The organism is Stenotrophomonas nitritireducens, assembly GCF_050984405.1.
Lineage (GTDB): Bacteria > Pseudomonadota > Gammaproteobacteria > Xanthomonadales > Xanthomonadaceae > Stenotrophomonas > Stenotrophomonas nitritireducens_B.
The window spans coordinates 3,812,749-3,870,419 of the sequence record NZ_CP158790.1 but is presented as its reverse complement, the minus strand read 5'-3'; the positions used below and the strand labels follow the sequence as shown (position 1 = coordinate 3,870,419).

General features: G+C 71.7%; 46 protein-coding genes and 1 riboswitch (2 of these 47 only partly in view). Of the genes, 36 read left to right on the top strand and 10 right to left on the bottom strand.

The window, feature by feature from the left end:
* The 4 genes from ABTV91_RS17300 to ABTV91_RS17285 all read right to left on the bottom strand — a co-directional run.
* A protein-coding gene (locus ABTV91_RS17300) for a valine--tRNA ligase (RefSeq protein WP_433852544.1) crosses the window boundary here: on the bottom strand, positions 1-1,323 show its 5' end (the start). Its footprint begins 1,503 nt before the window's first position; the window shows 1,323 of its 2,826 coding nt (coding positions 1-1,323); it begins with the start codon at positions 1,321-1,323; its stop codon lies off the left edge, out of view.
* Between the two features lie 32 nt (positions 1,324-1,355).
* Positions 1,356-1,556 carry a YqaE/Pmp3 family membrane protein gene (locus ABTV91_RS17295; protein WP_433852543.1) on the bottom strand — a complete coding sequence of 67 codons (201 nt, stop codon included), beginning with the start codon at positions 1,554-1,556 and terminating at the stop codon, positions 1,356-1,358.
* Between the two features lie 11 nt (positions 1,557-1,567).
* The gene (locus ABTV91_RS17290) at positions 1,568-1,993 is read right to left on the bottom strand and encodes a DNA polymerase III subunit chi (protein WP_055766067.1); all 426 of its coding nucleotides are present in this window, start codon (positions 1,991-1,993) and stop codon (positions 1,568-1,570) included.
* 106 nt (positions 1,994-2,099) lie between these two features.
* Positions 2,100-3,587: a leucyl aminopeptidase gene (locus tag ABTV91_RS17285; RefSeq protein ID WP_433852542.1), complete on the bottom strand. Its 1,488-nt coding sequence runs from the start codon at positions 3,585-3,587 to the stop codon at positions 2,100-2,102.
* Between the two features lie 105 nt (positions 3,588-3,692).
* On the opposite strand from ABTV91_RS17285, the gene lptF reads away from it, so the two are divergent.
* Complete coding sequence (lptF, locus tag ABTV91_RS17280; RefSeq protein ID WP_433852541.1) at positions 3,693-4,775, top strand: LPS export ABC transporter permease LptF; 1,083 nt, start codon at positions 3,693-3,695, stop codon at positions 4,773-4,775.
* A complete protein-coding gene (gene lptG / locus ABTV91_RS17275) occupies positions 4,772-5,878 on the top strand; it encodes an LPS export ABC transporter permease LptG (protein WP_433852540.1) in 1,107 nt (368 codons plus the stop codon). Before lptF ends, lptG begins: the two co-directional genes overlap by 4 nt.
* Positions 5,879-6,191: 313 nt before the next feature.
* On the opposite strand, the gene ABTV91_RS17270 is transcribed toward lptG, so the two are convergent.
* The gene (locus ABTV91_RS17270) at positions 6,192-6,662 is read right to left on the bottom strand and encodes an RDD family protein (protein WP_433852539.1); all 471 of its coding nucleotides are present in this window, start codon (positions 6,660-6,662) and stop codon (positions 6,192-6,194) included.
* Positions 6,663-6,733: 71 nt separating this feature from the next.
* Between ABTV91_RS17270 and ABTV91_RS17265 the strand changes: the two genes are divergently transcribed.
* The 23 genes from ABTV91_RS17265 (at position 6,734) to ABTV91_RS17155 (ending at position 43,283) form a co-directional block, all read left to right on the top strand.
* Positions 6,734-7,813 (top strand): site-specific tyrosine recombinase XerD, encoded by a 1,080-nt coding sequence (locus ABTV91_RS17265; protein ID WP_433852538.1) that lies wholly within the window; start codon positions 6,734-6,736, stop codon positions 7,811-7,813.
* 579 nt (positions 7,814-8,392) lie between these two features.
* Positions 8,393-9,172 carry a DsbC family protein gene (locus ABTV91_RS17260; RefSeq protein WP_433852537.1) on the top strand — a complete coding sequence of 260 codons (780 nt, stop codon included), beginning with the start codon at positions 8,393-8,395 and terminating at the stop codon, positions 9,170-9,172.
* Between the two features lie 23 nt (positions 9,173-9,195).
* The gene (locus tag ABTV91_RS17255; RefSeq protein ID WP_433852536.1) at positions 9,196-9,699 is read left to right on the top strand and encodes a hypothetical protein; all 504 of its coding nucleotides are present in this window, start codon (positions 9,196-9,198) and stop codon (positions 9,697-9,699) included.
* 105 nt (positions 9,700-9,804) lie between these two features.
* On the top strand, positions 9,805-13,785 hold the full coding sequence (gene purL, locus ABTV91_RS17250; protein ID WP_433852535.1) for a phosphoribosylformylglycinamidine synthase: 3,981 nt from the start codon (positions 9,805-9,807) through the stop codon (positions 13,783-13,785).
* Positions 13,786-14,063: 278 nt separating this feature from the next.
* On the top strand, positions 14,064-14,927 hold the full coding sequence (locus ABTV91_RS17245; protein WP_433852534.1) for a glycosyltransferase family 2 protein: 864 nt from the start codon (positions 14,064-14,066) through the stop codon (positions 14,925-14,927).
* Positions 14,924-15,760 carry a glycosyltransferase family 2 protein gene (locus ABTV91_RS17240; protein WP_433852533.1) on the top strand — a complete coding sequence of 279 codons (837 nt, stop codon included), beginning with the start codon at positions 14,924-14,926 and terminating at the stop codon, positions 15,758-15,760. Before ABTV91_RS17245 ends, ABTV91_RS17240 begins: the two co-directional genes overlap by 4 nt.
* A 275-nt stretch (positions 15,761-16,035) precedes the next feature.
* On the top strand, positions 16,036-16,494 hold the full coding sequence (bcsD, locus tag ABTV91_RS17235; RefSeq protein WP_433852532.1) for a cellulose biosynthesis protein BcsD: 459 nt from the start codon (positions 16,036-16,038) through the stop codon (positions 16,492-16,494).
* Between the two features lie 22 nt (positions 16,495-16,516).
* The gene (locus ABTV91_RS17230) at positions 16,517-16,834 is read left to right on the top strand and encodes a hypothetical protein (RefSeq protein ID WP_433852531.1); all 318 of its coding nucleotides are present in this window, start codon (positions 16,517-16,519) and stop codon (positions 16,832-16,834) included.
* A gap of 84 nt (positions 16,835-16,918) precedes the next feature.
* Positions 16,919-19,069, top strand: a complete 2,151-nt coding sequence (gene bcsA / locus ABTV91_RS17225; RefSeq protein WP_433852530.1) for a UDP-forming cellulose synthase catalytic subunit — start codon at positions 16,919-16,921, stop codon at positions 19,067-19,069.
* On the top strand, positions 19,066-21,384 hold the full coding sequence (bcsB, locus tag ABTV91_RS17220; RefSeq protein ID WP_433852529.1) for a cellulose biosynthesis cyclic di-GMP-binding regulatory protein BcsB: 2,319 nt from the start codon (positions 19,066-19,068) through the stop codon (positions 21,382-21,384). The genes bcsA (ABTV91_RS17225) and bcsB (ABTV91_RS17220) overlap by 4 nt, the downstream gene beginning before the upstream one ends.
* Positions 21,385-21,386: 2 nt before the next feature.
* Positions 21,387-22,556: a cellulose synthase complex periplasmic endoglucanase BcsZ gene (bcsZ, locus tag ABTV91_RS17215; protein ID WP_433852528.1), complete on the top strand. Its 1,170-nt coding sequence runs from the start codon at positions 21,387-21,389 to the stop codon at positions 22,554-22,556.
* Positions 22,538-26,965, top strand: a complete 4,428-nt coding sequence (locus ABTV91_RS17210) for a cellulose synthase subunit BcsC-related outer membrane protein (RefSeq protein ID WP_433852527.1) — start codon at positions 22,538-22,540, stop codon at positions 26,963-26,965. Before bcsZ (ABTV91_RS17215) ends, ABTV91_RS17210 begins: the two co-directional genes overlap by 19 nt.
* 83 nt (positions 26,966-27,048) lie before the next feature.
* Positions 27,049-28,227, top strand: coding sequence for a nicotinate phosphoribosyltransferase (gene pncB, locus ABTV91_RS17205; protein WP_433852526.1), 1,179 nt, complete (start codon positions 27,049-27,051; stop codon positions 28,225-28,227).
* 205 nt (positions 28,228-28,432) lie between these two features.
* Complete coding sequence (locus ABTV91_RS17200; protein ID WP_433852525.1) at positions 28,433-29,959, top strand: BcsE family c-di-GMP-binding protein; 1,527 nt, start codon at positions 28,433-28,435, stop codon at positions 29,957-29,959.
* Positions 29,956-30,138, top strand: coding sequence for a cellulose biosynthesis protein BcsF (bcsF, locus tag ABTV91_RS17195; RefSeq protein ID WP_433852524.1), 183 nt, complete (start codon positions 29,956-29,958; stop codon positions 30,136-30,138). The genes ABTV91_RS17200 and bcsF overlap by 4 nt, the downstream gene beginning before the upstream one ends.
* Positions 30,135-31,769, top strand: coding sequence for a cellulose biosynthesis protein BcsG (bcsG, locus tag ABTV91_RS17190; protein WP_433852523.1), 1,635 nt, complete (start codon positions 30,135-30,137; stop codon positions 31,767-31,769). Before bcsF ends, bcsG begins: the two co-directional genes overlap by 4 nt.
* Entirely contained in the window at positions 31,769-31,945 is a 177-nt protein-coding gene (gene bcsR / locus ABTV91_RS17185) for a cellulose biosynthesis protein BcsR (protein WP_433852522.1), read from the top strand. Before bcsG ends, bcsR begins: the two co-directional genes overlap by 1 nt.
* Positions 31,942-32,697 (top strand): cellulose biosynthesis protein BcsQ, encoded by a 756-nt coding sequence (gene bcsQ, locus ABTV91_RS17180; protein WP_433852521.1) that lies wholly within the window; start codon positions 31,942-31,944, stop codon positions 32,695-32,697. The genes bcsR and bcsQ overlap by 4 nt, the downstream gene beginning before the upstream one ends.
* Entirely contained in the window at positions 32,694-35,312 is a 2,619-nt protein-coding gene (gene bcsA, locus ABTV91_RS17175; protein WP_433852520.1) for a UDP-forming cellulose synthase catalytic subunit, read from the top strand. Before bcsQ ends, bcsA (ABTV91_RS17175) begins: the two co-directional genes overlap by 4 nt.
* On the top strand, positions 35,309-37,657 hold the full coding sequence (bcsB, locus tag ABTV91_RS17170; RefSeq protein ID WP_433852519.1) for a cellulose biosynthesis cyclic di-GMP-binding regulatory protein BcsB: 2,349 nt from the start codon (positions 35,309-35,311) through the stop codon (positions 37,655-37,657). The genes bcsA (ABTV91_RS17175) and bcsB (ABTV91_RS17170) overlap by 4 nt, the downstream gene beginning before the upstream one ends.
* The gene (bcsC, locus tag ABTV91_RS17165; RefSeq protein WP_433852518.1) at positions 37,657-41,229 is read left to right on the top strand and encodes a cellulose synthase complex outer membrane protein BcsC; all 3,573 of its coding nucleotides are present in this window, start codon (positions 37,657-37,659) and stop codon (positions 41,227-41,229) included. The genes bcsB (ABTV91_RS17170) and bcsC overlap by 1 nt, the downstream gene beginning before the upstream one ends.
* Entirely contained in the window at positions 41,213-42,346 is a 1,134-nt protein-coding gene (gene bcsZ, locus ABTV91_RS17160) for a cellulose synthase complex periplasmic endoglucanase BcsZ (RefSeq protein WP_433852517.1), read from the top strand. The genes bcsC and bcsZ (ABTV91_RS17160) overlap by 17 nt, the downstream gene beginning before the upstream one ends.
* 145 nt (positions 42,347-42,491) lie before the next feature.
* Positions 42,492-43,283, top strand: a complete 792-nt coding sequence (locus ABTV91_RS17155) for a DUF3667 domain-containing protein (protein ID WP_433852516.1) — start codon at positions 42,492-42,494, stop codon at positions 43,281-43,283.
* A gap of 39 nt (positions 43,284-43,322) precedes the next feature.
* Here ABTV91_RS17155 and ABTV91_RS17150 read toward each other — a convergent pair whose 3' ends face one another.
* A complete protein-coding gene (locus ABTV91_RS17150; RefSeq protein WP_433852515.1) occupies positions 43,323-44,639 on the bottom strand; it encodes an NCS2 family permease in 1,317 nt (438 codons plus the stop codon).
* 217 nt (positions 44,640-44,856) lie between these two features.
* A complete protein-coding gene (gene ettA, locus ABTV91_RS17145) occupies positions 44,857-46,521 on the bottom strand; it encodes an energy-dependent translational throttle protein EttA (protein ID WP_433852514.1) in 1,665 nt (554 codons plus the stop codon).
* A 217-nt stretch (positions 46,522-46,738) separates the two neighbouring features.
* Between ettA and ABTV91_RS17140 the strand changes: the two genes are divergently transcribed.
* The 11 genes from ABTV91_RS17140 (at position 46,739) to thiL (ending at position 55,808) form a co-directional block, all read left to right on the top strand.
* Positions 46,739-47,212 (top strand): RcnB family protein, encoded by a 474-nt coding sequence (locus ABTV91_RS17140; protein ID WP_433852513.1) that lies wholly within the window; start codon positions 46,739-46,741, stop codon positions 47,210-47,212.
* A 206-nt stretch (positions 47,213-47,418) separates the two neighbouring features.
* Complete coding sequence (glyA, locus tag ABTV91_RS17135; RefSeq protein ID WP_433852512.1) at positions 47,419-48,672, top strand: serine hydroxymethyltransferase; 1,254 nt, start codon at positions 47,419-47,421, stop codon at positions 48,670-48,672.
* 165 nt (positions 48,673-48,837) lie between these two features.
* The gene (gene nrdR / locus ABTV91_RS17130; RefSeq protein ID WP_433852511.1) at positions 48,838-49,362 is read left to right on the top strand and encodes a transcriptional regulator NrdR; all 525 of its coding nucleotides are present in this window, start codon (positions 48,838-48,840) and stop codon (positions 49,360-49,362) included.
* Positions 49,359-49,835 (top strand): GNAT family N-acetyltransferase, encoded by a 477-nt coding sequence (locus ABTV91_RS17125; RefSeq protein ID WP_433854217.1) that lies wholly within the window; start codon positions 49,359-49,361, stop codon positions 49,833-49,835. The genes nrdR and ABTV91_RS17125 overlap by 4 nt, the downstream gene beginning before the upstream one ends.
* A gap of 31 nt (positions 49,836-49,866) precedes the next feature.
* A complete protein-coding gene (gene ribD / locus ABTV91_RS17120; protein ID WP_433852510.1) occupies positions 49,867-50,961 on the top strand; it encodes a bifunctional diaminohydroxyphosphoribosylaminopyrimidine deaminase/5-amino-6-(5-phosphoribosylamino)uracil reductase RibD in 1,095 nt (364 codons plus the stop codon).
* A 94-nt stretch (positions 50,962-51,055) separates the two neighbouring features.
* A complete protein-coding gene (locus ABTV91_RS17115; protein ID WP_433852509.1) occupies positions 51,056-51,205 on the top strand; it encodes a hypothetical protein in 150 nt (49 codons plus the stop codon).
* Positions 51,206-51,530: 325 nt separating this feature from the next.
* Positions 51,531-51,761: riboswitch (FMN riboswitch) on the top strand.
* Positions 51,762-51,897: 136 nt separating this feature from the next.
* Positions 51,898-52,530, top strand: a complete 633-nt coding sequence (locus ABTV91_RS17110) for a riboflavin synthase (protein ID WP_433852508.1) — start codon at positions 51,898-51,900, stop codon at positions 52,528-52,530.
* Positions 52,527-53,627 (top strand): 3,4-dihydroxy-2-butanone-4-phosphate synthase, encoded by a 1,101-nt coding sequence (gene ribB, locus ABTV91_RS17105; protein WP_433852507.1) that lies wholly within the window; start codon positions 52,527-52,529, stop codon positions 53,625-53,627. Before ABTV91_RS17110 ends, ribB begins: the two co-directional genes overlap by 4 nt.
* 170 nt (positions 53,628-53,797) lie before the next feature.
* Complete coding sequence (gene ribH, locus ABTV91_RS17100; protein ID WP_433852506.1) at positions 53,798-54,265, top strand: 6,7-dimethyl-8-ribityllumazine synthase; 468 nt, start codon at positions 53,798-53,800, stop codon at positions 54,263-54,265.
* Positions 54,262-54,741, top strand: coding sequence for a transcription antitermination factor NusB (gene nusB, locus ABTV91_RS17095; RefSeq protein WP_433852505.1), 480 nt, complete (start codon positions 54,262-54,264; stop codon positions 54,739-54,741). The genes ribH and nusB overlap by 4 nt, the downstream gene beginning before the upstream one ends.
* A 92-nt stretch (positions 54,742-54,833) precedes the next feature.
* The gene (gene thiL, locus ABTV91_RS17090) at positions 54,834-55,808 is read left to right on the top strand and encodes a thiamine-phosphate kinase (protein WP_433852504.1); all 975 of its coding nucleotides are present in this window, start codon (positions 54,834-54,836) and stop codon (positions 55,806-55,808) included.
* A gap of 36 nt (positions 55,809-55,844) precedes the next feature.
* Here thiL and ABTV91_RS17085 read toward each other — a convergent pair whose 3' ends face one another.
* The 3 genes in view from ABTV91_RS17085 to ABTV91_RS17075 are tightly spaced (at most 31 nt apart) and all read right to left on the bottom strand, a layout consistent with a single transcriptional unit that may run on beyond the window.
* Positions 55,845-56,222, bottom strand: coding sequence for a nuclear transport factor 2 family protein (locus ABTV91_RS17085; RefSeq protein ID WP_433852503.1), 378 nt, complete (start codon positions 56,220-56,222; stop codon positions 55,845-55,847).
* A gap of 31 nt (positions 56,223-56,253) precedes the next feature.
* Complete coding sequence (locus tag ABTV91_RS17080) at positions 56,254-57,636, bottom strand: FAD-binding oxidoreductase (RefSeq protein ID WP_433852502.1); 1,383 nt, start codon at positions 57,634-57,636, stop codon at positions 56,254-56,256.
* Positions 57,633-57,671 carry the end of a metal-dependent hydrolase gene (locus tag ABTV91_RS17075; RefSeq protein ID WP_433852501.1) on the bottom strand. Its footprint extends 504 nt past the window's final position, so the window shows 39 of its 543 coding nt (coding positions 505-543); its start codon lies off the right edge, out of view; it ends in the stop codon at positions 57,633-57,635. The genes ABTV91_RS17080 and ABTV91_RS17075 overlap by 4 nt, the downstream gene beginning before the upstream one ends.

Genomic DNA, 57,671 nt, shown 5'->3' with positions numbered 1-57,671 from the left:
GCCCGCTTCGTCGAACCACGCCGGGATGCGGTGGCCCCACCACAGCTGGCGGCTGATGCACCAGTCCTGGATGTTCTCCATCCAGTGGCGGTAGGTGTTGATCCAGTTGCCCGGCACGAACGTGATCGAACCGTTCTCGACCAGTTCCAGGCCGCGCCTGGCCAGGCCGTCCATCTTCACGAACCACTGGTCGGTCAGGTACGGCTCGATCACCTGGCCGGTGCGGTCGCCGCGCGGCACCTGCAGCTTGTGCGCCCTGGTCTCGACCAGGATGCCCAGGTCCTCCAGCTCGGCCAGGATCACCTTGCGTGCTTCGTAGCGATCCAGCCCGCGGTAGCGCTCCGGCGCGTTCTCGTTGAGCGTGGCCACCGGGGTGAACAGGTTGATCATCGGCAGGCCGTGGCGCACGCCCACCTGGTAGTCGTTGAAATCGTGCGCCGGGGTGACCTTGACCACGCCGGTGCCGAACGCCTTGTCGACGTAGTCGTCGGCGATCACCGGCACGCTGCGGCCGGTCAGCGGCAGGGTGACGCGCTTGCCGATCAGGTGCGCGTAGCGCGTGTCTTCCGGGTGCACCATGACCGCGGTGTCGCCCAGCAGGGTCTCCGGGCGGGTGGTGGCCACGACCAGGTAGTTGCGGGTTTCGCGCAGGGTCTCGTTGCCGTCGGCATCGACCTCGATATGCTCGTAGCTGGCGCCGTCTTCCAGCGCATAGGCGATCGACCACAGGAAGCCGTCTTCCTCGGCGCTTTCCACCTCCAGGTCGGAGATGGCGGTCTTCAGCACCGGGTCCCAGTTGACCAGGCGCTGGCCGCGGTAGATCAGGCCCTGCTCGTGCCAGCGCACGAACGATTCGATCACCGCCTCGCTCGGGCCCGGGTCCATGGTGAAGGTGCTGCGCGACCAGTCGGCCGAGGTGCCGAGGCGGCGCATCTGCCCTTCGATCACGTTGCCCGAGTGCGCCTTCCACTCCCACACCTTGTCGATGAAGCCGTCGCGGCCCAGCGAGTCGCGGGTTTCGCCCTTGCCTTCCAGCGCCAGGTTGCGGCTGACCACCATCTCGGTGGCGATGCCGGCGTGGTCGGTGCCCACCTGCCACAGCGTGTCGTAGCCGCGCATGCGGTGGTAGCGGATCAGCGCGTCCATCAGCGTCTGCTGGAACGCATGGCCCATGTGCAGGGTGCCGGTAACGTTGGGCGGCGGCAGCAGGATGGTGTACGGCTCGCCCTTGCCGGACGGCTTGAAATGGCCGGCCTTCTCCCACGCATCGTAGAGCGCGGTTTCGAAGGACTTCGGGTCGTAGCTGGAGGCGAGTTGGGTCATGCGGGGAAACCGGGTGGAAGGCGGGGAGGGGATCAGCGGAACGCGCCGGTTTTCAGCGCGCGCCTGATCTTCTGGTCGGTGTGGTACTGGCTGACCGCATAGGCGGCCCAGATCGCGGCGGGAACCCAGCCGAGCAGGGTGATCTGCAGGAGCAGGCAGGCCACGCCGGAAATCGGCCGGCCGATGGTGAAGAAGGCCAGCCACGGCAGGAGCAGGGCGATGAGCAGGCGCATGGGCGGTCTCCTTACATGTCGTGCTTGTTGAGCGCGTAGCCGGCGGCCTTGTACTGGCGCCAGCGCTCGCGCAGCGGCTCGCGCGCGGCCGGGTCGGCCGGCACCACTTCCAGCACACGCTCGCAGCCGCCCAGGTACGGCTCGTCGCGCAGGTTGATCACCAGCGGGCGTTCCGGCGCGTCGGCGCCGGGCGCGGCGATCAGCACGATGGCTTCTTCCTCGTCCACGTCCTCGCCGACGATCTGGTGCGGGATGTAGGCGTCCGGGTCGAACGACCACAGCAGTTCGTCCAGTTCCTCGGCCTGCGCCGCGTCGCGCGCCAGCACCAGCGTGTACTGGCTGGTGTCGTTGGCCTTGCGCGCCAGTTCGCACACCAGCTTCAGCGGCTCGGTGAGGAAACGGGGCTTGGCGATCAGGTAGAAGTCGGCACGGGTCAAGGCGGGGAACCGGGAAGGGGGAAAGGGGAAGGGAAGTGCAGGAGTGGGGAGAGGGAGCCGGCGCGGGAGACTTTCATTCCCTGTTCCCGGCTCCCTGTTCCCTGCTTCAGGCCACCCGGTCCAGCAGCCATTGCGTCAGCAGGCCCACCGGGCGGCCGGTGGCCATGCCGCGCTTGCCTTCGTCGCTGGCCACGCCGGCGATGTCCAGGTGCGCCCAGCGCTGGCCTTCGGCGAAACGCGACAGGAAGCAGCCGGCGGTGATGGCGCCGGCCCAGCGGCCGCCGATGTTGTAGACGTCGGCGAAGCTGGAATCCAGCATCGGCTGGTACTCGTCCCACAGCGGCAGGCGCCAGGCGCGGTCGAACACCTGCTCGCCGGCGGCCAGCAGCTCGTTGGCCAGGTCGTCGTGCTTGCTCATCAGGCCGGCGGTCTGGTGGCCCAGGGCGACCATGCAGGCGCCGGTCAGGGTGGCGACGTCGACCAGCGCGGCCGGCTCGAAGCGCTGCGCGTAGGTCAGCGCGTCGCACAGGATCAGGCGGCCCTCGGCGTCGGTGTTGCCGACTTCGATGGTCTTGCCGGACATGGAGGTGATCACGTCGGACGGGCGGTAGGCGTTGCCGTCGATGGCGTTCTCCACCGCCGGCACCACCACCACCAGGTTCAGCGGCAGCCTGGCCTTGACCGCAGCGACGAAGGTGCCGATGACGTTGGCGCCGCCGCACATGTCGTACTTCATTTCCTCGATGCCGCCCTGGGTCTTCAGGTTGACGCCGCCGGTGTCGAAGGTGATGCCCTTGCCGACCAGCACGTACGGCCTGGCGTCGCCGCCGTCGGCTTGCGGCAGGCCCGTCCACTTCAGCACCACCAGCTTCGGCCGGTTGGCCGAGCCGCGCGCCACCGCCAGCAGCGAGCCCATGCCCAGGGCTTCCATCTGCTGTTCGTCGAGGATCTCTGCCTGCGCGCCCTCATGCTCGGCGGCGAACTTGACCGAGGATTCGGCCAGGTAGGCCGGCGTGCACAGGTTCGGCGGCAGGTTGCCCAGCTCGCGGGCGTATTCGACGCCGGCGGCGATGGCCTGGCCCTGCAGCAGGGCGGTTTCGTCGCTGCCGCTGATCGCCAGGGTTTCCAGGCCCGGGGCGTCGGGCTTCTTCTTGCCCAGGGTGGCGGTGTAGCGGTAGCAGGCGTGGTTGGCGGCGATCACGGCCTGGCGGATGTTCCAGGCGGCGTCGCGGCCCTTCACCTCCAGCCCGGACAGGGTGAACAGCGCGCTGCGGGTGATGCCGCTGCGCAGCGCGCGCGCGGCGTCGCCCACCGCCTTGATGTACTGCGGCACGCCGAACTTGGCCGCATCGCCCAGGCCGACCACCAGCACGCGCGGCGCGGTCACACCGGGCAGGTCGTGCAGCACGGTGGTGTTGCCGGTCTTGCCGCCGACGTCGCCGCGCTCCACCAGCGCCGCGAGGCGGCCGCCGGAGGCGGCGTCCAGCGCCTGCGCCGCCGGGGACAGCGACTTGTCGGAGAAGGCGCCGACGATGACGCAGTCGACCGCTGCGGAGGCCGGGGCGGCGTGGTTCAGGGTGAATTGCAGAGACATTGATCAGATTCCATTGCCAAATCCGTACAATCGCGGACTGTTTCCACCCTTCCAGACCGGCCGGGCGCGCCGCGAACGAAACCGGGAGTTTAAACCACCCACCCCATGGCGAAGCTTGACCGCTACCTGCTGAGCGACTTCATCCAGAGCTTCCTGGCGACCCTGACCGTGCTGCTGGTGGTGAGCGTGGGCGGCGTGCTGGTGGACATCCTGGGGCGCATCGCCGACGGCCGCATGCCGGCCGGGCTGCTGCTGTCGCAGCTGGGCCTGCAGTTCATCGTCTACCTGCCCATCATCCTGCCGCTGGCCCTGCTGCTGGGCCTGTCGCTGGCCATCGCCCGGCTTTACCGGGACTCGGAGATGGCGGTGCTGACCGCCGTCGGCGTGGGCCCGCGGCGCCTGCTGCGGCCGGTGCTGATGCTGGTGGTGCCGGTGGTGGCGCTGGTCGGGATCTGCTCGCTGTGGCTGGGCCCGTGGGCCAACCGCACCGCCGACGCCATGGTCGAGGCGGCCAGCCGCAGCGTGGTGGTGGCCGGGCTGGAGCCGGGCAGGTTCACACAGCTCTCCGGCGGCGGCATCGTCTACCTGTCCTCGCTGAGCGAAGACGGCACGAAGATGGGCAAGGTGTTCATCCAGTGGCAGAAGGAAGGGCGCATCGACGTGGTCTCGGCCAACAGCGGCGCGATGTTCTTCGAGGGCGAGCGCCAGCGTTTCCTGCGCCTGGAGGACGGCCACCGCGTCGAGGGCCCGGAGAACGGCGCGCTGGACTACCGCCTGATGCGCTACGCCAGCAACGAGGTGGCGCTGCCCGACCGCGACGAGCCGCGCGGGCAGGACGATCCGGAGGTGCTGCCGACCCTGCGCCTGTTCGGCGACGACCGGCGCGAGGCCCAGGCGCAGCTGCACTGGCGCATCACCCCGCCGCTGCTGGCGCTGGCCTTCGCCCTGCTGGCCCTGCCGCTGTCGCGCAGCACGCCGCGGCAGCAGCGCTACGGCAGCATCATGCTGTCCTTCCTGGGCTATGTGGTGGGCATCAGCCTGATGATCAGCGGCCGCCAATGGCTGGCCACCGGCAAGCTGCCGGCGGCGCTGGGCATGTGGTGGCTGACCCTGCCGCTGCTGGCGCTGGCGGTGTGGATGTACTTCCGCGACGGCCGCCTGTCGCGCCGCAAGGGAGCGCGCGCATGATGCTGCGCCCGCGCATCCACGATTTCTACGTCGGCCGCACCGTACTGGTCACGGTGCTGCTGACCTGGGCGGTACTGACCGGCCTGGACGCGATCCTGTCGATGTCCGGGGAGGCCAAGAACATCGGCACCGGCAGCTATACCTTCGGCCATGCCGTCGCCTGGACCGCCTACACCCTGCCGCGCCGCGCCTACACGCTGTTCCCGATGGCCGCGGTGATCGGCGCGCTGATGGGACTGGGCCAGCTGGCCGCGACCTCGGAACTGACCGCGCTGCGCGCGGTCGGCCTGTCGCGCCGGCGCATCGCGCTGTCGGTGGCCATCGCGCTGTCGCTGATGACCGCGATGATGGTGGTCAATGGCGAGACCCTGGCGCCCTGGGCGCAGGAGAAGGCCGACGCGCTGAAGGCCAGCGCCAAGTTCAACACCGACATGGCCGTGGCCCGCTATTCCGGCCTGTGGGCGCGCGAGGGCGACACCTTCCTCAACGCGCAGAGCGGCGAGGAACAACTGACCGACGATGGCGGCACGCGCCTGCTGCTGCACGACGTACGCCTCTACCGGCTGGACGCCGACGGCCGCTTGGCGAGCCTGACCCATGCGGTCACCGCCCGCCACGACGCGCAGGGCTGGACGCTGGAACAGGTGCGGCGCGATACCTTCGGCGAGCGCTCGGCCACCCGCCAGACCGTCGCCAGTGAACCCTGGGACTCGGCCCTGGACGCGGCGGCGCTGGCCTCGGGCCTGGCCAAGCCGCGCAGCCTGACCGCCGCCGAGCTGCGCACCAGCATCGAGTACCGCAAGCGCAACGGGCTGGACGCGCGCGACTACGAGGACACCTACTGGAGCCGCTGGTTCTACCCTCTGAACGTGCTGGCGCTGTGCCTGGCGGCGGTCCCGTTCGCCTTCGGCTCGCTGCGCAGCGGCGGCATGGGCAAGCGCCTGTTCCTGGGCATGCTGTTCGCGCTGGGCTTCCTGCTGCTGCAGATGTTCTTCGGGCGCATGGCCGGCGCGCTCAAGTTCGATTACCGCATCGCCTACGCGCTGCCGCCGATCGTGATGCTGGCCGTCTCCGGCTGGCTGTTCAAACGCCGATCGAGCTGACCCGGGTTCGACAGGCGACGGAACACGTTCTGCCCTGTAGGAGCGACTTCAGTCGCGAAAGGAGCTTGGCCGGCAACGCCTGGTCGCGACTGAAGTCGCTCCTGCAGGGCAGAGCCCGCTTTTCCTGCCCCGCTGCGCGCATCACCGACCGCGTACCAACGTGCCGTCCTGCCACGCGCCGGCGCCACGCTATTCCTGCCTGGGTATGCGCACAAGCCGCGTATTGCTCAGGCGGTCATGCCGCGCCGCGGGGAGCCGGACCAACCTGTTCGTCCGCCGCGCCGCCGCGCGCCAGTGCGACGACGTACCGGCGCTATTCCTTGGGTAGGCGCACGAGCCGGGTGTTGCTCAAACGGTCATGCCACGTAAGCCGATCCCGATCAACCAGCGCCCACCAGAATCCAAGCCCGCCGCACAGCAGCGACAGCGTGCCGACCGCGTAGCGCTTCCACAGCATGCCCATCGACGGCGTGGTGCCGTCGACGCCGCGCACATGCAGCCGCCACGGGCGCATGCCCAGCGTCTGCCCGCCGCGCTTCCAGCTGAGCGTGGCGTAGACCCCGGCCACGGCCCAGCAGCACAGCCACAGCAGCCACTGCAGCGGGCTGTACGGCGCGATGTTGTGGTGGGTGTTGCCGCCGCTCGCGGCGACATCGAACAGGGTGAACGGCACCGCGGTGAGCATGCACAGGGCCAGCACCGGCCACAGGTCGTAGAACAGCGCCAGCAGGCGGCGCAGCAGCAGGGGCGAAGGGCGGGGCGGTGCAATGGTGTCTGCGGTCATCGCGCGAGCATACGGGCTGGCGTGCGCGATGTGGATGGGCAGCGGCGCCGGCAATGCCTATGCTTTGCGCGATGAACCCGCTTTCCACCGCCGCCGGACGCCGCCAGCTGGTGATGCAGTTGCCGCCGCTGCGCGAGGAGGACGGACGCCGCATCCAGCGTTTCCTCGACGCGATCTGGGCCGAGCAGGGGCTGGCGCGCGCGTCGCTGGACAGCTACCGCAGGGACCTGGAGGGGCTGGCGCGCTGGGCGAACTGGCGCGCTGGCGAACCACGTGGTGGCGCGACGGACGCACCGCCGGAAGCCGCCGGGCCGGGCCGCCAGGCCGGTGCCGCCACGCCAGCGATGGCGTCGCCGGCGCAGGGGAGCCTGCTGGCCGGCATCGACCGCTCCGGCCTGTTCGATTACCTGGCCTGGCGCACCCGCCACGGCTGGTCGCCGCGCAGCAACGCGCGGCTGCTGTCGGCGTTGCGCGCGTTCTTTGCCCATTGCCTGCGCCGCGGCGAACGCACCGACGATCCGTCCGCGCTGCTGGAGCCGCCCAAGCTGCCGCGGCCGCTGCCCAAGGCGCTGGCCGAAAGCCAGATCGAGGCCCTGCTGGCGGCCCCGGACATCGCCACCCCGGAAGGGCTGCGCGACCGCGCCATGCTGGAACTGATGTACGCCGCCGGCCTGCGCGTCAGCGAGCTGGTCGACCTGCCCGCCAACGCGGTCAACCTGCGCCAGGGCGTGCTGCGCGTGACCGGCAAGGGCAGCCAGGAGCGGCTGGTGCCGCTGGGCGAGGAATCGCGGCACTGGCTGGAACGCTACCTGTCCGCCGCGCGCCCGCTGCTGGCGGCCGGCCGGCCGGTGCATCCCACCGCCGGCGGCGAGGTACCGCTGTTCCTGACCCGCGCGCAGAAGCCGCTGACCCGCCAGCAGTTCTGGGCGCTGGTGAAGGCCTGCGCGGCCGTGGCCGGCATCGATCCGGCGCGGATCAGCCCGCACGGCCTGCGGCACAGCTTCGCCACCCACCTGCTCAACCACGGCGCCGACCTGCGCGCGCTGCAGATGCTGCTCGGCCACAGTTCCCTGTCCACCACCCAGATCTACACCCTGGTCGCCCGCGAGCACCTGCAGAAGCTGCACAGCCGGCATCATCCGAGGGGGTGAGCGACCGCGCTTGCGCGCCACTGGCGCGCGCGGTCGCGAACGCCCGGCCATGGATGGCCGGGCAGGGGTATCCGAAAGTCAGTGAAGTTCCGCCAGGGATGGCAGCAGCGAACCCGCGGCACTGCCGCGCGGCCTGCCGAACTCCGCGCCAAGCTGAAGCAAGGGCGCCGGCAACGCCCGCCGCGCCGCCGCGCGTCCGGATCCAGCCGCACCTTGAGGATGTCCTGACGGAGCCAAGTCCCATAGCGCCAGCCTGCGCCCGGCAGGCTCGCCCCGCAATGCATCAACAAGGCAGCCCTGCATCGGCGTGCAAAGATCACCGAACGCGCCGTAGGTGCCGGGCTTGCCCGGCACGGGCTTCGCCGGAAAAGCTCTGTGCGGGGCAAGTCCCGCATCTACGGTGAGATTCCGCGTCAGGGATGAAGTCCGTGCAGGCCCAAGGGCATGCACCGCGCTGCAGCGCCGAACCTCTCGCAGGTTCCGTGCGGACGGCGCCAACCCCACCCACCCTGAACGTCCCGATCCCCGGGTATGCGAGAATCGCCCCAGTTTTCCACCTCTTCTTTCCTTGGAATCCCCATGCTCCGAATCGCCATCGCCGCGCTGCTGGGCGCGATCAGCCTGACCGCCTGCGCGCAGCAGAAGGCGCCCGAAACGGCCGCCACCGCCACTCCGGCCGCGGGCGAGGGCGCGGTCGACAAGCGGGTGCGCGATGCCCTGCGGCAGCTGGACCCCAATTTCAGCCCCGACTACATCGGCGCCGCGCCGTTCGCCGGGTTCCGCGAGGTGGTGGTGTCCGGGCAGGTGCTGTACGTCTCCGACGACGGCCGCTACCTGATGCAGGCCCAGCCCTACGACATCGGCAAGCGCGCCCTGGCCACCAGCGAAGGCCTGCTGGCCTACCGCCGCAAGCTGCTGGCCACGCTGCCGCATTCGGACCGGATCGTGTTCGCGCCGCCGAACGCCAAGTACACCGTCAGCGTCTTCACCGACATCGAGTGCGGTTATTGCCGCAAGCTGCACCAGGACATCGCCGAACTGAACCGCCAGGGCATCGCCGTGGAGTACCTGGCGTTCCCGCGCATGGGCCTGGGCAGCAAGGACCACACCGACATGATCTCGGTGTGGTGCGCCAGCGACCGCAAGGCGGCGCTGACCGCGGCCAAGTCCGATCGCCCGGTGGAGGCGAAGAACTGCACCAACCCGGTGGCGATGCAGTACAACGTCGGCCAGCAGCTGGGCATCAGCGGCACCCCGGCGATCTTCGCCGCCGATGGCACCCAACTGGGCGGCTACCTGCCGCCGGCGCAGCTCAAGGCCGCGCTGGAGCGCATGTCCGGCGCCGCCGGCAGCCCCTGATCCGTCGGCCCCGGGGCAGCGCGATGGCGCCAGCGCCCTGCCGCCGTGCGCACGCAGCGTGGTGGACGGCGGTCGCCAGGCGCGCGGCGCTGCTCGCGCCGCTGCTCCACGCCGGCTGCGCATCGGCGCCGCCCACGTTCGAGGCCCATCGCGTCCCGCTCAGCCGCATCGACCAGCCGGTGCCGGCGAAGATGCCGCGCGCGGATATCGGCTGGAAGATGGTGCAGTACCTGCAGGTCGACGGCGAGGACCCGGAACCGCCGAACTTCGCCGACCGCTTCACCCTGTTCCTGGTCGGCTGCGGCAGCGGTTGCCGCCAGTACGCGCTGATCGACCGCCTCACCGGCAAGGTCCACCCCGGCCAGGCGTTGAACAACGTCCGCTTCGACTACCGGCGCGACAGCCGGTTGCTGGTGGTCACCCATACCGAGGGGTACCGCCACCCGGACATCGTCGATTACCTGGTCTGGAACGGGGCACGGTGGCGTCGCATCGGTCGCGAGGTCAGGCCGGCGCCCGAAGAATAGGCCGTCGCCGACTTCGGGGACGGGCCGTGCCCGGCGGCGCCGGGCACGGCCGCAGGCCGGCTCCGGTACAATGGCGGGCCCGATTCCCACCATGGTCTCCCGGACATGATCGTCCTCGAGGGCGCAGCCGCCCTTTCGCCGTTCCGCCGCGAACGTCTTGAATCCCGCCTGCAGTCCATCGCCGCCGATCTGCGCATCACCGGTGCCTGGCACGTCTATGTCATCCAGGCCGCCGATGCGGCGGCCGTCGACCAGGCCACGCTGGGCCGCATCCTGCAGGGCCAGCCGCAGCCGGCCGAAGCCGCCGCAGGCACGGTCTCCCGCTACGTGGTGCCGCGCCTGGGCACGCTGTCGCCGTGGTCGAGCAAGGCCACCGAGCTGGTGCGCGGCGCCGGCCTGGCGATCCAGCGCGTCGAACGCGGCACCCGCATCGACCTGGCCGGCTGGCCGTCCGATCCGGCGCAGCAGGCCGCAGTGGCCCGGCTGCTGCACGACCCGATGACCCAGTCGCTGCTGGCCGACATCGCCCAGGCGCAGGCGCTGTTCGACAGCCCGGCGCGCAAACCGCTGGAGCGCATCGCACTGGCCGACCTGGAAAGCGCCAACAAGCGCCTGGGCCTGGCCCTGGCCGACGACGAGATCGCCTACCTGCGCCAGCGCTACGCCGAGCTGGGCCGCGATCCGTCCGACGTCGAACTGATGATGTTCGCGCAGGCCAATTCCGAGCACTGCCGCCACAAGATCTTCAACGCCAGCTGGACCATCGACGGGCAGGAGCAGGACCGCTCGCTGTTCCGCATGATCAAGAACACCCACCAGCAGACCCCGCAGCACACGCTCAGCGCCTACAGCGACAACGCCGCGGTGATCGAGGGCGAGCCGGCCGCGCGTTACCGCCCGGACCCGGCCACCGGCCGCTACCGCAGCGAAGCGGTCGTGCCCAGCGCGTTCCAGATCAAGGTGGAAACCCACAACCACCCGACCGCGATCGCGCCGTTCCCGGGCGCTTCGACCGGCGCCGGCGGCGAAATCCGCGACGAGGGCGCGACCGGCCGCGGCGGCAAGCCCAAGGCCGGCCTGACCGGTTTTTCGGTCTCGCACCTGCGCATCCCGACCCTGCCGCAGCCGTGGGAAGCGCCGCGCGCGCTGAACCCGCGCATGGCGCCGGCGCTGGACATCATGCTCGATGGGCCGCTCGGCGGCGCCGCGTTCAACAACGAGTTCGGCCGCCCGAACCTGCTGGGCTATTTCCGCAGCTTCGAGCTGCCCGAAGACGGCATCACCCGCGCCTACGACAAGCCGATCATGCTGGCCGGCGGCCTGGGCGCGATCGACCGCGTGCAGGTGGACAAACTGCGCCTGCAGGACGGCGACATCGTCATCGTGCTCGGCGGCCCGGCGATGCTGATCGGCCTGGGCGGCGGCGCCGCCTCGTCGGTGGCCTCGGGCGAGAGCGCCGAGGACCTGGATTTCGCCAGCGTGCAGCGCGACAACCCGGAAATGGAGCGCCGCTGCCAGGAAGTGATCGACCGCTGCGTGGCGATGGGCACCGACAACCCGATCAAGTTCTTCCACGACGTCGGCGCCGGCGGCCTGTCCAACGCCATCCCGGAACTGCTGCACGATTCCGACGTCGGCGGCGTGATCGACCTGGGCAAGGTGCCCACCGACGATCCGTCGCTGTCGCCGCTGGAACTGTGGTGCAACGAATCGCAGGAACGCTACGTGCTGGGCATCCCGGCCGGACGCCTGGCCGAGTTCACCGCCATCTGCGCGCGCGAGCGCTGCCCGTTCGCCGCGGTCGGCGTCGCCACCGCCGAGGAACGCCTGGTCGTGGCCTATGGCGCGACCCCGGGCAACATCCCGGCCGACGCGCCAATCGACCTGCCGATGGACGTGCTGTTCGGCAAGGCGCCGAAGATGCACCGCGACACCGCGCACCCGGCCGCGCCGCGCTGGCCGGCGCTGAAGACCGCCGGCATCGACCTGCACGACGCGGGCCTGCGCGTGCTCGCGCACCCGACCGTGGCCGCCAAGAATTTCCTGGTCACCATCGGCGACCGCAGCGTCGGCGGGCTGACCGCGCGCGAGCAGATGATCGGCCCGTGGCAGCTGCCGATGGCCGACGTCGCCATCACCCTGGCCGGGTTCGATACCTGGGCCGGTGAAGCGATGTCGCTGGGCGAGCGCACGCCGCTGGCCCTGCTCAACGCCGCCGCCTCGGCGCGCATGGCGGTGGGCGAGGCCATCACCAACCTGTGCGCCGCGCCGGTGACCTCGCTGGATACGGTCAAGCTGTCGGCCAACTGGATGGCCGCCTGCGGCCACGACGGCGAGGACGCGCTGCTGTACGACGCGGTCAAGGCGGTGGGCATGGAACTGTGCCCGCAGCTGGACATCAGCATTCCGGTGGGCAAGGACTCGCTGTCGATGCAGGCGCAGTGGACTGCCGGGACCGGGGACCTGGGACCGGGGACCCGGGAAGAGCAGCATCCGTCCGCTGATCCTGCTTCTGTTGTTGCTTCTCCCGGGTCCCGGGTCCCGGGTCCCCGGTCCCGTCTCCATAAATCCGTTTCCCCTGTTTCGCTCATCATTTCGGCGTTCGCGCCGGTGGTCGATGCGCGCGGGCAGCTGACCCCGCTGCTGGACCGCGATACCGACAGCGAGCTGTGGCTGATCGGGCTGGGCGCGGGCAAGCAGCGCCTGGGCGGTTCGATCCTGGCGCAGACCCAGGCCGACCACAGCGCGCTGCCGGCCTTCGCCGGCGACGTGCCGGACCTGGACGACCCGCAGCGCCTGCGCGGCTTCTTCGAACTGATCCGCGACGCGCGCGAGGCCGGCCTGCTGCTGGCCTACCACGACCGCAGCGACGGCGGCGCGTTCGCCGCGCTGTGCGAGATGTCCTTCGCCTCGCGCCTGGGCCTGGACATCGTGCTCGACGCCTGGGGCGACGACCCGTTCCGCAGCCTGTTCAACGAGGAACTCGGCGCGGTGGTGCAGATCGCCCGCGAGGACCGCGCCGCGTTCGCCGACCTGGTCGAGCGCCACGCGCTGACCGAATGCGCGCAGCGCATCGCCCGGCCGACCACCGCGCCGGTGGTGCGCGTGCAGCTGGGCGGGCAGAGCCTGGCCGAATGGCGCTGGGAAGACCTGTTCGACGCCTGGTGGTCGGTGACCCACGCCATGCAGAAGCTGCGCGACAACCCGGAAGCGGCCGACCAGGAACGCGCGGTGGCGCGCAATTTCAACGCGCCGGGGCTGAAGCCGAAGCTGGCGTTCGACCCGGCCGAGGACGTGGCGGCGCCGTTCATCGCCACCGGGGAGCGGCCGAAGGTGGCGATCCTGCGCGAGCAGGGTGTCAACGGCCAGATCGAGATGGCCAACATCTTCGAGCGCGCCGGCTTCGATGCCTATGACGTGCACATGAGCGACCTGATCGAAGGCCGCGTGCGGCTGGCCGATTTCCGCGGCCTGGCCGCCTGCGGCGGCTTCAGCTACGGCGACGTGCTGGGCGCCGGCCGCGGCTGGGCGACCTCGATCCTCGAACGCCCGGTGCTGCGCGGGCAGTTCGCCGCGTTCTTCGCGCGTCCGGACACCTTCGCCCTGGGCGTGTGCAACGGCTGCCAGATGATGAGCCAGCTCAAGGCCATCATTCCCGGCGCCGAGCACTGGCCGAAGTTCCTGCGCAACCGCAGCGAGCAGTTCGAGGCCCGCACCGCGCTGCTGGAGGTGGTGGAGTCGCCGTCGATCCTGCTGCGCGGCATGGCCGGCTCGCGCCTGCCGGTGGCGGTGGCGCACGGCGAGGGCCGCGCCGAGTTCGACGGCGCGGTGGACCAGGCCGCGGTGGACGTGGCGCTGCGCTACGTGGACGGCGACGGTCGCGTTGCCGAGCAGTACCCGCTGAATCCGAACGGCTCGCCGGACGGCATCACCGGCCTGACCACCCGCGACGGCCGCGTCACCATCCTGATGCCGCACCCGGAGCGCACCCCGCGCACGGTCAACCTGAGCTGGGCGCCGAAGGGCTGGGGCGAGGACTCGCCGTGGCTGCGCATGTTCCGCAACGCGCGGGTGTGGTGCGGCTGAGCCAGCCGCGCCGTCGCCGGGTCTGCGCAACGCCGCAGGCCCGGCCCTGGCTCCGTAGGAGCGGCTTCAGCCGCGATGGGGCTTTCAAACAGATGCCGCCTTCAGTGCCTGCGCGGCATTGCGGCAAATGCAACGGGACAGCCCCATCGCGGCTGAAGCCGCTCCTACGGGTGCGCGCCGTTCCGGGCGGCTGCTAGAGTCCGGTGCGTCGGCACCAGGGAATCGCAGGTCGTGACCACTTCCGCACCATCCGTTGCATGCAATGCCGGGATCGCTGCATGACCCTGCCGGTGATCCTGTTGCCGGTGGGCGTGGACGACGCGGCGCTCGATGCCTGCCTGGCGGCACTGGAAACCGCCACGCCCGCCGGCACGCCGGTCTGGCTGGCCGACGACGCGCAGGGCGGGCCGCGCGTGCAGGCGGTGATCGAGCATTGGCTCGCACGTACGCAGTTGCAGGCCGAATACACCCGGCGCCCGCGGGCCATCGGCGAATCGGCCCACCTGGAACAGATGCTGCAGGCCTGCGGCGATGCCGACGTGGCGGTGCTGGCGCCCGACGCGCTGCCCCTGCCGGGCTGGCTGCAGCACCTGTGCGACTGCCTCGCGCGCGACGCCTCCATCGCCACCGCCACGCCGTGGAGCAATGCCGGCGAGACCGTGGCGTGGCCGCGCGCCGGCGAACTGAATCCCCTGCCGCCCGATGCCGCGCGGCTGGCGCGCGCCTGCGCTGCGATGCCGCTGCTGCACCCGGAGCTGCCCTCGGCCGTCACCCATGCGGTGCTGATACGCGGCAGCGCACGGCGCCGCGCCGGCGGGCTGGATACGCAGAGCTGCGCGTCCTGGTACGCGGCGCTGGTGGACCTGAGCCTGCGCATGAGTGGGCTGGGCTGGCGCAACGTGCTGTGCGACAACGCCTTCGTCGGCCGCCACGCCGAGGGCCGGCCCGCCGATGGCGACATGGAGGTGCTGGGCAACCGCTGGCCGACCTGGACCGCGCGCCTGGCCGGGTTCCTGATGGACGATCCGCTGCATGCGCACCGCCTGCAGCTGCAGCAGCTGTACGAGCAGGCGGCGCTGCCGGCACGGCAACCGGACCTGTTCGGCGACGGCGACGAACCGGCCGCGGAGGCGCCGCCGTGAGCGCGGCGATCGCCGTCGTCGTGGTCAGCTACCAGAGCGCCGCGACGCTGGACGAGTGCCTGCAGCGGCTGCGCGGCGCGCGCGACGTGGCGCAGATCCGCGTGGTGGACAACGCCTCCGACGACGGCTCGCTCGGCATCGTCCAGCGCCACGCGCTGGCCGACGCGCGCGTGCGTTTCATCGCCAATCCGGACAACCCCGGCTTCGCCACCGCCTGCAACCAGGGCGCGCGCGACAGCGACGCGCCGTGGCTGGCCTTCGTCAATCCCGACCTGATGGTGGAGGCCGATACGCTGGCCCGCCTGCGCGACCTCGGCCAGCCGCTGGGCGACTGCCTGCTCGGCGTCGAGCAGGTGGACGAGCAGGGCCGCCCGGACGCGGCGGTGCGTCGCCGCGACCCCGATTTCGCCGCGATGCTGCGCAACCCGGCCGCCGGCGCGCGGCTGGCGGTGGCGGCCGATCCGGCGCAGCCGCTGCAGCCGGTGCCCGCGCTGTCCGGCGCGCTGCTGCTGATGCCGCGCGCCCTGTTCGACCGCATCGGCGGCTGGGATGCGGGCTACCGGCTGCACGCCGAGGACCTGGACCTGTGCCGGCGCGCGCGCCAGGCCGGGGCGACCGTGGCCATCGCCAACGCACTGGCCGTGCTGCACGTGCGCGGCGTGTCCAGCCGCGCGCGGCCGTTCTTCGTCGAATGGCACAAGCACCGCGGGCTGTGGCGCTATTTCCGCAAGTTCGAGGCGCCGCGCCGCGCCGCGCCGGTGCGCGCCGCCGTGTGGTGCGCGATCTGGGCGCATGCGGCCGCGCAGCTGCCCAGGCTGCTGCTGCGCCGCTGACGGCGCTTCGCGCGGCCACGCGGCCGGCGCCTCCATTCCCGCGACGATCCGGCCGCTGCCTGCAAAGGCGGCGTCATCGCGCCGTGGTTCTCTTACGGTCGTGTGCTTTCCTGTGCGCATCCCCGAGGAAAGCGATGGGGCGGCCGTGTGTATCGCCGCGCCGGGGCGACCCTCGGTCTTGGTCAAAAATGTGATCTAATTCACACTATTCATGATTTCGCAGGAGGCGACATGCGCTGCGCAGGTGAGGTGCGGATGCACCAGGAGATGGACCGGTGACCCCGGCGGCGTTGCTCGACGGTTACCGCGACCGCTCCTGCGCCCGGCAATGGCGGGGGTTCCTGCGGGCGATGGCGGCCGAGTTCGACCAGGCGTTGCCGGAAGAGGAATCGGCGCGGTTGATGGCGCGCATCGGCCAGCGGTTCGCCGACGCCCACGTCCTGCCGCCGGTGGCGACGGTCGAAGCGCTGCAGGCGTCGGTCAACGCGGTGTGGGCGGACTGCGAGTGGGGATGGGCGGCGTTCGAGGAGCGCGCCGACCAGCTGCGCATCGTGCACGCCGGCTCGCCGCTGGCCGTGGCGCTGGGACAGGGCGGCGGCTGGCACCACGGCTTCCTCGAGGGCGCCTACCGCCACTGGCTGCGCGGCGCCGGCATGCTCGCCGTCCTCGACGTGCGCCACCTGGCGACCGCGGACCGCGACGTTTCGACCTTCACCGTGGCGCGGGTGTTCTGACGATGGACGAGGTACGCGTGGCATGAGCAGGAATCAACCGACAGCCCCGCCGCAATGCGATGACGATGTGGCGGGTCTGTTCATGAAGCTTGGCGACGGCAGGGGACGGCCTGAATACCGGGAATTCCCGGAAGCCGCGCTGCCGCCCCCGGCGGCGGTGGCGCCGCGGGCGGTACATGCCGCGACGGGGGACGCGGCGGCCGACGCGCGGCATGCGCACGACGCCGCGCCACCCGCCGCGCAGGCGGACACGCCGCTGTCGCAGTTGTTCCGCAGGCTGGCGGAGGCCGGCGCGGCGGTACCGGACGACAGCCCGCTGCTCCGTTTGCGCAGGCAATAGGGACAGGGCACGAACGCCGGGCAGGGGACCGCGACGGACCCCGCCGGCACGGCCGCCCGCACGGGCGGCGCACAGGGGAAATCCATGAGACTTTCGATCAGGCCCGAGGGCTCGCAGGCCCTTGCACGCCTTGCCTTGGCCGCGCTGGTGCTGGTGGGCGCGCTGCTCGTCGCCTTCGTCGTCACCGTGCCGCTGGCGGTGACGCAGCAGCTGCTGTTCTCGCTGGCGGTGTTCGCCATCGGGCTGTGCCTGCGGCGTGCCCGCAACCGCATCGTGCCGCTGGTGCTGATGGGGTTGTCGCTGGTCATGTCCAGCCGCTACATGTGGTGGCGCCTGACCGAGACGATGGGCATGGGCAGCCTGGTCGACCTGACCCTCGGCTTCGGCCTGGTCATGGCCGAGGTCTACGCGTTCGTGGTGCTGGTGCTGGGCTACTTCCAGGTGGCCTGGCCGCTGCACCGGCGTTCGCTGCCGCTGCCCGAGGACCAGTCGCGGTGGCCGACGGTGGACGTGTTCATTCCCACCTACAACGAACCGCTGTCGGTGGTGCGCACCACGGTGCTGGCGGCCACGGTGATGGACTGGCCGGCGGGCAAGCTGAAGATCCACCTGCTCGACGACGGCCGCCGCGAGGAGTTCCGCGCGTTCTGCGAGGAGGTGGGGGTCAACTACGTCACCCGCACCAACAACAACCACGCCAAGGCCGGCAACATCAACGCCGCGCTGAAGAAATCCGACGGCGAGTACGTCGCCATCTTCGACTGCGACCACGTGCCGACGCGCTCGTTCCTGCAGATGTCGATGGGCTGGTTCCTGCACGACGCGCGCCTGGCGGTGGTGCAGACGCCGCACTACTTCTTTTCCGCCGATCCGTTCGAGCGCAACCTCGGCACCTTCGGCAAGGTGCCCAACGAAGGCGAGCTGTTCTACGGCCTGCTGCAGGACGGCAACGACGCCTGGAACGCGACCTTCTTCTGCGGTTCGTGCGCGGTGATCAAGCGCGCGCCGCTGGAAGAGGTGGGCGGCGTGGCGGTGGAGACGGTGACCGAGGACGCGCACACCGCCATCCGCCTGCACCGCGCCGGCTACCGCAGCGCCTACATCCCCGTGCCGCAGGCCGCGGGCCTGGCCACCGAGAGCCTGTCGGCGCACGTGGGCCAGCGCACGCGCTGGGCGCGCGGCATGGCGCAGATCTTCCGCGTCGACAACCCGATGCTGGGCCGCGGCCTGAGCCTGGTGCAGCGCATCTGCTACACCAACGCGATGCTGCACTTCTTCTACGGGCTGCCGCGCATCATCTTCCTGACCGCGCCGCTGGCCTTCCTGTTCTTCGGCGCGCACGTCATCCACGCCTCGGCGCTGATGATCTTCGCCTACGCGCTGCCTCACCTGGCGCAGGCCAGCCTGACCAACCTGCGCATCCAGGGCGCGCACCGCCACCTGCTGTGGAACGAGGTCTACGAGACCGCGCTGGCCTGGTACATCCTGCGGCCGACGCTGATGGCGGTGTTCAACCCGCGCCTGGGCAAGTTCAACGTCACCGCCAAGGGCGGGCTGGTGCACAGGAGCTACTTCGACGCGCAGATCGCCCGTCCGTACCTGTTCCTGCTGCTGCTCAACCTGGTCGGCGTGGTCGCCGGCATCGTCCGCCTGGTGCTGGCCGACAGCAGCGGCGAGGTCAACACCATCTGGCTCAACCTGGGCTGGACCTTCTACAACATGATCATGCTCGGCGCGGTCATCGCCACCTGCAGCGAGCAGCGCCAGATCCGCCGCGCGCACCGCGTGCCGCTGGAAATGAAGGCGGTGCTGCACCTGCCCGACGGGCGCGAGCTGGCCTGCAGCACGGTCGATTTCTCCACCGGCGGCATGGCCATCCGCCTGGACGAGCCGCAGCCGGTGCAGCCCGATACGCCGGTGGAGATCGAGCTGCGCCACCGCCAGCGCAGCCAACGCCTGCCGGCCCTGGTGCGCCACGACCGCGACGCGCAGGGCCTGAGCCTGCAGTTCGGCGAGCTGAGCATCGAGCGGGAGCGCTGGCTGATCGCCTCCACCTTCGCCCGCGCCGACATCTGGGTGTCGCTGTGGGGCCGGCACGAGCGCGACACCTTCCTGCGCTCGCTGTCCGACGTGCTCCGCGCCAGCCTGCGCGGATTCCACCGCCTGGGCCGATTCGTCATCACGAGGGGGCGGCATGACGGCCATGCCCAGCCTGCTCCCGGAGAAACCGCATGAAGCATTGCCTGCACACTTCGCCGATCCCCGCCGCACGGGCGCGCTGCGCCTCGCTGGCGTTCGCCCTGGCCCTGCTGGCCGGCGCCGCCCACGCGCAGGCGCCCGCGCCCGCACCGCTGCCGCCGGGCCTGCAGCCGGAGGTGGCGGCAGCGCCGACGGCGCCTACGGCACTGCCCCTGCAGCGCAGCCGCTCCACGCTCAAGCAGCTGGGGCTGGACTACGAGGTGACGCTGCGCGGCATCCAGGGCACGGCCGGCATTCCGTTCTCGATCCGCAGCGACCAGGTCGTCGACCACGCCGCGCTGCACCTGAAGTACACCTACTCGCCAGCGCTGCTGCCCGACCTGTCGCACCTGCGCGTCACCGTCAACGACGTGACCGTGGCGACGCTGCCGGTGTCGGCGGAGGAGGCCGGGCGGCCGGTCGAGCGCGACGTCGCCATCGACCCGCGCCTGGTCACCGGCTACAACCGCGTCAACCTGCAGCTGATCGGCCACTACACGCGCGAGTGCGAGGACCCGGACCACACCAGCCTGTGGGCCAACATCGACAGCGCCAGCTATCTCGAACTGGGCTGGCTGCCGCTGCCGCTGAGCAACGACCTGGCGCTGCTGCCGGTGCCGTTCTTCGACGCGCGCGATACGCGCCGGCTCGAACTGCCGTTCGTATTCGCCGGGCAGCCGGCCAGCGGCCAGCTGCAGGCCGCCGGCATCGTCTCGTCGTGGTTCGGCGCGCTGGCCGGCTACCGCGGCGCGATGTTCCCGGTCGCCACCGGCGCGGTGCCGGCGCGCGGCAACGCCGTGGTCGTGGCGACGCCGCGCAACCTGCCGGCCGGCGTGGCGCCGCTGGACGTGTCCGGGCCGACGCTGGCCGTGGCCACCAACCCCAACGATGCCGGCGGCAAGCTGCTGCTGGTGCTCGGCCGCGACGATGCCGAACTGCGCGCGGCCGCGACCGCGCTGGCGCTGGGCGCGCCGCTGTCCGGCGCCAGCGCGACGCTGCGCGAGGTCAAGGACGCCGCGCCGCGCAAGCCCTACGACGCGCCCAACTGGGTGCCCAGCGACCGCCCGGTGCGCTTCTCCGAACTGGTGCGCAGCACCAGCGAGCTCAACGTGGTCGGCTACAACCCGGACCTGATCCGCATCGGTCTGCAGCTGCCGCCGGACCTGTTCGTGTGGCGCAAGGACGGCATCCCGGTGGACCTGCGCTACCGCTACACGCTGCCCGAAGGCGCGGACAAGTCGGCGTTGAACATCAGCATCAACGACGCATTCGTCACCACGCTGCCGCTCAACGGCCGGCCGCTGGCCACCTCGGTGCCGCGGCAGCTGTGGCAGAGGCTGGGCGCGCGCGGCGCGATGCCGATCCAGCAGCCGCTGCTGCTGCCGACCGGGCCGCTGTCGGCCAGCAGCCAGCTGCGTTTCCACTTCTTCTTCGACCGCCCGCGCGCGGAGGAATGCAAGAACACCTTCCCGGACGTGTCGGCGTCGATCGACGACTCCTCCACCATCGACCTGAGCGGCTTCGCGCACTACATGGCGATGCCCAACCTGGCCGCCTTCGGCAACGCCGGCTTCCCGTTCACGCGCCTGGCCGACCTGTCCGAAAGCGCGCTGGTGATGCCGGACGATGCCACCGGCGACGACGTGGCCAACGCGCTGGCGCTGCTGGGCCGCATGGGCGCCTCGACCGGTTATCCGGCGCTGCGCACGCGCTTCATCCAGGCGCGCCAGGTCGACGAACACGCCGACCAGGACCTGCTGGTGCTCGGCTCGCGCCGCAACCAGCCGCTGTTCGCGCGCTGGGCCGGGGCGATGCCGGTCGGCGACGGCGCGCAGGTGCGCCGCTTCGGCCTGTCCGACTGGCTGTTCAACAAGGTGCCGGCGTTCCTGTCGCCGGACGCGCGCCGCACCGACCTGCCCACCGTGGCCGAAGCCGGCGTGCGCCCGGAGCCGGGCGACGTGCTGCTGATGGGCTTCGAATCGCCGCTGCGCAAGGGCCGCAGCGTGGTGGCGCTGATGGCCGACGAGCCGGGCCACGCCGGCCGCCTGTTCGAGGCGTGGTTCGATCCCGAGCGCCTGCGCGATTTCCAGGGCAGCGTGGTCCTGCTGCACGGCGACAAGGTGCGCAGCCTGGCCGGCAACCAGACCTATTACGTCGGCGAGCTGCCGCCGCTGCTGGCCCTGCGCTGGTTCTTCGCCCACCACCCGCTGTGGATGGCGCTGGGCGTGGGCCTGGCGTGCCTGCTGCTGGCGATGCTGGCCGGCTGGCTGCTGCGCCGGCATGCGCGCGCGCGCCTGAAGGTCGCGGGCTGAGCATGGGCGAGGGCGCTCCGGCCATGCTGTCCCGGCGCGACGTGCTCGGCCTGGTGGCCGCGGCGGCGGCGCTGGCCGCCTGTCCGGCGCGGGCGGCGGCGATCGCCTGCGGCACGCCCTGGCGCGACTGGCACGCTTTCGTGCAGCGGCACGTGCAGGACGACGGACGGGTCATCGATTTTTCCTACCCGGACCAGCGCAGCACGTCCGAGTCGCAGTCCTACGCGCTGTTCTTCGCGCTGGTGGACAACAACCCGGTGCTGTTCGACCGCGTCCTGGCGTGGACGCGCCGCCACCTGTGCGGCGGGCGCCCGGACCTCAACCTGCCGGCGTGGCTGTGGGGACGCGCCGGCGACGGGCAATGGCGCGTGCTCGACGGCAATACCGCTTCGGACGGCGAACTGTGGATCGCCTACGCGCTGCTCGAGGCCGGCCGCCTGTGGAACCGGCCCGGGCTGGTCCAGGCCGGCCGCCAGGTGCTGGGCCTGATGCGCGGCGCCGAAGTGGTCGAGCTGCCCGGCTTCGGGCCGATGCTGCTGCCCGGCAACCGCGGCTTCGTGCAGCGCGACCGCTGGATCCTCAATCCCTGCTACCTGCCGCTGTTCGTGCTGCGCCGGTTCGCCCTGGTCGAACCGCGCGGCCCGTGGGCGCGGCTGGCCGAACGCAGCGTGGCGATGCTGCGCGCGGCGTCCCCGCACGGCTTCGCGCCGGACTGGATCGCCTGGAACGGCGAGGCCTTCGTGGCCGATCCCGGCAAGGGCGCGGTCGGCAGCTACGACGCCATCCGCTGCTACCTGTGGGCGGGCATGACCGACGCCGGCGAACCGCTGCGGCGGCGCCTGCTCGACGCGCTGCCGGGCCCGGCCCGGCTGCTGCGCGCGCAGGGCGGTTTCGCCGAGAAGATCCAGACCCGCAGCGGTGCGGCCAGCGGCACCGCGCCGGCCGGTTTTTCCGCCGCGCTGCTGCCCTACCTGACGGCGCTGGGCCAGACGGCGATGGCGGAGGCGCAGGCCGGCCGCATCCCGGCGACAGGCCCGGCGGCCGACGTTCTTGGCTACTACGACCGCGTCCTGGTGCTGTTCGGGCGCGGTTGGAAGGAGCGCCGTTTCCGTTTCGCTGCCGACGGGCGCCTGCTGCCCGCGTGGAGTCACACATGTTCCGCAAAAACCTGAAGCCCCTCTGCCTGCTCGGCCTGTGCGTGCTGACGGCGCCGGCCTGGAGCCAGAACGCCGCCTCCACCCGGCAACTGGTCGACCAGGGCAACTACTGGCTCGACCAGGGGCGCGAGGACCTGGCCGCCGATGCCTGGCGCAAGCTGCTGGCCGCCGACCCGGCGCAGCCCGACGCGCTGCTCGGCCTGGGCCTGATCGACCTGAACCAGGGGCGCCGCGCCGACGCGCAGCGGCGCCTGCAGCAGTTGCAGGCCCGGCACCCGTCGGCGGCGCAGACCGCGCGCCTGCGCGCGGCGCTGGCCGGCGGCGGCGCCACCGGCGCCGGCTCGCTGCAGGCGGCGCGCGGTGCGGCCGCGGCCGGCCGCTATGCCGAGGCGATCAAGGCCTATGACGAGGTGTTCGGTGCCGGCGGACCGCCGGACACGCTCGCGCTGGAGTACTATCAGGTGCTGGCCGGCACCCAGGACGGCTGGGCGCGCGCGCGCGACGGCCTGCGCCGACGGGTGGCCGCCGACCGCAACGACGGCGCCGCCGCGCTCGCCCTGGCGCAGGTGCTGACCTACCGCGAGCCGAGCCGGCGCGAGGGCATCGCCCAGCTGAAAACGCTCAGCCAGCGCCAGGACACCGCCGGTCCGGCGCGCGCCGCTTGGCGCCAGGCGCTGTTGTGGCTCAACGCCACCCGTGCCGACGCGGCGCTGTTCCAGGCCTTCCTCGAACAGCAACCGGACGACCGTGAAATCGCCGCGCGGCATGCGCAGCTGCGCGACCAGGCGGTACGCGCGGACGCGGCGCCTGACCCGAACCAGCGCCTGCTCGGCGAGGGCTTCCGCGCCCTGCAGGCCGGCACGCTGGAGGTGGCCGAGGCGCGTTTCGCCCAGGTGCTGCGCGCCCAGCCGAAGAACACCGAGGCGATGGGCGGACTGGGCTCGGTGCGGCTGCGCCAGGAACGGTTCGGCGAGGCCGCCGAACTGCTGCGCCCGGCCGCCGCGGCCAACGGCAAATGGCGCGGCGCGGCCAACGCCGCCCGCTACTGGCTGGTCCTGCAGGACGCGCGCCGGCAGCCGGGCCCGGACGCGGCCGCGAAGGTGCGCGAGGCCATCGCGCTGCAGCCGGACGAGCCCACCGGCCACGTGCTGCTGGGCGACCTGCTCGGCGCGGGCGACGCCGCCGCGGCGGAGGCGAGCTACCGCAAGGCGCTCGGGCTGGATGCCGGCAATGCCGGCGCGCTGCAGGGCCTGGGCACGCTGCTGGGCCGGCTGGGACGCGCCGACGAAGCCGCGGCGCTGTTCGAACGGCTGACCCCGGAGCAGCAGGAACGCGCCGGTGGCGCCGCGGCGCTGCGCGCCAACCTGGCGCGCGCCCGCGCCCAGCAGGCGATCGCCTCGGGCAGCCTGGAGATGGCGCAGATCGAACTCGAGGACGCGGTGCTGCAGCAGCCGCGCGATCCCTGGCTGCGGCTGGAGCTTGCGCGCCTCTACCAGCGCCTGGGACGCCCGGACCAGGCCGACGGCATCATGGCCGGCCTGCGCGCGCAGGACGAGGGCTCGCCGCAGGCGCTGTTCGCGCAGGCGCTGTTCGCGCAGGCGCTGTTCGCCCGCGAGCGCGGCGACTGGAATGGCGCCTGGGCGCTGCTGGAGAAGATCCCGGCGGCATCGCGCGACGCGGAGATGAGCGCGCTGCACGACATCGCCTGGGTGCAACTGCAGGCCGCGCAGGCGCGCACGCTGGTGCAGGGCAACCGCGTCGGCGAGGCGCAGCTGCTGCTCGCCCGCGCCGAATCGGCGCTGGGCGAGCGCGTCGCCCGGCCCGGCATCGCCGCCGCCCTGGCCGGCGCCTACGCCGACATCGGCAGCCAGCAGCGCGCGCTGGCGCTGGCGCAGCGGCTGATGCAGGGCAACCCGGACGTGGACAACCGCCTGCAGTACGGCGAGGTGCTGCTGCGCGCGCGCCAGGACGCCGAACTGGCGGCGCTGCTGCGGCAGCTGGGCGAGGCCAGCCTGACCCCCTCGCAGCGCACGCGCCTGCAGGACCTGCGCAGCGGCTACGTGCTGCGCCAGGTCGACGCGCTGCGCGAACTCGGCAACCTGGAAGGCGCCTACGACGTGCTGGCGCCGGTGCTGGCGCAGCAACCGCAGGACCCGCCGACCATCGCCGCGCTGGCGCGGCTGTACGCCGCCGCCGGCGACCATGGCCAGGCGCTGGCGCTGTACCAGCAGCTGCTGCAGCTGGCGCCGGGCGATACCGATGCGATGGTGGCCGCCGCCGGCAGCGCCGCGGCGATGCGCGACCTCGGCACCGCCGAGCACTATCTGGAACAGGCGCTGGCGCGTGCGCCGCAGTCGCCGGAGGTGCTGGCAGCGGCCGGGCGGTTCTACCGCGCGGCCGGCAGGAACCGCCGCGCCGAGAGTTATTTCAAGGCCGCCATCGCCGCCGCCGCGCGCGGCGCCGGGCAACTGGACAACGGCTATCCCCATGCCAGCACCGCGCTGGCCGGCGCCGGCCGGGCCTTCAATCCCTTCGCCGGCATCACCCGCGGCAGCACCCGACCGGTCGCGCTGCGCGCCGCCCCGGCACCGCTGCCGGCCAGCGTCGCCGCGCTCGCCGGCACGCCGCTGGCCGCCGCCGCGTTGTCCGCGCCGCAGGTGGATGCCGGTGGCCTGCCTGCCCCGGTGCTGGCGCTGCCCGCCGCTCCGGTCGCGGCCGCACCGGCGCCACGTCGCGCCGCGGCTTCCGCGCCGCTGGCCGGCGCGCTGCCGGCGCCGGCACCGGTACGCGGCGTGATCGACGAGCTGCGCGAACTGCGCGCCGACAGCAGCAGCGCGCTGGCCGCCGGTGCCGCCTACCGCAGCCGCGACGGCGAAGCCGGGCTGGGCCAGCTGGCCGACCTGCAGGTGCCGCTGGAAGCGCGCTTCGGCATCGGCGACGGCAAGCTGCAGATCGCGGTGACGCCGACGGTGCTGGACGCCGGCCGCGCCGACGCCGCCTATGCTTCGGCCAGCCGTTTCGGCGCCGGCCCGCAGCTGGCCCTGTCCGGGGCGCTGGCCGCCGACCGCGCGCCGGTCGACGACCTGGTCGGCTCGTCCCTGTACCAGGCGCTGCTGACCAACGGCGCCACCACCGCCACCCGCAACCTGATCTACGAACGCGCGCTGGACAACGGCCGCTACCAGGAACTGTTCAACCAGACCGATGCCACGCTCACCGCGGCCGAGCGCCGCCAGGCCACGCTGGAACTGCTGTATGCCGATCCGCTGCCGGACTACATGCTCGGCCGCGACCTGGGCAACACGCCCATCGCCGACATCGCCCGGCAGGTGCTGGGAAGCACCGCGCTGCTGCGCGGACTCAGCGCCGCCGAGCAGGCGCAGCTGAAGGCGCTGGCCGGCGGCAGCAGCGCGTCGCAGACGCCGCTGGCCTTCCAGGACACGCTGTACGCGATGGTGGCCAACGCCGCCGGCGCGCGCCGGCTGGGATCGCAGGACGCCAGCGGCGCGGGCGTGTCGGTGGGCTTCCAGCAGGGCGGTTTCAGCGCCGACATCGGCACCACGCCGCTGGGCTTCCGCGAATCGGGCATCGTCGGCGGCGTCGGCTACCGCGGCCGCATCGGCGATGCGCTGACCTGGTCCGGCGAAGCCTCGCGGCGCGCGGTCACCGACAGCCTGCTGTCCTTCGCCGGCGTCACCGACCCGCGCAACGGCCTGCAATGGGGCGGCGTCGCCGCGACCGGCGCGCGCATGGCCGCGACCGTCGACAACGGCCTGCTCGGCGGCTACGCGAGCCTGGCGTGGCGTCGCCTGCAGGGCACCCACGTGGCCGACAACGACCGCCAGGAACTGGGTGCGGGCGTCTATGTGCATGCGCTGGAAACGGCGAACCAGTCGCTGACCGCGGGGCTGAACCTGACCGCGATGCAGTACGACCGCAACCTCAGCGGTTTCACCTACGGCCACGGCGGCTATTTCAGCCCGCAGCGCTACGTGGACGTGAGCGTGCCGCTGCACTGGAACGGGCGCAGCGCGGCGCAGCGGCTGGCCTGGCAGGTCGATGCCAGCGTCGGCGTGCAGAACTTCAAGGAAGACCCTGCCGACTACTTCCCGCTGGACCCGGCGATGCAGCGCGAAGCCTACGACGCGGCCTCGCTGGCCGCGCTGCTGGGCCTGACCCCGCGTTATGTCGCGCCGGTCTACGACGGCCAGACCAAGACCGGCGTGTCCTACAACCTGAGCGCCGCGGCCGAGTGGCAGCTGTCCTCGCAGCTGTTCCTGGGCGGGCGCATGGAGTTCAACAACGCCCGCGACTACCGCCAGTTCGGCACCAACCTCTACCTGCGTTTCCTGCTCGACCGCCTGGGCGCGGGCCTGGGCCGGCAGCCGCAGCCGCTGCGCTCGCCGTACGCCGGCGATGAATGACGGGAGAAAGGCGCATCCGGCCGCCGGCCGGGTGCGCCGGCAGGCCGCTGGCCCTGACGGAACGGCGGCGCATAATGCGCTCCATGATCATCCAGTCCCTGCTCGATACCGACCTCTACAAATTCACGATGATGCAGGCGGTGCTGCACCAGCACCCCGGGGCCATCGTGCAGTACCGCTTCAAGTGCCGCACGCCGGGCATCAACCTGGCCCGCTTCATCGACCAGATCAGCGCCGAGATCGATCACCTGTGCAGCCTGCGTTTCACCGCGGACGAACTGGACTACATGCGCGGGCTCCGTTTCGTGAAGCCGGACTTCGCCGATTTCCTCGGTCTGTTCCACCTGGACCGCAAGTACATCGACCTGCGCGCCTCGGCCACCGTGCCGGGCGAGATCGAACTGGACATCACCGGCCCGTGGCTGCACACCATCCTGTTCGAGGTGCCGCTGCTGGCGATCATCAACGAGGTCTGGTTCCGCAACACCAGCACGCCGGACTTCGCCGAGGGCGAACGCCGCCTGCGCGCCAAGACCGCGCTGCTGCGCGACACCCCGGGTTTCGGCGACTGCCGCATCGCCGATTACGGCAGCCGCCGCCGCTACTCGCGCGACTGGCACGCGCACATGCTGCCGCTGCTGCGCGACGCGCTCGGCGCGCAGTTCGTCGGCACCAGCAACGTGCACTTCGCGCGCCTGTACGCGATGACCCCGCACGGCACCATGGCGCACGAATACCTGCAGGCCTTCCAGGCGCTGGGGCCGCGCCTGCGCGATTCGCAGGTGGCCGCGCTCGAATCGTGGGCGCGCGAGTACCGCGGCGACCTCGGCATCGCGCTGTCCGACGTGGTCGGGCTGGACGCCTTCCTGCGCGACTTCGACATGTATTTCTGCAAGCTGTTCGACGGCGTGCGCCACGACTCCGGCGACCCGTTCGCGTGGGGCGACCGCATGCTGGCGCACTTCAAGGCCAACCGCGCCGAGCCTTCCAGCAAGATCCTGGTGTTCAGCGACGGCCTGAACATCGAGAAGGTGATGCGCCTGTACGATTATTTCCGCGGCCGCTGCCAGGTCGCCTTCGGCGTGGGCACCCACCTGACCAATGACCTGGGGCCGACGCCGCTGAACATCGTCATCAAGATGGTGCGCTGCAATGGACAACCGGTGGCCAAGCTCAGCGATTCGCCGGGCAAGAGCATGTGCGACGATCCGGGCTACCTGTCCTACCTGAGGCAGGTGTTCGGGCTGCCGCCGGCCGGCTGAGCGGGGGCGCATTCATTTCGGAAAAATGAATGCGTGGTTCTACACGCGGCGTGGAAGCGGGGTATGGCAGCGTCGTGGTGAGCAAGTGATATTGATATGGCGGGCCGACCGGCGCTACAAATGTGACGCTCGTCGCGGATTCCTGTGTGGGGAGAGGGACGGAGCCAGCCGTGTGCGACCCGCGCACGCTGACAGGGACAGAACGTTGAAGACCATTTCACTTGCCATCGACGGCTTGCCGTACGAGCTCACCCGCCTGCGCGCGGGTGGGGTGTATTGGGTTGCCTGCGCCGATGCCGGGCACGCCGACCTGATTGCCGCCGGCGTCCTGGCCGGCTCCGCCGATGTGCCGCTGGCCGTGGTCGCCGCGCTGGGCCGGTCGCCCGCCTCGATGGTCGCGCCGCTGGCGGCCGGGGAGGGGCCGGCGCGCACGCGCCTGCACGAGGTGGCCGTGGCGGACATGCTGCCGGCGGTGCGCGGACTGCCCGTCGACCTGGCGCGCAGCGCCGCCGCGCGCGACACCCTGTGCGTGGTGCAGCTGCCGGCCGCGGTGCTGGAGTCGCTGGAAGGCGCGCGCCTGGCCCGCTGGTGCAGGCAGCTGCACGACTGGGCGAGCGCCGGCAACCATTACCTGCTGCTGCTGTGCCATGGCGAGGTGGCGACCCTGGCCCCGCGCCTGCTGCCGCTCAACCGGCTGTGCAGCGGCGTCGCCCAGCTGTACCCGCACCGTGGCGCCCTGCAGTACCTGGTGCATTACTGGAGCAACGCCGAGGGCGTGGTCGCGCACCGCGACTTCGAGGCCGAATGGCGCGGCTTCCGCCTGGGCGTGATCGCCGACGGCGACGACCTGATGGCCTCGGTGCTGGCGCAGGAAGGCGGCGACCGTTTCATCTACCTGGCCCAGGCCGAGGCGCTGGAAGGCGCGCCGCCGTTCTCGCCGGCCTGGCGCCTGTTCGAGAACTGGTCGGCGCTGACGGCCGGCGCCCTGCAGGCGCAGGCGGCCACGGTCGTGCTGGCGATCGACGAGAACGCCGACGTCGACGCGCTGACCCGCATCGTCTTCCGCCTGCGCAGCGAGCGCGGCAACGGCCTGAAGCTGGTGGTGCGCGAGATGCAGCCCTGCCTGCGCTACGCCGACGAGCGCCTGCTGCTGCAGTCCGGCGCCAGCCTGGTGGTGCCGGCCAGCCTGCCGCTGGCGCGGTTCCTGACGCTGCTGGAGACGATCCAGGGCCAGGTCTGGCAGGGACGGCTGCCGGAGGATCCGGAACGGCTGATCCGCCTGCACCGGCCGCCGGACATCGGCGGCGTGGTCACGCCCATGCAGTTCAAGCAGATGGCCGGCGAGCTGCTCGACCAGGGCGACGGCGTGGTGGAAAGCGCGGTGCTGGTGCTGCAGCCGGTGGCCGGGCTGAGCCCGGTGCAGGCCCTGCAGCAGCTGCACATGCGCCGCCGCGGCGATTTCGTCTGCATGCACGCCGGCCAGGTCTGGCTGTTCCTGTTCGCCTGCCGCGGCGACGGCGTCGAGCGCGCGCTGGGCAACCTGTTCCGCCTGCCGTGGCGGGAGATGTTCGATGGCTACGAGCGCCTGGCCGGGCACGACGTGGCCGCGATGAACGCGGTCGATGCCGGCACCGCGCCGCCGCCGCAACAGCAGGCGCCGGTGGCGGCGCCCGTGGCGCAGGCATCCGGATGGGCGGCGCCGCAACCGATCCGCCTGGGGAGCGAACGATGAACGACCAGCAGGTATGGACCCTGGTGGCTGCATGCGCGGTACTGATGATTCCCCTCGGCGTGATGCTGGGGACGATCGGCCGCGCGCTGCGCGCGCGCCTGCAGCGCAGCCTGCCGCCGCGCTACCTCAAGCGGGTGGGCGAACGCCGCCGCCAGGCCGGGCCGCGGGGACACGCATGAGCACCCGCACGCTCCCGAATCCGCCGCAGGCCTGGCCCGACCTGCGCGGCTGGAACCTGTACTTCCTGTCCAAGGTGATCCTCACCTGGATGGGCGCGCTCGACCTGCACGTCCTGCCCAACCTGCTGCTGCTGGCCGCGCTGCTGGTGCCGCTGCCGTGGCGGCGGGCGCGCATCGCGCGCACCGTGGTGGCGATCCCGGTGGCGGTGGCGCTGTACTACCAGGACACCTGGTGGCCGCCGTTCGAGCGCCTGCTGGCGCAGCCGGGCGTGCTGGATTTCTCCGCCTCGTACTGGCTGGAACTGCTGGGCCGCTTCATCAACTGGCAGATGGTCACGCTGCTGGCGCTGCTGGTCTGCGGCTACTGGCTGCTCAAGCCGTGGCTGCGCGTCACCACGCTCAGCGTGCTGGGAATGCTGGGCATGGCGCTGATGGCGCTGCCGCTGCCGGCCGGCCTGCAGTTCGCCGGCGGCGGCGACGCGAAGGCGGCGCAGGGCGGCGGTGCTGCCGGCGCGGCCGCGCGCGGCGGCCCGGCCAGCAACGACACCCTCAACACCTACCTGGCCGGCTTCTACCAGCAGCAGGCCGGGCTGAAGACCGCGTTCCCGCCGGCCCAGGGCGGCACGCCGTTCGACGTGATCATCCTCAACATCTGCTCGCTGGCCTGGAGCGACCTGGACGAGGTCGGCCTGCGCCACAACCCGCTGTTCGACGGCATGGACGTGGTGTTCGACGATTTCAACTCGGCCACCTCCTACAGCGGCCCGGCGGCGATCCGCCTGCTGCGCGCCAGCTGCGGCCAGACCTCGCACACCGCGCTGTTCGATCCGGTGCCGGCGCAGTGCCAGCTGTTCTCCAACCTGCAGGCGCTGGGGTTCCAGAACGAGCTGGCGATGAACCACGACGGCCACTTCGACGACTTCATCGGCGACCTCACCAAGTACGGCGGCCTGGCCGCCACGGCGCTGCCGATCGAGAACTACCCGCGCGCGCTGATCGCCTTCGACAAGTCGCCGCTGCGCCGCGACAGCGACGTGCTCAAGGGCTGGCTGCAGCGTCGCCAGGCCGAGTCCACCGGCCAGGTCGCGCTGTTCTACAACACGATCTCGCTGCATGACGGCAACCGCATCGTCGGCGCCGACGGCCGCGCGATGGCCAGCGACTACAAGGCGCGCGCGCAGATGGTGCTGGGCGACCTGGACGGCTTCATCGACGCGCTGGAGAAGAACGGCCGCCGCGCCGTCGTCGTGGTGGTGCCCGAACACGGCGCCGCCCTGCATGGCGACCGCATGCAGATCCCGGGCATGCGCGAGATTCCCAGCCCGTCCATCACCCACGTCCCGGTCGGCGTGAAGCTGGTCGGCATGGGCATCCCGGCCGCCGCCGGCCCGCGCCACGTGACCACGCCGAGCAGCTACCTGGCCATTTCCGAGCTGGTGGCGCGGATCTACGCGCTCAACGCCCAGGCGCCGGCCGACGGCCGCAACTGGGACGGCCTGCTGCAGGACCTGCCGGTGACGCCATCGGTTTCGGAGAACGAAGGCGCCAAGGTGATCGACTACGACGGCAAGCCGTGGCTGCAGCTCAAGGGCAGCCAGGCGTGGACGCCCTACCCGGAGGACAAGCCGTGATGGCGAGCGAAGCGAACGCGGGCCTGACTTCGGAAGCGGACGACATCGACGTCCTGCGCGAACACCTGCACATGCCCGGGCTGTCCTACGTGGATTTCTCGGCCCAGCGCGCCCGCGCGCAGGCGCTCGCGCGCTGGCCGCTGTTCGCCGAACTGGCCGGGGAGCCGCGGCAATGAACACGACCCTGTCCCTGCATGGCGTGCGTGGCGGCGTCGGCGTGACGACGATGGTGGCCGCGCTCGGCCGGGCGCTGCATGCGCAGGGCGAGCGGGTGCTGCTGGTCGAGTGCAATCCCGACCACCTGCTCGGCCTGCACCTGGGCCTGCCGGCCGACGAGCGCCGCGGCTGGGCGCGCGCGTGGCTGGACGGCCAGGACTGGCGCGATGCCGCGTTCGGGACCCTGCCCGGGCTGGCGCTGCTGCCGTACGGGCTGGCCAGCGAGGCCGACGTGGCCGCCGTCGAGGACCGGCTGCGGCAGTCGCCGCGGTTCTGGGCCGAGCGCCTGCCGCTGCTCGCCGCGCAGTTCGACTGGATCCTGTTCGACCTGCCGCAGCGGCTCGACGCGCACGTGGCGGCGGTCAACCAGCACGCCGGCTGCGCGCTGCCGCTGCGGCTGGCGACGGTCGACCCGGGCTGCCACGTGCTGCTGCAGCGGCGCGCGGACGACACCCGGCGCGTGCTGTGCAACCGCTACGACCCGGCGCTGGCGGTGCAGCGCGACCTGATGCAGCTGTGGATCGACGGCGGCCCGCGCCTGGTGCCGCAGCCGCTGCACGAGGACGCGAGCGTGTCCGCCGCGCTGGCCCGCAAGCTGCCCCTGGGCGCCGACGCCGACGGCTCGCAGGCGGCGGCCGACGTCGCCAGCCTGGCGGTGTGGTGCCTGGCCGAGCGCGGCCGGCTGCGCGCGCGCGAAGGGCGGTCGCCATGACCCTGCACTATCTCCGCTGGCCGCAACTGCGCGAGACGGCGCGGGCGCCGCTGCCGACGCTGTGGCTGCTCTGGCTGCTGCAGGCGATGGGCTGGGCGCTGTTCCGGCTGGAAGGACCGGCCTGGCAGTCCATTGCGCCGCGCCTTCCCGACGCCTTCCCGCAGCTGCAGCCCTACCGCCGCTGGCGGTTCGGCGATCCGCTGCGCATGCTGATCCAGGCCGGCTGGCTGATGCTGGTCCGCATCACCCCGCGCACCTCCAGCCGCCGCCACCGCCTGGCCGAAGCGCGCCGCCGCCATGTCGCCGGCCTGCGCGGCGCCGCCGACCGCGGCTGGCGCCGCTACCTGGACGCCATGCGCCGGCTGCCGCAGCTGGTCTGGAACAGCGCGGCCTGGCAGCGCGCGCGCGGCTTCCTGACCGGGCTGTCGCCGCGCGCGCGGCGCGGGCTGACGATCGTCGCCGGGCTGGCGACGCTGGCGCTGGCGCTGCTGTGCATCACCCAGCCGTTCAGCTATTTCGCGCAGTTCGTATTCGTGCTGCTGCTGTGGGGCATCGCCCTGCTGGTGCGGCGCGTGCCCGGGCGCTACGCCACCCTGATCCTGGTGGTGCTGTCGATCACCGTTTCCTGCCGCTACCTGTGGTGGCGCTATACCGCCACGCTCAACTGGAACAACAACTTCGACCTGGCCTGCGGCATCGTCCTGCTGGCGGCGGAGACCTATTCGTGGCTGGTGCTGATGCTGGGCTACGTGCAGGTGGCGTGGCCGCTGCAGCGCAAGCCGTCGGCGCTGCCGGCCGATCCGCGGCAGTGGCCGACGGTGGACGTGCTGATCCCGACCTACAACGAGGAACTGTCGCTGGTGCGGCACACGGTGCATGCCGCGCTGGGCCTGGACTGGCCGGCGGACAAGCTGCGCATCCACCTGCTCGACGACGGCAGGCGCCCCGAATTCCGCGAATTCGCCGCGCAGGCCGGGGTCAACTACATCACCCGCAGCGACAACCGCCACGCCAAGGCCGGCAACCTCAACCACGCGCTGGCCCAGCTCGACGGCGAGCTGGTGGCGATCTTCGACTGCGACCACCTGCCGGTGCGCTCGTTCCTGCAGATCACCTGCGGCTGGTTCCTGCGCGATGCGAAGCTGGCGCTGGTGCAGACCCCGCACCACTTCTTCTCGCCCGATCCGTTCGAGCGCAACCTGCGCGTGTTCCGCCGCGACCCCAACGAGGGCGAGCTGTTCTACGGCCTGGTGCAGGACGGCAACGACCTGTGGAACGCGGCCTTCTTCTGCGGCTCGTGCGCGGTGCTGCGGCGCGCGGCCATCGACGACATCGGCGGCTTCGCCACCGAGACCGTCACCGAGGACGCGCACACCGCGCTGCGCCTGCACCGCAACGGCTGGAACTCGGCCTACCTGCGCATCCCGCAGGCCGCCGGCCTGGCCACCGACAGCCTCGGCGCGCACGTCAACCAGCGCATCCGCTGGGCGCGCGGCATGGTGCAGATCTTCCGCATCGACAACCCGCTGCTGGGCAAGGGCCTGAACCTGTTCCAGCGCTTCTGCTACGCCAACGCGATGCTGCACTTCCTGGCCGGCATCCCGCGGCTGGTGTTCCTGACCGCGCCGCTGGCGTTCCTGCTGTTGCACGTCTACATCATCTATGCGCCGGCGGTGGCGATCCTGCTGTTCGTGCTGCCGCACATGGCGCACGCCAACCTGACCAACTCGCGCATCCAGGGACAGTGGCGCCGCCCGTTCTGGGGCGAGGTCTACGAGACCGTGCTGGCCTGGTACATCGCGCGGCCGACCACGGTGGCGCTGTTCAGCCCGACCAAGGGCAAGTTCAACGTCACCGAGAAGGGCGGCACCCAGGCCGGCGACCGCTTCGACTGGAAGGTCGCCCAGCCCTATCTGGTGCTGGCGCTGCTCAACGTCGCCGGGCTGGTGTTCGCGGTGTGGCGTTTCCTGCACGGCCCGGCCGACGAGCGCGGCACGGTGATCGTCAGTTCGCTGTGGGTGCTCTACAACCTGCTCATCGTCGGCGGCGCGCTGGCCGTGGCCGCCGAGGTGCAGCAGGTGCGCCGCACCCACCGCGTCACCCAGCGCCTGCCGATGGCGCTGCGCCTGCCCGACGGCCGCACCCTGCGCGGGGTCATGCACGACTATTCCAACGACGGCGTCGGCCTGGAGCTGGCGCAGGCGCCGGAACTGGCGCCCGGCACGCCGGTCACCCTGCTGCTCGGCCGCGGCCGCCGCGAGTTCGCGTTCGCCGCCGTTGTCCAGCGCAGCGTGGGCGCGCGCCTGGGCCTGCTGCTGCGCTTCGAGAACGAGGCGCAGCGCGTGGAGTTCGTGCAGTGCACCTTCGCCCGCGCCGACGCCTGGCTGGACTGGCACGCCGGCTACCAGCCGATGAGCCTGCCGCGCAGCCTGTGGAGCGTGCTGACGCTGGGCTGGCGGGGCTACCGCCGCATCGGCGATTTCGCGCCCATCGATCTCGACCGGCCGATGCACTGGAGCCGCCGCGCCCTGCGCTGGCTGGCCAGTTTCGCGCCGCAACGTCCGTTTCCTTCCTACCCGGCTGACCCAGCCGCTGACCCGGGGCTTCGTCCATGAGCATCTCCTCTTCACTGCGCTGGCTGCTGCTGCCGCTGTTGGCACTGCCCGTCGCCAATGGTTCGAGCGCGCCGCAGGCGGCTCCGGCCGCCGCCCCGACGCCCGACGCGACGCCCGCCCAGGGCGCCGTCGCCCCCGCGCCCGCGACACCGGCGGCGACGCCGGCGGCCGTGTGGTCCGGCGCCGCCTGGCCCTGGCAGCGCGCCAGCACCCTGGCGCAGCTGGGCCGCCGCCAGGACACGCTGCTGTCGGGCATCCGCAACACCACCACGTTCGAGTTCCAGGTCCGGCGCGACCGGCTGGCGCGCGAGGCCGAGCTCGACCTGAGCTTCACCCCGTCGCCGTCGCTGCTGCCCACGCTCTCGCACCTGCGCGTCTACCTCAATGACGCGCTGATGGACGTGGTGCCGATCGGCAACGACCAGCTCGGCCGGCCGGTGCAGGCCAAGGTGCCGCTGGACGCGCGCCTGATCGCCGACTTCAACCAGATCCGGCTGGAGTTCGTCGGCCACTACACCGACATCTGCGAAGAGCCGACGCACAGCTCGCTGTGGGTCAACCTGTCCAGCAACACCACCCTGCGCCTGGGCGGCCAGCCGCTGGCGATGCAGGACGACCTGGCCAACTTCCCGCTGCCGTTCTTCGACCCGCGCGACAGCGCGCGGCTGGAACTGCCGGTGGTGTTCGCCGGCTCGCCGACGGTGGCGCAGCAGCGCGCGGCCGCGCTGATGGCGTCGTACTTCGGCAGCATGGCCGGCTGGTGGCGGCAGGCGCGGTTCCCGGTCAGCTTCGACCGGCTGCCGGCGCAGGGCCATGCGGTGGTGATGGCGGTCAACGGCAGGTTCCCGTCGGTGATCGGCAAGCATGCGCCGGTGCAGGGGCCGGTGATCGAGCTGATGTCGCTGCCCGAAGACCCGCAGCGCAAGCTGCTGCTGGTGCTGGGCCGCAACGACGAGGACCTGCAGACCGCGGTGTCGGCCATCGCCGCCGGCAACGTGCTGTTCCGCGGCACCCGCGTGCAGGTGGACGAGGTCAAGCCGCTGGCGCCGCGCAAGCCCTACGACGCGCCGAACTGGGTGCGCACCGACCGCGCCGTGCGCTTCGCCGAACTGCTCGACTATCCGCAGCAGCTGCGCGCCAGCGGCATCGCGCCGCAGCCGATCGTGCTCAACCTCAACCTGCCGCCGGACCTGTTCATCTGGCGCAACCAGGGCATCCCGCTCAACCTGCGCTACCGCTACACGCCGCCGTTCAGCAGCGACGAATCGCGCCTGAGCGTGGGCATCAACGACCAGTTCATTTCCAGCTTCCCGCTGATCCGCCGTTCCGGCAAGCAGGGCCTGGAGGAAATCCGCCTGCCGGTGCTCAGCGGCGATGCCGGCACCGGCGACGGCAAGCTGCTGATCCCGGCGCTGAAGATCGGCGACCGCAACCAGCTGCGCTTCGAATTCAACTTCGCCAGCGTCATGGGCAGCGCCCAGCGCGACCACTGCCAGACCGTGCTGCCGCCCAACCTGCAGGCGGCGATCGAGGAGGATTCGACGATCGACTTCTCCGGCTTCCACCACTACATGGGCCTGCCGGACCTGTCCGCGTTCGCGCTGAGCGGCTTCCCGTTCACGCGCATGGCCGACCTGTCCGAGACCGTGGTGATGATGCCGCCGCGCGCCAACGAGGCGCAGGTCGGCCTGCTGCTGAACCTGATCGGCGGCCTCGGCGTGCAGAGCGGCTACCCGGCTTACGGCCTGCGCGTGAGCGAGGACTGGAAGCAGGCCGCGCGCCTGGACGCCGACGTGCTGATGCTCGGCGACCTGCCGCAGGAACTGCGCGGCAGCGACAAGCTATCGCTGATGATCGACAACCAGCGCACCACGCTGCGCAACGGCCGGGCCAACTCGCCGCAGGAAGCGGTGATCGAAGCGCGCCTGGGCAGCACCGGCAGCGACGCGGCGGTCAACCGCGTCGGGGTCACCGCCGATGCGCCGTTCGCCGCCATCATCGGCCTGCAGTCGCCGCACCACGCCCAGCGCAGCATCGTCTCGCTGGCGGCCAGCAAGGACGCGGACTACGCGCTGCTGGACGAGGCGTTGAGCGACATCGGCAAGCGCGAGGCGATCGCCGGCTCGGTGTCGATCCTGCGCAGTTCCGGCATCCACAGCCAGTTCGTCGGCGAGCACTACTACGTCGGGTCGCTGCCGTGGTGGCTGCTGCTCTGGTACCACCTGGCCGACCACCCGGTGCTGCTGGCGGTGCTGGCCACGGTGGCCGTGCTGATGTTCGCGTTCCTGCTGTGGCGCGCGCTGCGCTGGGTGTCGCGACGCCGGCTGGAAACGGCGGAGCACTGATGCCCCGTCGTCTTCCCCTGTCGGTTGCGCTGCTGGTCGGCCTGGCCGGGATCGGCCAGGCCGTGGCGCAGGAGCTGCCGCCGACGCCGGCCGGCAGCATCGCCGCGCAGCGGCTGTGGCTGCTGCAGCAGGTGCGCATCGGCGAGGCCACCGGCCGCCAGCGGCTGATCGAGGATGCGCTGGCGCGGCTGCGGCTGCTGGCGCCGGACGACCGCACCACGATGGTGGCGATCCTGGAAGTGCAGCTGTCGCAACAGAAGATCGACGACGCCACCGATACCCTGCGGCGCCTGCGCGAGGTCGGCGCGGGCACGCGCGAACTGGTCGCCGGCGAGCGGCTGTGGGCCGCCTACCGCGGCGACCTGCAGGCCGACCTGCAGCAGGCGCGCATGCTCGCCACCGGCGGCCGCAACGCCGAGGCCCTGGCGATCTACCGCCGCCTGTTCAAGGACGACCCGCCGGGCATGCAGCTGGGCCTGGAGTACTGGCGGCTGCGCGGCGGCGAACCCTCCGGGCGGGCGCTGGCGATCCGCCGGCTCACCGCGCTGGACAACGACTACCCCGGCAACACCGTGCTGCTGCAGACCCTGGCGCAGTTCCTGTTCGCCAGCGGCCGCGACGGCGAGGCGCTGGCGGCGCTGCAGCGCATGGGCAACAACCCGGAGGCGCGCACCTACGCCGCCGACGCGGAATGGGATTACCTGTCCTCGCGCCAGGCCGACGCGGCGAACGTGCGGCGGCTGCAGTCCTTCCTCACCCGTTATCCGGGCTGGGTGCATCTTGACGATGCGCGCAAGCTGCTGGAGGAACAGCGCAGGCGCGTGGGCAACCCGGCCTGGCGCGCCGGCCTGCGCGCCACGCAGCTGCTCGACGCCGGCCGCAACGCCGAAGCGGAAGCCGCCTTCCGCCAGGCGCTGCGCGGTTTCCCGGCCGAGGCCGACTTCCAGGGCGGGCTGGGCCTGGCACTGATGCGCCAGGGCCAGCGCGCGCAGGCGCTGGAACAGTTCCAGAAGGCCGTGCAGCTGCAGGCCGACACCAGCAACAGCGACAAGTGGCGCGACCTGATCGCCAGCACCCGCTACTGGCTGGTCATCGAACAGGCCGACGCGGCGCTGGAGGCCGGCGACCTGGACCGCGCGCAGTCGCTGTACGCGCAGGCGCGCCGCCAGCAGCCGCGTGAGATCAACGCGCAGCTCGGGCTGGTGGACGTGGCGGTGGCGCGCGGCGACGACGCCGCGGCCGGCCGCGAGCTGCAGGCCGCGCGGCGCATCGCGCCGAACGACGCCAACGTGATCCGCAAGCTGGTGCAGTTCTACGGGCGCACCGATCCGTCCCAGCTGGAAACCTATGTCGCCAGCCTGCCGGCGGCGCAGCGCGCGCTCTACGCCGACGAACTGCGCAACCTGCGCCTGGCGCGGCTGCGCGAGCAGCGCGAGCGCGCGCTGGCCGCGGGCGACACGGCCAGCGCCATCGCGCTGGGCCGCGAGCTGCGCCGCGAACAGCCGGGCGATCCGTGGCTGGCCTATTCGCAGGCCAACGCGCTGCGCGCCGGCGGCGCGGCCGACGAGGCCGACGCGGTGATCGCGGACATGGCCGGCAAGGCCGGCAACACCCCCGAATCGCGCTACGCGCAGGCGCTGTACCTGTCCGGTTCGGACCGCATCGGGCCGGCGCTGGCGGCGCTGGACGAACTGCCCGCGGCGCAGTGGGACGACGACATGCGCGCGCTGGCGGCGCGGTTGCGGCGCCAGCAGGCCACGGCGCGTGCCTGGGAACTGCGCGCGGCCGGGCGCGAGGACGAGGCCATCGCGCTGTTGCGGCAGTTGCCGCAGGACGCCGACATCCAGCTGACGCTGGCCGACTGGGCGCGCCTGCGCGGCGACCACGCGCAGGCGCTGGGCCTTTACGGGCAGGTGCTGCAGGCGCAGCCGGACAACGTCGACGCGCAGCTGGGCAGCGTGCAGGTGCTGGTCGACAGCGGCGACCTGGACGGCGCGCGCGCGCGCATGGCGCAATCGCCGCCCGTGGTTGCGCCGGGCAACGTCGGCCAGCAGCGCCAGCTCGCCGCGATCTGGTCGGGGCTGCACGACGAGGCCAAGGCCCTGGAGATCCTGCGCGGGATCCTGGCGGCCAAGACCGGGCCGGACCCGCAGGCGTGGCGCGATGCCGCGCGACTGCTGCGCGCCGGCGATCCGGAACAGGCGCTGGACATGTACGCCCGCGCGATGGAGGAAGACGGGCTGATCGCGCCGCAGCAGGCGCAGCCGCGCGACAACCGCGCGCTCACCTTCGCCAGCCGCGAGACCGCCGGCGACGAATGGCTGCGCCGCAGCCTGCGCAGCGACGTGGAAACGCTGTACCAGCAGCAGAACCCGACGCTGACCGTGATGCAGGATTCGGGGCGGCGCAGCGACGGCACGCCGGGCATCTCGAAGCTCTCGCGCGACACCCGCATCGTGCACCTCGACGCGCCGTTCGCCGGCGGGCTGGGCTGGGCGCGGCTGGAACAGGTGCGGCTGGACGCGCGCCGTTTCGAAACCGACGCCAACGGCTTCCACGACCAGGACTTCGGCAGCTGCGACCTTTCGCTGCTGCGCCCCGACGGCAGCTCCCTGCAGGCACCGGGCTGCGATACCCGCCTGCGCCAGCGCATGAACTCCGGCGCCGGCTTCGCGGTGGGCTGGCGCACGCTCGACGACCGCTGGAACCTCGACATCGGCCATACGCCCGCCGGTTACGCGGTCGGCAACTGGCTCGGCGGCGTCACCGTCAACGGCGACCTCGGCCGGCTCGGCTGGGGCGCCACGCTCTCGCGGCGGCCCATGACCAACTCGCTGCTGTCGCAGGCCGGCGCCATCGACCCGCGCAGCGGCATCGTCTGGGGCGGCGTCACCGCCAACGGCGTCACCTTCAGCCTCGGTTACGACGAAGGCGGCCGCAACGGCATCTGGTCGAACTGGAGCTGGCACCGCCTGACCGGCCGCAACGTGATGGACAACGACCGCGCGCGCGCCATGGCCGGCTGGTACCACAAGCTGATCCAGCGCCCGGACCTGCGCCTGGACGTCGGCCTGACCGGCATGTACTGGCGTTACGCGCACGACCTGGGCGGCTATTCGCTGGGGCAGGGCGGTTACTACAGCCCGCAGCGCTACGCCTCGCTGAGCGTGCCGGTGAGCCTGGCCTGGCGCAACGACGACTGGTCGGTGCGCGTGGACGCCTCGCTGAGCGTTTCCAACGCGCGCACCGCGTCGATCAGCCGCTTCCCCGAGCAGTCGCTGATCGAGCGGGTGATCGAACAGCTGCAGCCGCTGTACGGCCCGCTCACCCTGGACCCGGCCGGCCTGTACACCGCCGACTCCAGCAGCACCGGTACCGGCCACCGCCTGTACCTGGCGGTCGAGCGCCGGCTCGGCGACCACCTGGTGCTCGGCGCCGCCGGTACCCTGCAGCGCAGCCAGGACTATTCGCCGAACACCTTCCAGCTCTACCTGCGCTACACCCTGAAACCGTGGCAGGGCAACCTGCCGCTGCCGGTCGCGCCATTGGCTCCGTATGGCGAGTTCCGCTGATCCCGCGCGCCGCGCGCTGCTGCAGGCGATGGCCGCCGTGCCGCTGCTCGGCGTACTGCCGGCCGCCTGCGCGGCGGACGGCTGGCCGCGCTGGCGGGTGCTGGCCGACAGCAGCCTGAGCGCGGACGGGCGCATGATCGACCGCAGCCAGGACGACCTGCGCTCGACCTCGGAAGGCCAGTCGTACGCGCTGTTCTTCGCCCTGGTCGACAACGACCAGGCGCTGTTCGACCGCATCCTGGCCTGGACGGTGGACAACCTCGCCGACGGCGACATGGGCAAGCGCCTGCCGGCATGGCTGTGGGGGCGCGACGCCAAGGGCGGCTGGGGCGTGCTGGACGACAACCCGGCCTCGGACTCGGACCTGTGGCTGGCCTACGGCCTGCTCGAAGGCGGCCGCCTGTGGCGCCGCCCCGCGCTGGAACGCATCGGCCAGGACATGCTGGCGCAGGTGCGGCGCACCGAGATCGTCGATCTGCCCGGGCTCGGCCCGATGCTGCTGCCCGGCCCGCACGGGTTCGTCGAGGACGGCGCGACCCGGGTCAATCCCTGCTACCTGCCGCTGCCGCTGCTGCGCCGTTTCGCCGCGGTCGATGGCGCGGGGCCGTGGGCGGCGCTGGCCGTCAACACCGTGGAACTGCTGCGGCAGACCGCGCCGCACGGGTTCGCCCCGGACTGGGCGGCGTGGCGCGATGGCGCTTTCATCGTCGATCCGGTCAGGGGCGCGACCGGCAGCTACGACGCGATCCGCTGCTATCTGTGGGCGGGCCTGCTCTCGCCCCGCGATCCGTTGTTCCGCGCGCAGATGCAGGCGCTGCAGGGCCCGCTGCGGCGGCTGCGCGACGGCGCGCCGATGTGGGAAAAGATCGACACCCGCAGCGGTGCGGGCGAAGGCGAGGGCGGTTACGGATTCCGCGCCGCGCTGGTGCCGTACCTGCTGGCGCAGGGCGAGCGCACGCTGGCGCAGGCGCTGCAGTCCAGCCTGCCCACGCACGAGCAGCAGCGCAGCGACGCGCCTGCCTACTACGCGCAGATGCTGACCCTGTTCGCCGACGGCTGGGCGGAAGGGCGCTACCGCTTCGCCGCCGACGGCCGCCTGCAGCCGCGCTGGCGCTGACCACGGCGTCAGTGGCGGGGCGGGCCCAGGCGCGCGGCATCGTGTCCACGGTTCCCTGCACCCTCCTGCGGCGCCGCGCCCGGCGATGGTCGCCGCCGCCGGCGCCATTCTAGAATGCCTGCCTTCCAGGGGACGAGGCATGGGGATGCACGACAACAGCCACTGCATCAACTGCGCCCTTGCCGTGGCCGGCCCCGGCCAGAAGTTCTGCCCGGGCTGCGGCCAGCCCACGCCGGCCCATCGCATCGACTGGCATTTCCTCGGCCATGAGCTGGAGCACAGCGTGCTGCACATGGACCGCGGCATCCTGTATTCGCTCAGGCAACTGATGCTGCGTCCCGGCAGGCTGATGCGCGACTACATCGACGGGCGGCGCGGCAACCACGTCAAGCCGTTGCTGCTGATCATGGTGAGCGCGGCGGCGGTCGTGCTGCTCAACCGCTTCTTCGCCGGCGGCATGCTGATGGACGCGGGCACGCCGGTGGGCGCGGCCGGGTCCCTCGAGCCGGGCCTGACGGCATCGGCCGCGGCGGCGCGTTACATCATTGCGAGCCAGACCGTCGCTGGGTGGGTCGACGCGCATTTCGCCGCGTTCACGCTGGCGCTGCTGCCGCTCGAGGCGTGGGTGCTGCGGCTGGTGTTCGGCCGCTACGGCCGGTTGAACTATCCCGAATGGCTGGTCGTGACCGCGCTGCTGACGGTGCAGGTGTTCGTCATCTGGATGGTGCTGATTCCGTTCCACCGCTGGATCCCGCACACGCAGTTCTGGGCGGGGCTTGCCGGGGTGGCCTATGCGGTGTATTCGCTGCTGCAGTTCTTCGAGGGGCGCCCGGCATGGCCGACGATCTGGCGCAGTTTGGTGGGCTACGGCGTGTTCTCGGTGCTGAGTTCGGTGGCGGTGGCCGTCGCCGTCTTCGTGGTGATGCTCGCGACCTGACGTGCCGGAATGCCGGCCGGCGGCTGGTGGGGCCCGGGTTCACTCCAGCGCGAAACGCAGCACGAACAATCCCGCCACCAGCCACAGCGCCGGCCGCGCCTCGCGCCAGCGTCCGGTACCGGCCTTGAGCGCGGCGTAGGCGATGAAGCCGAACGCCAGGCCATTGGCGATGGAGTAGGTGAAGGGCATCGCCAGCGCGCAAAGCGCGGCGGGCACCGATTCGGTCAGGTCGCTCCATTCCACGTTGACCAGCTCGCGCAGCATCAGCCCGGCGACGAACAGCAGCGCCGGCGCGGTGGCATAGGCCGGCACCATCGCCGCCAGCGGCGAGAACAGCAGCGCGGCCAGGAACAGCGCGGCGACCACCAGCGCGGTCAGGCCGGTGCGGCCGCCGGCCTGCACGCCGGAGGCGCTCTCGGCGAAGGCGGTGGTGGAACTGGTACCGAGCAGCGAGCCGGCGACGATGGCGCTGCTGTCGGCCAGCAGCGCGCGGCCGAAGCGCTTGCGGCCATCGGCCAGGTCCAGCAGGCCGGCGCGGCCGACCACGCCGTACAGCGTGCCGGTGGCGTCGAACACCTCGACCAGCACGAACACCAGCACCACCTGCAGCAGCACCGCCAGCGGCGCGCCGCCGTCGTGGTGCAGCAGGCCGGGCAGGTCCAGCTGCAGGAAGGTCGGCGCCAGGCTCGGCGGCAGCGACACCAGTCCGTGGTACTGCACGTCGCCGGCCAGCCAGCCGGCGGCGGTGACGGCGAGGATGCCGATCAGGATGGCGCCGCGCACGCGCCGCGCCTCCAGCACCGCGATCAGCAGGAAGCCGGCCAGCGCCAGCAGCGGCGGCACGGTGTCCAGCGGCCCCAGCGCCAGCATCGTGTCCTCGTTGGCGACGATCACGTTGGACTTCTGCAGCGCGATGATCGCCAGGAACAGGCCGATGCCGGCGACGATGGCCGAGCGCAGCGACGCCGGGATGCCGGCCACCAGCCAGGCGCGGATGCCGCTCAGCGACAGCACCAGGAACACGAGGCCGGAAATGAACACCGCCGCCAGCGCCTGCTGCCACGGCAGCCCCGCCGAACCGACCACGGTGAAGGCGAAGAAGGCGTTCAGGCCCATGCCCGGCGCCATGCCGACCGGGAAGTTCGCCGCCAGCGCCATCACCGTCGAGCCGATCGCCGCGGCCAGGCAGGTGGCCACGAACACCGCGCCCGGGTCCATGCCGGTGGTGCCGAGGATGTCCGGGTTGACGAAGACGATGTAGGACATCGTCAGGAAGGTGGTCAGCCCGGCCAGCACCTCGGTGCGGACGCTGGTGCCGTGCTGGCGGAGCTTGAACAGGCGGTCGGGGAGGGACATGGAAAGGATCTGGAAAATGCCGGGGGAGGAACCCTTCTCCCATGGGGAGAAGGTGCCCGAAGGGCGGATGAGGGGCGAAAGGAGTCCATGATGGTTGAACCAACGGGACTCCATTGCCCCTCACCCCAACCCCTCTCCCGATGGGAGAGGGGCCAAAGCAGCGTGGAGGCCTTCTGAAAAGCGGACGGCCGCATCGCTGCGGCCGTCCGGGTGCTGCTTACTTCAGCGCCTTGAAGCGCAGGCGCTTGGGACCGGCGTCGTCGCCGAGGCGACGCTTCTTGTCCTCTTCGTACTCGCGGTAGTTGCCCTGGAAGAACTCCACGTGCGAATCGCCCTCGAAGGCGATGATGTGGGTGGCGATGCGGTCCAGGAACCAGCGGTCGTGCGAAATGACGAAGGTGTTGCCCGGGAACTCCAGCAGCGCGTCTTCCAGCGCGCGCAGGGTCTCGATGTCCAGGTCGTTGGACGGTTCGTCGAGCAGCAGCACGTTGCCGCCCTGCAGCAGGGTCTTGGCCATGTGCAGGCGGCCGCGCTCACCGCCGGACAGCGAGCCGACCATCTTCTGCTGGTCCTGGCCCTTGAAGTTGAAGCGGCCGATGTAGGCGCGCGACTGGATCTCGGTGCCGTTGATGTTGAGGATGTCCAGGCCGCCGGAGATTTCCTGGAAGACGTTGTGGTTGCCTTCCAGCTTCTCGCGGCTCTGGTCCACGTAGGACAGCTGCACCGTCGGGCCGATCACGATCTCGCCCGAATCCGGCTTCTCCTGGCCGGTGATCATCTTGAACAGGGTCGACTTGCCGGCGCCGTTCGGGCCGATGATGCCGACGATGGCGCCCGGCGGGATGATCATCGACAGGTTGTCGATCAGCAGGCGGTCGCCGAACTTCTTGGAGACGTTCTTGAACTCCATCACCGAGTTGCCCAGGCGCTCGCCCGGCGGGATGAAGATTTCATTGGTCTCGTTGCGCTTCTGGTAATCGACCGACTGCAGCTCTTCCAGGCGGGCCAGGCGCGCCTTGCCCTTGGAGCGGCCGCCCTTGGCGTTCTGCCGCGACCACTCCAGTTCCTTGGCGATCGCCTTCTGGCGCGCCTTTTCCTGGTTCTCTTCCTGCTTGAGCCGCTCTTCCTTCTGCTCCAGCCACTGGGTGTAGTTGCCCTTCCACGGAATGCCGCGGCCGCGGTCCAGTTCCAGGATCCACTCGGCGGCGTTGTCCAGGAAGTAGCGGTCGTGGGTGACGGCCACCACGGTGCCGGTGTAGCGGTGCAGGAACTGCTCCAGCCATTCCACCGACTCGGCGTCCAGGTGGTTGGTCGGTTCGTCGAGCAGCAGCATGTCCGGCTTCTGCAGCAGCAGGCGGCACAGCGCGACGCGGCGCTTCTCGCCGCCGGACAGCTTGCCGATCACCGCGTCCCACGGCGGCAGGCGCAGCGCGTCGGCGGCCACGTCCAGCTGCTGTTCGACGGTATGCGCGTCGCCGGCGGCCAGAATCGCCTCCAGGCGCTCCTGTTCCTTGGCCAGCGCGTCGAAATCGGCGCCTTCCTCGGCATAGGCGGCGTAGACCGCTTCCAGCGCGGCCTGCGCCTGCAGCACATCGCCCACGCCTTCTTCCACGGCCTGGCGCACGGTGTGCTCGGGGTTCAGTTCCGGCTCCTGCGCCAGGTAGCCGACCTTGATGCCGGGCTGCGGACGGGCCTCGCCCTCGAAATCGGTGTCCACGCCGGCCATGATCTTGAGCACGGTGGACTTGCCGGCGCCGTTCAGGCCCAACAGGCCGATCTTGGCGCCCGGGAAGAACGACAGCGAGATGTCCTTGATGATCTGCCGCTTGGGCGGGACCACCTTGCTGACGCGGTTCATGGTGTAGATGTATTGCGAGGACATGACGTCTCCGTAGCGCACGCCCGCGCCCGGTCCGCAAGGCGGACGAGCCCGAGGCAAAAGGGAATGGGCGATTATAGCGGGAAGCCGCCGGCGTCCGGCGGCCGCCGCACGGCTGGCCGGCTGATGAATGGCGCCGTCGGTAACCGTTTCCAGCCGGAAACCGTTCAGATCGCGTGAGCATGATGGAAAGCGTCCATCAACACCGCGAGGGCCACCCATGAAGATGCACCGACTTGCAGTCGCCGCGATGACCACCCTGCTGGCCTTCGGCGCCACCGCTCCGGCCTTCGCCGCGGGCGACCGCGACCATGACCGTGGCCGCCACGGCTGGGACGACCGCGGCCGCGGGCACGGCCATGACCGCCACGACCGCCGCCACGACCGGCGCGAATGGCGCGACGACCGTCGCCATTACAACGCCGGCTACCGCGAGGGCTACCGCGACGCCCGCCACAACGACCGCCGCTACTACGCCCCGCCGCCGCGCGTGGTCTACCGCCCGTACGGGTTCGAGCGCGGCTACCGCTACAGCAACTACTACGGCGGCCCGGTCTACGTGGTCAACGACTACGACCGCTACCACGTGCGCCGTCCGCCGCACGGCCACCGCTGGATCCGCGACGACCGCGGCAACCTGCTGATGGTGGCCATCGCCACCGGCATCATCGCCGACATCGTGTTCAACCACTGAGCCGGACGGACCGTCCACAGCGAAGGCGCCCTTGGGGCGCCTTCGTCATGAGGGCGTCCTTCGCGGGCGCGCGGTGGGGCATGCCGCGAACGCCCGTCGTGTCCCAGGGAGTGCGCCCGCCGCGTCGCGCGGGGCGGGCGGGGGTAGGGGGGTGAAGGAAGCGCTACAATCGGCCCTCCCCCCGCCCACCCCTCCCAGGAGCCGAGATGTTCCCGCGTGACGCCCGTATCGAGTCCTACGACCCCGAGTTGGCCCAGGCCATTGCCGCCGAGTGCCAGCGCCAGGAAGACCATGTCGAGCTGATCGCCAGCGAGAACTACGCCAGCCCCCGGGTGATGGAGGCGCAGGGCAGCCAGCTCACCAACAAGTACGCCGAGGGCTACCCGGGCAAGCGCTACTACGGCGGCTGCGAATACGTGGACATCGCCGAGAAGCTGGCCATCGACCGCCTCAAGCAGCTGTTCGGCGCCGATTACGCCAACGTGCAGCCGCACAGCGGCTCGCAGGCCAACCAGGCCGTGTACTTCGCGCTGCTGCAGCCGGGCGACACCATCCTGGGCATGAGCCTGGCCCATGGCGGCCACCTGACCCATGGCGCCAAGGTCAATGCCTCGGGCAAGATCTTCAACGCCGTCCAGTACGGCGTGAACGAGCAGGGCCTGATCGACTATGACGAAGTCGAGCGTCTGGCCTTGGAACACAAGCCGAAGATGGTCGTGGCCGGTTTCTCGGCCTATTCGCAGATCGTCGACTGGGCGCGCTTCCGCGCCATCGCCGACAAGGTCGGCGCCTACCTGTTCGTGGACATGGCGCACGTGGCCGGCCTGGTCGCCGCCGGCGTCTACCCCAACCCGATCGAACACGCCCACGTGGTCACCTCGACCACCCACAAGACCCTGCGCGGCCCGCGCGGCGGCATCATCATCGCCAAGGGCGCCGGCGAGGAGATCGAGAAGAAGCTGCAGTCGATCGTGTTCCCGGGCATCCAGGGCGGCCCGCTGATGCACGTCATCGCCGCCAAGGCGGTGGCCTTCAAGGAAGCGCTGGAGCCGGAGTTCAAGGCCTACCAGCAGCAGGTGGTGAAGAACGCGCAGGCGATGGCCGAGACGCTGATCGCGCGCGGCTACAAGATCGTCTCCGGCGGCACGCAGAACCACCTGATGTTGGTGGACATGATCGGCAGGGACGTGTCCGGCAAGGACGCGGAAGCCGCGCTGGGCAAGGCCCACATCACCGTCAACAAGAACTCGGTGCCCAACGACCCGCGCTCGCCGTTCGTGACTTCGGGCCTGCGCCTGGGCACCCCGGCCATCACCACCCGCGGCTACAGGGAGCCGGACTGCGTGGCGCTGGCCAACTGGATCGCCGACGTGCTGGACAACCCGAACGACGAGAACGTCATCGCCGGCGTGCGCGAGAACGTCACCCTGCAGTGCCGGCAGTTCCCGGTTTACGGCTGAAGGGCCGGAGGGTGCCGCAGGCCGGCACCCGCGGCGATGTGATCGCCACGGCATGCGTGGCCGTGCCCCGGACCGGGCGGTCTTGCTCCGTTCCGGGGTTTACTGTATCTGCGTTGTAGTGAAGGGCCACCGCCGCCGCGGTGCCCGATGTCCAAGGCGAGATAGATGCACTGCCCGTTCTGCCAGCACACCGACACCCGCGTGATCGATTCGCGCGTTTCCGAAGACGGCGCGACCATTCGCCGGCGGCGCGGCTGCGAGGCCTGCGGCGAGCGTTTTTCCACGCTGGAAACCATCGAGCTCAAGCTGCCGGTCATCGTCAAGAGCGATGGCGGGCGCGAGGCGTTCGACGCGCGCAAGCTGCGGGTCGGTTTCGACCGCGCGCTGCAGAAGCGGCCGGTGGCCGAGGAGCGGATCGAAGCGGCGGTGCGCGCGGTGGTGCACCAGCTGCGCATGAGCGGCGAGCGCGAGGTGCCGTCGATCCGCGTCGGCGAATTCGTGATGGACGAGCTGCGCAAGCTCGACCACGTCGCCTACGTGCGCTTCGCCTCGGTCTACCGCAGCTTCGAGGACGTGGCCGATTTCCGCGACGAGATCGAGAAGCTCGAGCGCGACCATCCGGCCGGCGACGGCCAGCTGTCGCTGCTCGAGGCCGGCGCCGCGCGCCGCGAGCGCAAGGCGCCGCGCTGACGCCGCCGCGCATCGTCGGGCTGCAGGCGCGGCCGGCGTGCATTCCCGAAGTGGCGCGGGCGCATGTACGGGCGTTCGGCGAACTGTTGCCGGCGTGGACCGTCGAACAGGCCGAAACCGAGCTGCGCGCGCAGCGCGACGATGCCATTCCCTGCACGTGGCTGGCCGAAGACGACGGCGCCTGGCTGGGCTCGGTCAGCCTGCTGCACGACGACCACGAACAGATCCGCGGCTGGTCGCCGTGGCTCGCGTCGCTGTACGTCTGCCCGCAGGCCCGTGGCCGCGGCGTGGGCGCGCGGCTGGTCGGGCATTGCGTGGCGCACGCCGCGCGGCTGGGCGTGCGGCGCCTGTATCTTTACTGCGAGGCGGCGATGGTGCCGTGGTACCGCGCGCTGGGCTGGGAGGAGCATACCCGGCTGCAGCTCGGGCCGCTGGCCGTCACCGTGATGCAGATCGACCCGCCGCCGCCCTGAGGCGCGGCACCCGTTTCCGACGAGGTTTCGCATGCAGGAGTTCACCGCCACCGACCACCCGATGATGGCGCGCGCGCTGCGCCTGGCCGAACGCGGGGCATGGACCACGCGGCCCAATCCGATGGTCGGCTGCGTCATCGCCCACGGCGGCGAGGTCGTCGGCGAAGGTTTCCACCAGCGCGCCGGCGGCCCGCATGCGGAGGTGTTCGCGCTGCGCGAAGCGGGCGGCCGCGCGCGCGGCGCCACCGCCTACGTCACCCTGGAACCGTGCGCGCACTACGGACGCACGCCGCCCTGCGCGCTGGCGCTGATCGAGGCCGGCGTGGCGCGGGTGGTGGCGGCGATGGGCGACCCGTTCCCGGATGTCGATGGCGGCGGCTTCGCGCTGCTGCGCCAGGCCGGGATCGAGGTGGCGGTGGGGCTGATGGCGGACCAGGCGCGCGAACTCAACCGCGGTTTCCTCTCGCGCATCGAGCGCGGCCGGCCGTTCGTGCGGATCAAGCTGGCCGCGAGCCTGGACGGGCGCACCGCGATGGCCAGCGGCGAATCGAAGTGGATCACCGGTGCGACCGCGCGCGCCGACGTGCAGCGCTGGCGCGCCCGCGCCGGCGCGATCCTGACCGGCGCGGCGACGGTGCTGGCCGACGATCCGGCGCTGACCGCGCGCCCGGACACCGGGAACTTCCTGCCGCCGCTGCGCGTGGTGCTCGACGCGCGGCTGCGCACGCTGTCCTGCGCCCGGGTGCGCGAAGGCGATGCGCCGACGCTGTACCTGCACGATCCGGCGTTGGCACCGCCGGCACTGGAAGGCGCGCAGTTCGCCGCCGCGCCGCTGCAGGCCGATGGCCGCTTCGACCTGGCCGCGGTGATGGCCTTGCTGGCCGCGCGCGGCGTCAACGAGGTCCACGTCGAAGCCGGGCCGACCCTGTGCGGGGCGCTGCTGCGCGCCGGCCTGGCCGACGAACTGCTGCTGTACATGGCGCCGCTGCTGATGGGCGAGGGCGCGCGTCCGCTGCTGGCCGGGCTGGGCATCGAAACGATGGCGCAGGCGCGGCCGCTGGAGGTGCGCGACCTGCGCAGGGTCGGCAGCGACCTGCGCCTGCTGCTGCGCCCGGCCGCCGCGTAGGTGCGGGGTTCGCCCCCGCACGTTCCCGTCACGTTTCGCGGGAAAGCCGTGCCGGGCAAGCCCGGCACCTACGTGGGTGCGCTCCCGCTGCAATGTGCGGGAGCGCACGAGCGGACGGGGCGTACGCCCGCTGCTGGCCGGGCTGGGGATCGAGGCGATGGCGCAGGCGCGGCCGCTGGAGGTGCGTGACCTGCGCAGGGTCGGCAGCGACCTGCGGCTGTTGCTGCGCCCGGCCGCCGCGTAGGTGCGGGGCTCGCCGCCCCGCACGTTTCTGTCACGGTCCGCAGGAAAGCCGTGCCGGGCAAGCCCGGCACCTACGGGGTGCGCTGCCGCTGCAATGTGCAGGAGCGCACGTGCGGGCGCGTGGGCGCTGCCGCTTGCAGGGGCGTACGTGCAGGAGCGTCCTTCAGTGCCAGATGGGACGTTCCCGCTGATGCCCATCGCGCACGGATGTGCGCCCTCTGCCCACATGGGGCTCGCCCCACCGCTGCAACACTGCCATCCATCCGCCAGACAGGTCCGCCGGGAGCGGGCTGATACAATGCGCCGGCCGGCTCGCCGGCAACCACGAACGTCTTCAGGGCGGGGTGTAATTCCCCACCGGCGGTAGGTGCGCGGTTCCCCCGGGAACCTGCACGAGCCCGCGAGCGCCGAGGCCGGCATGCGAGTCCGCTCGCAGGAATACGCACCCTGCGCATTCCAACGGCCGAGGGTCAGCAGATCCGGTCCGATGCCGGAGCCGACGGTTGGCGATGCCGCGCACGCGGTGCCGCCTAGAGTCCGGATGAAAGAAGACGGCCAGCGCGCGGCCCCGGCCGTGCGTGCGCCTGTTTGCCTTGCGGCGTTTTTCGCTCTCCAACCGCGGGAAACGTTCATGAAAACCCTCTGCAGTTCCCTTCCGGTCGCCCGGCCCCTCTCCCTGCGGGAGGCGCGCTGATGTTCACCGGCATCATCGAAGGCGTCGGCCGCCTGGCCGCGCACGAACCCGTCGGTGGCGATGTCCGCTTCAGCTTCGAGGTCGGCAGCCTGCCGTTCGACAACGTGCAGCTGGGCGAGAGCATCGCGGTCAACGGCGTGTGCCTGACCGTGATCGCGTTCGACGCCACCTCGTTCCAGGCCGACGCCTCGACCGAAACCCTGGGCCTGACCACGCTAGGCCAGCTCGCCGTGGGCGCGGCCATCAATCTCGAACGTGCCATGCGCCCGACCGACCGCCTCGGCGGCCACCTGGTCAGCGGCCACGTCGACGGCATCGGCACGGTGCTGTCGATCGTCGACGACGCCCGCGCGCAGCGCTGGCGCTTCGCCGCGCCGGCGCCCTTGCTGAAATACATCGCGAAGAAGGGCTCGATCTGCGTCGATGGCGTCAGCCTCACCGTCAACGAGGCCGATGGCGAAGGCTTCGAGGTGGCGTTGATTCCGCACACCGTCGCCCACACCCGTTTCGCCCACACCGGCGTCGGCGACGCCGTCAATCTGGAAATCGACCTGGTGGCGCGCTATGTGGAAAAACTGATCGGAATGCCGGCCGACGGCCGGCATCTACAAGGCCAGGGAGCCAGCGCATGAACTTCGCCCCCGTCCCCGAACTGCTGGAAGAGATCCGCGCCGGCCGCATGGTGGTGATCGTCGACGACGAGGACCGCGAGAACGAAGGCGACCTGATCATGGCCGCCGAGCTGGTCAAGCCGTCGGACATCAACTTCATGGTCACCCACGGCCGCGGCCTGGTGTGCCTGCCACTGACCCGCGAGCGCGCCGGCCAGCTCGGCCTGGCGCCGATGGTGCGCGCCAACACCGCGCAGTTCCAGACCAACTTCACCGTCAGCATCGAGGCCGCCGAAGGCGTGACCACCGGCATCTCGGCCGCCGACCGCGCCCATACCATCCGTACCGCGGTCAGGGCCGATGCCAGGCCGTCGGACCTGCACCAGCCGGGCCACATCTTCCCGCTGATCGCCCAGCCCGGCGGCGTGCTGACCCGCGCCGGCCACACCGAGGCCGGCGTCGACCTGGCCATGCTGGCCGGGCTGGAGCCGGCCGGCGTGCTGGTGGAGATCCTCAACCCCGACGGCACCATGGCGCGGCGCCCCGAGCTGGAAGTGTTCGCGCGCGAGCATGGGCTGAAGATGGGCTCCATCGCCGACCTGATTGCTTACCGGCTGGCCACCGAGCACACCGTCGAGCGCGTGGACGAGCGCGAGGTCGACACCGAGTTCGGTGCGTTCACGCTGGTCACCTACCGCGACCGCATCGCCCACGACCTGCACTTCGCGCTGGTCAAGGGCCAGCCGGACCGGGACACGCCGACTCTGGTGCGGGTGCAGGTGGAGAACCCGCTGGCCGACCTGCTGCATTGGCGCCGCGACGATTTCGGCGTGGCCGCCACCGACGCGCTGCGCGCCATCGCCGCCGAAGGCCAGGGCGTGATGGTGGTGCTGTCGGCCCCGCGCGATTCCGACGCGCTGCTGGCGCGCCTGCGCCGCGAGCCGGAGGTGCGCCCGGCCGGCAAGGACAAGGACGTGGGCCAATGGCGCCGCAACGGCGCCGGCGCGCAGATCCTGGCCGACCTGGGCCTGGGCCGGCTGCGCGTGCTCGGCACCCCGCGCCGCCAGATCGGCCTGGCCGGCTACGGCCTGGAAATCGTCGAGACCGTCCAGCCCTGACGACCCGCCGTAGGAGCGGCTTCAGCCGCGATGGAGCTTTCCCGAAAACCCAAACCCGCGCCACCACAAGCGCGGGGCGTGGCCGCGAGGGACCCATCGCGGCTGAAGCCGCTCCTACGGGATGGCGACCTACACGGTAAACTGACCCACCTTTTGGACCGCTACGCCCCATGAGCCACTACGAAGGCGACCTCCGCCCGGCCGGATCGGCCCGTTTCGTCATCATCGCCAGCCGCTGGAACGCCCGCATCACCGACGTGCTGGTGGCCGGCGCGCGGCAGAGCCTGGCCGGCAACGGCATCGGCGAGGACGCCATCGACGTGGTGCGCGTGCCCGGCGCGTGGGAGATCCCGCTGGTCGCCGCGCGCCTGGCCGCCGCCGGCCGGCACGCGGCCATCATCACCCTGGGCTGCGTGATCCGCGGCGACACCCGCCACTACGAACACGTGGCCGACCGCTGCGCCGAAGGCCTGATGCGCGCGCAGCTGGACTTCGGCGTGCCGGTGCTCAACGGCGTGCTGGCGGTCGAACGCGTGGAGGATGCCGAGGCCCGCGCCGGCGGCAGCCACGGCAACAAGGGCGAGGAAGCCGCGCTGGCGGCGTTGGAAATGGTCAACCTTCTGGAGCAGCTGCCATGAGCAACAAGAACCACGGCAAGCCTGCCGGCAAGCCCTTCCGCCGCGACGGCGTCGATCCGGTGCTGCGCTCTCGCGCGCGCCGCCGCGCGCTGCAGGCGATCTACGCCTGGCAGATTTCCGGCGGCAACGCCGAGTCGCTGCTGGCCCAGTTCGCCCACGAGCAGGCGCATGAAGTGGCCGACCTGGTTTACTTCGAGAACCTGCTGCGCGGCGTGCTCGACCACCGCCGCGAACTGGACGAGGCGCTGGCCCCGTTCGTGGACCGCCCGGTGGAGGAGGTCGACGCGATCGAGCGCGCGGTGCTGCGCGTGGCCGCCTACGAGCTGCGCCACCGCATGGACGTGCCGTACCGCGTGGTGATCAACGAGGCCATCGAGACCGCCAAGCGCTTCGGCTCCGAGCACGGCCACACCTACGTCAACGGCGTGCTGGACCGTGCCGCCGTGGAATGGCGGAAGGTTGAATCGGGCCAGTGACGCCGCCGGCGCATGATCGCGCCGACGCTTCCACCACGACGCCGGGGCCGGCAGCATCGGCACCGGCGTTTTCGTTCCAGGACTGCCTGCCCATGAGCCTTGACGAGTTTGCCCTGATCGAACGCATCGCGCGCCGCACCCGCGCGCGCGCCGACATCGCGCTGGGCATCGGCGACGACGCGGCCCTGCTGCGGCCGGCGCCGGAGCAGCAGCTGGCGGTCACCGCCGACACGCTCAACGCCGGCGTGCACTTCCCCGTCGAGAGCGCGCCGGCCGACATCGGCTGGAAGGCGCTGGCGGTCAATCTCTCCGACCTGGCGGCGATGGGTGCGGCACCGGCGTGGTGCACGCTGTCGCTGTCCCTGCCGCAGGCCGACGCCGCCTGGCTGGACGCATTCGCCGACGGGCTGTTCGCGCTGGCCGACGCCAACGGCATCGCCGTGGTCGGCGGCGACACGACGCGCGGTCCGCTGTCGATCGCGATCACCGCGATGGGGCAGGTGCCGGTCGGGCAGGCGCTGCGCCGCGACGGCGCGCGGGTGGGCGACGACATCTGGATCAGCGGCCATCCCGGCGAAGCGGCCGGCGCGCTGCGGCTGTGGCAGCAGGGACGGCTGGACGTGCGCGTCGCCGTGGCCGACGAAGGCCACGAACGGCTGCGCCAGCGCCTGCAGCGGCCGACGCCGCGGCTGCAGCTGGGGCTGGCGCTGCGCGGGCTGGCGCATGCGGCGGCCGATGTGTCCGACGGCCTGCTGGCCGACCTCGGCAACATCGCCTCGCGCAGCGGCGTGGCCGCGGTGGTGCAGGCCGACGCCGTGCCATTGTCGCTGGCACTGCGCGCCGCGCTCGGCGCCGATGCCGCGCTGGGCTGCGCGCTGCGTGGCGGCGATGACTACGAACTGTGCTTCACCGCCGCGCCGGAACGGCGCGAGGCCCTGGAAACCCTGTCATCGACCCTCGCGCTGCCGCTGACGCGCATCGGCACGATCGCCGAAGGCCGCGGCGTCCGCTGCGACGGCGATGCGGGCGGGGAGCGCGCCGGCGGCTACCGCCACTTCGCCGGATAGCCGGCGGCCGCGCCGCCCTGTTTGCCGCCGCACCGGTCAGCGTGCGCCGGTCGGGTTGTGCGCGTCGGCCGGATAGGTGCCGTGGCCCTCGATCACCCGGTCGCCCGAGAAGCGCAGCACCTCGCTCACCCGCACGCCTTTCTGGTTGGTGTAGGCGATGACCACGGTATCGACGCCGGCGAATACCGCGTCGACGTGGAAGCGCAGGTCGGGAATGCGCGCCAGCCCCGCGCTCCAGTAGGCGCCGATGGCGGCCTTGCCGCGCAGCACGCCATCGGTTTCCGGCAGGAGCTGGCGGGCGAAGGGCGAGGTGAATACCGCTTCGTCATGGAAGTGCGCCAGCACCGCGTCCACGTCGTGCGCGTTCCAGGCTGCGGCCCAGTGCGCGGCGAACTGCGAGGGGTCGATGTCCATGGTCCGTGCTCGCTCGGTGGTGGAGGGCAGTCTAGCCGGCCGGCGGCAGCACCTTGCCCGGGTTGAGGATGCCGTCCGGGTCCAGCGCCTGCTTGACTGCGCGCATCGCCGCCAGCGTCGCCGGGGTGAAGGCCTGCGCCATGAAATCGCGCTTGGCCAGGCCGATGCCGTGCTCGCCGGACAGCGTGCCGCCCAGCGCGAGCGTCAGCGCGAACACCTCCGGCAGCGCCGCATGCGCGCGCGCGTTCTCGCCGGCATCGTCGGGGTGGTAGAGGATGTTCACGTGCAGGTTGCCGTTGCCGGCGTGGCCGAAGGTGACGATGGGCAGGTCGAAGCGCGCGGACAGCGCCTGCACGCCGGCCACCAGGTCGGGGATGCGCGAGACCGGCACCACCACGTCTTCGTTGATCTTGCCCGGCGCGATGCTCTTCAGCGCCGGCGACAGCGCGCGCCGCGCCGCCCACAGCTGCTCGCGCGCGCTGCCGTCCATCGCCACGTCCAGCGCCAGCAGGCCGTCGCCTTCGGCGGCCTGGGCCAGCGCATGCAGCACGCTGGGCAGGGTGTCGTCGTCGCCGTCGGCGTCGATCAGCAGCATCGCGCCGGCCTCGGGCACCTGCGCGCCGTTGCGGCGCAGCAGCGCCAGGCTGCGCGCGTCCATGAATTCCAGCGTGGTCGGCGTGGCCGGCTGCGTCATCACCCGCGACACCGCCGCCGCGGCGCTCTCCGCGTCGCGGTACAGCACGCGCAGCCCGGCCTGCGCGCGTGGGCGCGGCGCCAGCTTGAGTGTGGCTTCGACGATCAGCGCCAGCGTGCCTTCGCTGCCGACGATCAGGTGGGTGAGATCGTAGCCGGTGGCGTCCTTGGTCCACGGGCCGCCGCATTCGATGAGCTCGCCGGCGCCGGTCACCGCCACCAGCCCGAGCACGTTGTCGCGGCTGGTGCCGTACTTCACCGCGCGCGGGCCGCCGGCGTTGGTGGCCAGGTTGCCGCCGATGCTGCAGATCTCGAAGCTGGACGGGTCCGGCGGCCAGAACAGGCCATGCGGCTGCAGCGCCTGCTGCAGGTCGCCGTTGAGCACGCCCGGCTCGACCACCGCGCAGCGGTCGCCGGGACGCAGGGCGAGGATGCGGTTCATGCGCGCGAACGACAGCACGATGCCGCCGGCGGTGGGCACCGCCGCGCCGGTGGTGCCGGTGCCGGCGCCGCGCCCGACCAGCGGCACGCCATGCGCGCGGCACGCCCGCACGATGGCCTGCACCTGCTCGCGGCTTTCCGGCAGCGCCACGCCCAGCGGCAGCGCCTGCCGCCAGGAGTTGTCCTGCGCGTGCGCGGCCAGCGCGGCGGCGTCGGTGCGCCAGTGCGCGCCCAGCAGGGTGGAAAGCGTCTGGTCGAAAGCGGCGGGCAGGGACGTCATGGAATGCGGGAACCGGCAGGGGAACGGTATTGGAT

Coding starts and splice junctions, on each gene's coding strand:
- ABTV91_RS17260 (WP_433852537.1), top strand. CDS start 8,393: ATGCTCCGAATCGCCATCGCCGCGCTGCTGGGCGCGATCAGCCTGACC.
- ABTV91_RS17110 (WP_433852508.1), top strand. CDS start 51,898: ATGTTCACCGGCATCATCGAAGGCGTCGGCCGCCTGGCCGCGCACGAA.
- ABTV91_RS17085 (WP_433852503.1), bottom strand. CDS start 56,222: ATGGACATCGACCCCTCGCAGTTCGCCGCGCACTGGGCCGCAGCCTGG.
- glyA (WP_433852512.1), top strand. CDS start 47,419: ATGTTCCCGCGTGACGCCCGTATCGAGTCCTACGACCCCGAGTTGGCC.
- ABTV91_RS17270 (WP_433852539.1), bottom strand. CDS start 6,662: ATGACCGCAGACACCATTGCACCGCCCCGCCCTTCGCCCCTGCTGCTG.
- ABTV91_RS17155 (WP_433852516.1), top strand. CDS start 42,492: ATGCACGACAACAGCCACTGCATCAACTGCGCCCTTGCCGTGGCCGGC.
- ribH (WP_433852506.1), top strand. CDS start 53,798: ATGAGCCACTACGAAGGCGACCTCCGCCCGGCCGGATCGGCCCGTTTC.
- ABTV91_RS17150 (WP_433852515.1), bottom strand. CDS start 44,639: ATGTCCCTCCCCGACCGCCTGTTCAAGCTCCGCCAGCACGGCACCAGC.
- bcsQ (WP_433852521.1), top strand. CDS start 31,942: ATGAACACGACCCTGTCCCTGCATGGCGTGCGTGGCGGCGTCGGCGTG.
- ABTV91_RS17140 (WP_433852513.1), top strand. CDS start 46,739: ATGAAGATGCACCGACTTGCAGTCGCCGCGATGACCACCCTGCTGGCC.
- thiL (WP_433852504.1), top strand. CDS start 54,834: ATGAGCCTTGACGAGTTTGCCCTGATCGAACGCATCGCGCGCCGCACC.
- bcsF (WP_433852524.1), top strand. CDS start 29,956: ATGAACGACCAGCAGGTATGGACCCTGGTGGCTGCATGCGCGGTACTG.
- bcsZ (WP_433852528.1), top strand. CDS start 21,387: ATGGGCGAGGGCGCTCCGGCCATGCTGTCCCGGCGCGACGTGCTCGGC.
- bcsA (WP_433852530.1), top strand. CDS start 16,919: ATGAGACTTTCGATCAGGCCCGAGGGCTCGCAGGCCCTTGCACGCCTT.
- lptG (WP_433852540.1), top strand. CDS start 4,772: ATGATGCTGCGCCCGCGCATCCACGATTTCTACGTCGGCCGCACCGTA.
- pncB (WP_433852526.1), top strand. CDS start 27,049: ATGATCATCCAGTCCCTGCTCGATACCGACCTCTACAAATTCACGATG.
- ettA (WP_433852514.1), bottom strand. CDS start 46,521: ATGTCCTCGCAATACATCTACACCATGAACCGCGTCAGCAAGGTGGTC.
- ABTV91_RS17255 (WP_433852536.1), top strand. CDS start 9,196: ATGGCGCCAGCGCCCTGCCGCCGTGCGCACGCAGCGTGGTGGACGGCG.
- ribD (WP_433852510.1), top strand. CDS start 49,867: ATGCAGGAGTTCACCGCCACCGACCACCCGATGATGGCGCGCGCGCTG.
- ABTV91_RS17210 (WP_433852527.1), top strand. CDS start 22,538: ATGTTCCGCAAAAACCTGAAGCCCCTCTGCCTGCTCGGCCTGTGCGTG.
- ABTV91_RS17230 (WP_433852531.1), top strand. CDS start 16,517: ATGAGCAGGAATCAACCGACAGCCCCGCCGCAATGCGATGACGATGTG.
- ABTV91_RS17080 (WP_433852502.1), bottom strand. CDS start 57,636: ATGACGTCCCTGCCCGCCGCTTTCGACCAGACGCTTTCCACCCTGCTG.
- ABTV91_RS17265 (WP_433852538.1), top strand. CDS start 6,734: ATGAACCCGCTTTCCACCGCCGCCGGACGCCGCCAGCTGGTGATGCAG.
- nrdR (WP_433852511.1), top strand. CDS start 48,838: ATGCACTGCCCGTTCTGCCAGCACACCGACACCCGCGTGATCGATTCG.
- bcsA (WP_433852520.1), top strand. CDS start 32,694: ATGACCCTGCACTATCTCCGCTGGCCGCAACTGCGCGAGACGGCGCGG.
- nusB (WP_433852505.1), top strand. CDS start 54,262: ATGAGCAACAAGAACCACGGCAAGCCTGCCGGCAAGCCCTTCCGCCGC.
- bcsB (WP_433852529.1), top strand. CDS start 19,066: ATGAAGCATTGCCTGCACACTTCGCCGATCCCCGCCGCACGGGCGCGC.
- bcsC (WP_433852518.1), top strand. CDS start 37,657: ATGCCCCGTCGTCTTCCCCTGTCGGTTGCGCTGCTGGTCGGCCTGGCC.
- bcsZ (WP_433852517.1), top strand. CDS start 41,213: ATGGCGAGTTCCGCTGATCCCGCGCGCCGCGCGCTGCTGCAGGCGATG.
- ABTV91_RS17245 (WP_433852534.1), top strand. CDS start 14,064: ATGACCCTGCCGGTGATCCTGTTGCCGGTGGGCGTGGACGACGCGGCG.
- bcsG (WP_433852523.1), top strand. CDS start 30,135: ATGAGCACCCGCACGCTCCCGAATCCGCCGCAGGCCTGGCCCGACCTG.
- purL (WP_433852535.1), top strand. CDS start 9,805: ATGATCGTCCTCGAGGGCGCAGCCGCCCTTTCGCCGTTCCGCCGCGAA.
- lptF (WP_433852541.1), top strand. CDS start 3,693: ATGGCGAAGCTTGACCGCTACCTGCTGAGCGACTTCATCCAGAGCTTC.
- bcsR (WP_433852522.1), top strand. CDS start 31,769: ATGGCGAGCGAAGCGAACGCGGGCCTGACTTCGGAAGCGGACGACATC.
- bcsB (WP_433852519.1), top strand. CDS start 35,309: ATGAGCATCTCCTCTTCACTGCGCTGGCTGCTGCTGCCGCTGTTGGCA.
- ABTV91_RS17295 (WP_433852543.1), bottom strand. CDS start 1,556: ATGCGCCTGCTCATCGCCCTGCTCCTGCCGTGGCTGGCCTTCTTCACC.
- ribB (WP_433852507.1), top strand. CDS start 52,527: ATGAACTTCGCCCCCGTCCCCGAACTGCTGGAAGAGATCCGCGCCGGC.
- ABTV91_RS17285 (WP_433852542.1), bottom strand. CDS start 3,587: ATGTCTCTGCAATTCACCCTGAACCACGCCGCCCCGGCCTCCGCAGCG.